Origin of the sequence: Streptococcus sp. CCH8-C6, from assembly GCF_001557225.1 — a bacterium.
Taxonomy (GTDB): domain Bacteria; phylum Bacillota; class Bacilli; order Lactobacillales; family Streptococcaceae; genus Streptococcus; species Streptococcus sanguinis_C.
Genome location: NZ_LSJN01000085.1, coordinates 1 through 41597, shown reverse-complemented (window position 1 = coordinate 41597; position 41597 = coordinate 1). Strand labels below are relative to the sequence as shown.

The following is a 41597-nucleotide window of genomic DNA, read 5'->3' as shown; positions in this document are numbered from 1 at the left end:
CTGAGTAGTGGTCGCTGTTGGGATATTTTTTATAGATATTTTTCAGATTTAATTCGACCATAATAAGCCCCTTCTTTTGAATAAAAATATTTTCTTTCAAGCTCTCGTTTGCAAAGCGCTTTCACATTGTCCATTATATCGTTTTTTTTTGACTTTTTCAAGCACTTTTAGTAAAACGTTTGCATGATTTTAAAAAACAACCTAAAAAGGCTGTTTCTTTGATTCTATGATAAAAAATCTTACTCAAGGCTTCTTTTTAAAGAATAGAATTAGCACCCCTATCAAACTGGCTCCAAACAAGAAGTAGAAAATATTTTCTACACTACTTGTTGAAGGCAATTGCGATTGATTAGCTAATATAGATAAAGCTTCAACTTTTGGGGTGTTCATCACCTGATCATTATGCTTGTCCTTAGTCACTTGAGAATCTTTATAGCTACTCAACAGAGAGAGCTGCTTATCTAGAAGCTCTCTATCAATCTTAGAATTAGCTGAGCAAAAAGACGACAACATCACTTCTTGATTATCTCGGCTTTCTTCTTTTGTTATAATATGAGAACTAAAGATTAAATCATCAGCTGCCAAAACTCTAGGACTATCAAAACTAGTAAATAATAACACCAAACTTAAAATCAGCAATAAACAAGTACTTTTTCTCTTTTTCTCCATATAAATCTCTCCCTATATACAACTAGCTACTCATAAAAATATGACAACAATTACCAGTATAACAAAGTAATTTACACGGTGTCAATCAATATGCTTGTTTTTAAAAAAAATATTACTAGTTAGTTTTAAATATCCAAAATAATGGATATTTTTACACTTTGTAAACTTTTTTTCTAAAAAATAAGAGGTATTTCCTAGATTATTTCATTTTTAAACAGTAGAATGGAATAGGAGGGCAAATTTATGACGCTTCACACCAGAAAAAGGATATTAGATGCTTTTTTTACATTAGCTGAACAAAATCCGACCAAAGTTCGTTTCACCTTTACAGATATAGCAAAAACTGCTGATTTATCAAGACAGGCTATCTATAAACGGCATTTTAATAATGTCAACGAAATTATTGATTACATACATGAAAAGTTGAATGATGAATTTAATCAAGCTTGTAGCCAGTACAAATTTACTTCTTCAAATCCCTTTCTCTCTTTTTCAGAAACCATTCTCCCCATAATATACAGAAATAGAGATTGGATTAGAACACTCTATACTACTTCAGTAGACCCCTTTTGGAGTGATTTTATTATCTCTTATTTCACTGATTGGATTTCTCAAAATATCAAACTTGATGACTCAAAGCTAGATATGCCTAGCGAGATAAGTAACACTCTTCTTGCCAAATGTTTTAACTTACTTATCGAAAACTGGATTACTCAGACTTATCCACTATCTTTAGAAAAATTCTCAAATATTTTCCTTAACCTAGTTTCTTCACCGCTTACTAGTTTCACTATTCCTAACAGTCAAACTAAGTCTTCAAATAAAATTATTATCAAAAAGCCATCTCGCAGAAAGACAAAGAAGTAAAAAGAAGTAAAGGGAGCAGTTTCTATATTTGAGACTGTTTTTTAAATTTTTCAAAAATTTTAAGAAATAAATAGACAAATAGTCAAGAAAATGCTATCATTTAATTGACAATCAGTTAACTTAAAAAGGTAGATTATTAATGAAAGAAGGTAAATATGCCACAAGATACTAAAAACAAAGTCGTTAATGCCTTAATTGAGCTGGCAGAACAAAATCCAGAAAAATCTTACTTTACTTTTTCTGAAATCGCTAAGCAAGCTGGATTATCTAGACAAGCAATTTATAAAAAACACTTTAGTAACGTTGAAGAAATTATTGAGTACATCCGTCAAAGTATCATGGCTCCATTTATCCCTCTGTATGAGAGCTATGCTGAAGGAAGTAAAGAAAATCCTTTAATCTTCTTTGCTCAACATATGATTCCTGCCATCTACGAACATAGACAATGGATGAAAGTTCTTTATACAACTGCTATTGATCCTTTCTGGAGAGAGTATATTTCTAGTTTCTTTACACAATGGGTAAAAGACAATCTAGATATCGATGCAAAAAAAATGGGAATTCCTCAAGAGATGGGAACAGAAATTATCGTAAAATGGATTAATTCGCTTATTGAAATATGGATTATCAAAGAAGAACCTATGCCCTCAGAAGATTTTGCACAATTATTTCTATCAATCGTTTCAACACCTATGGCTCAATTTGTTAGTTCGCACAGCGAGCCCTAGTTCAACTCAAAATTATGAAGCCCGCCTTGTTTAGGTAGGCTTTTTTTGTCTGTAAAATTTCTTACTCTCCCAAAGAAAAGAGAGCAGATAGTCTTCTGCTCTCGTCAATATATAAGCTATAAAATTAAACACCAAGCTTCATCTAATCTACTCGATAATAGAAGCTACCTTGTTCGTCAAAGCTATTCAGGCCAACCCCTGTCCAGATTCTGTCTTGGCCAGCATCTGAATTATCTGTAAAGTTTTCCTTGTCTGCGACCTTAACTCCCTTAGGAAGAAACTCAACCAGAAAACCTCCGCTGTCTCCACCGTAGACACCGCCAGCAGCAGTACCATAGTCTGTCAGAGAAGCTCCGTACAATTCATAAACACTTGAAACCAAGCCCTTGTCATCAAAAACAAGCTGGTTGCCAGAAGCATCCTGCCAGGTTCCTTTAACGCTGGCATAATTACCATTTGCAAGTGCTGAAATGTCCATCGCTTCTTTCTTTTCCTTAGTTTTTTCTGTGCTCGCACTCTCTGAGCTAGCGCTGCTAGCCGCTGAAGATGCTGCTGCAGTTGATTGATTGGATACCTGCTCCACAGAACTTGTTACTGAGCCAGTACTGCTAGTAGGCGTCTCTGATTGATTCGTAGCGCTGCCCTTTGAACAAGCTGTCATAGCTAATAAAGCAGCTCCTACTAGTAAAAAAGGTAAAGCTTTTTTCTTCATTTTTCTCCTCTTTCTCACGGTAAGATAAAACATGTGATTAGTAACATTATAGATTATTTTATCGCTTTTTACAAGAAGAAGTCTAGCAACTGGGCAGGCGCAAAACTACTGACTTTATTCATTCAGCTTCTGCCACATCCAGAACCCTGTAGATTGTTTTTGCCAGAGCTGCTTCATAATCTGATGCACCATAAGGCTTATCAGTCGTGACGTGGGCTGTCTGCTTTTCTAGGTCTACCGCCACATCTGACACTTCCTCCATAGATAGGAAGTGCTGGGTGACGTGTTTGACACAGTTTTGACAAGATAAGTTTTCTAATTGGACTATTTGTTTCATAGATTCATTCCTCCGTATATTTCTTCATTTTAAAGCGTCCTAGACGCAGAGCATTGGCCACAACTGACACTGAGCTCAAGCTCATGGCCAGACCAGCCAACATAGGATTGAGCAAGGGACCGCCGAAAAGACGCAATAGCCCCATAGCAATCGGGATGCCTAGTGTATTGTAGGCAAAGGCCCAGAAGAGATTTTCCTTGATATTGCGGATGGTCGCCTGGCTGAGCTTGATAGCCTTGACCACATCCTGCAAATCACTATGCATGAGCACTACATCTGCCGACTCAATAGCTACATCAGCGCCTGATCCGATGGCAATTCCAACATCTGCCTGAACCAGAGCTGGAGCATCATTGATACCGTCTCCGACCATAGCCAGTTTTTTCCCAGCTTCCTGCAAGTCTTTTATAGCAGTGGCCTTACCATCTGGCAATACACCTGCGATGACTTTTTGGATGCCAGCTTTCTGGGCAATAGCTGTCGCGGTTTCTTCACGATCTCCTGTCAGCATGATGACTTCCAGCCCCATAGACTGGAGCTCCTGCACTGCCTTCAGGCTGCTAGACTTCATCTCATCTGCTACCGCTAGAATACCAGCCAGCTGTCCATCTACTGCGACAAACATGGCTGTCTTCCCTTCTTGGGAAAGCTCCAACAACTGTTCTTGAAAGACACTGCTGTCAATGTTCTTGTCTTTCATCAATGACTCATTTCCCACCAGAAGCTGTTTGCCCTCAACCTGAGCTGACAAACCTCGTCCAACCATAGCCTCAAAATGACTGACAGGCAGTAAGTCAAGCCCCTCCTCTTCAGCTGCTTCTAAGATAGCCTGAGCCAAAGGATGCTCAGAATGCTGCTCAGCACTGGCTATTAGCTGCAATAAGTCAGAGCGATTAAAAGCACCTAAAGGCAACAAATCCGTCAGGCTGGGCTTGCCAATCGTAATCGTCCCCGTCTTATCAAGAACAATAGTATCCAGCTGATAAGCAGCTTCCAAAGCTTGTCCAGACTTAATCAGAATTCCATTTTCAGCCCCTTTACCAGTCCCAACCATAATGGCTGTCGGAGTGGCTAATCCTAGCGCACAAGGGCAGGCAATGACCAGAACTGCGATAAAGATTGACAGGGAAAAACTAAGACTCTCACCAGCCAGAAAATACCAGCCAAGCGCGGACAAAGTAGCCAAGCTCAGCACGATTGGGACAAAATAGAGCGAAATCTTATCGGCTAAAGCCGCTATCGGTGCCTTAGATCCTTGCGCTTCCTCCACTAATCTAACAATCTGAGCTAAGGTCGTATCCGAACCCACCCTAGTTGCTTGATAATCAATACTACCATTTTGATTGATTGTGGCACTGGTAATGGTATCACCGACCTTCTTTTCAATCGGGACACTTTCACCAGTCATCATGGACTCATCCACAAAGGTCTGCCCCTCCATCACAAGGCCATCTACCGGCATACGCTCCCCTGGCTTGATACGGATAATATCTCCAACTCGGATATCCTCCGTATCAATGGTCACAGCCTCACCATAACGAATCACTGTCGCCTGACTAGGTACTAGCTCAAGTAGAGACTGAATCGCCTGAGACGTTCGACCCTTGGCAGAACTTTCCAGATATTTGCCCAGAAGAACCAAGGCAATAATCACTGCAACAGACTCAAAATAAAGCTGATGAACAAAGGGATGATGACCTAGAAAAACCTGACTGACTGAGTAGAGACTGTAGAAAAATGCTGCACTAGTCCCCACTGCAATTAAACTATCCATATTGGGATGTTTCTTGATAAGATTGCGAAATCCTCTCTGATAAAAACCACGACCGATCCACACAGCAGGCAACGTTAAAAGTAGTTGTGACAGAACGAAGACCAAAGGATACTCCATATGGTCCAAGAAGCTAGGCAGAGGAAGACCGACCATACTTCCCATAGAGATATAAAGCAAGGGCAAAACAGTAAGCAAAAGAATTAGTAATTCTTGTTTCTTTTTTTGCAATTTCTGAGCTTTAATCACAGCTTCTTCGCTTACATCAGACGATCGGTCTTTTCCTTTCTCTTCTGCCTGATAACCAGCCTCGGCTACAGCATCCAGCACTTGCTGGCTGTCAAATCCTGCCTTAGGCAGCAAACTGAGACGTTCTGTCGCCAGATTGACACTGACATCCTCGACTGTTTCCAAGTCCTTGACCGCCATCTCTACCGTCATAGCACAGGCAGCGCAGGTCATACCAGAGAGTTTGTATTCTTTCTTCTCGCTCATCAATGCGCCTCCTTTCCGTGCCCGCAACGACACTGACCTTGCGGACAGTGGCATTTGATTTCCAGCGGAGCCGAAGCTCTTTTTTTGTCTATAACCTGACTGAGCCGCTCCAAATCCCCCTGACTAAACTGATTGCCCTCAATCATTGAAATCAAAAGATCTCCATGTTTAGTATTACAGATATTGTCAAAAAGAGCCTGCCAAGTACTTTCCAGATGATCCGCTTCTAAAATCCGAGCATCGTAGTAAAACTTGCCCTCGATTTTTTCCATAGCGATAAATTCTTTTGTCTTCAGACGATTCAAAAGAGTCTTGATGGTTGCCGGTTTCCAGGAAAAATCGGCTTCCAAACGAGCTATAATCTCTGTACTGCGACTGTGTGGATAAGCCCACAGCACACGCATCACTTGCCATTCTGCTTGGCTAATATTTTGCTGTTCCATTGTTCAACACTCCCTTATCATTTACATTTGTAATCTAACTCTTTATTAGTTTACATTTGTAATCGTAATTTGTCAAGTGTTTTTATCGTCATTTCCTGATATGCAAAAAAAGAAGGCGGAATAGTCCCGTCTTCTTACTTTATTTATATTAATGCGCCAACATCTCTTGAGCAATTTCTTGACCGGTCAACTTACTTGGATAGTAGGTTGGCCAGTTTTCCAGCTCGTCAAAGAGTGCTTCCTGGCTTTCGCCACCATAGAAGATATGGAAGTGAGCCGCCTTGGTCGGTGCAATGTTGTGGTCGCTAAACTGAACATACTTGTACTCCCCAGCATCCTCGTCTGTCGCTTCAAACATGAAGCGAACTCCACGATTTCCCTTAGAGTAAGTCAGAGTATGCTTGCCAACGTATTTATACGTATATTTCTTGGATTTTCCATCTACCACAAATTCCATGGTCTTGTCTGTGATATTGATATTGGAAACATCTGTTTTGTAGCCCTTGTCATAGTAGTCCTTGTATTCAGCTGCCGTCATTTTTCCAGTCAGCTTAGCCTTGTAATCAAAGACTTGGTCCAATGTCCCATCTTTCAGATAAGGGTAAACAGACTGCCACTCGCCAGCATAATCAGACAAGGTCCGATCCTTGACGGCACTGTCTTCAAAGTAGCCGTTTTGCACTGTCTTATCGTCTTCTTCTTTCTCGGCTGCAATCTCCGCTCCCTCTTGGTCAGTTGTCTTCTTGAGAGCCTTTAGATTGGCCTGCATGATAGAAACATAGTCTGCTCCGTCCTTGGTCTGTTCTTCGGTCAAGCTTTCCAGCGGATTCAGGACATCAAGTTCTACCCCTGTTTCCTTAGCCAGAGTAGAAGCCAGAGCCTGAGAGGCATTCTCTTCAAAGTAGATATACTTGATTTTATTTTTCTTGATATACTCGGTCAATTCAGCCAAGCGTGAAGCGGATGGCTCACTGTCTGGTGAAAGTCCAGAAATTGGCACCTGCTTCAAACCATAGTCCAATGCCAGATAGTTAAAGGCTGCGTGCTGAGTGACAAAGCTCTTTTGCTTGGCGTTGGCCAATCCATCTTCATATTCCTTATCCAAGGCTTCCAACTTCTTGATATAAGCCGCTGCATTTTTCTCAAAAGCAGCTTTCTTGTCAGGGTAAGACTTGCTCAGGCTATCACGGATGTGCTCCACCATTTTAATAGCTCGCTTCGGTGACAGCCAGACATGGGGATCATAGGCATGATGATGTCCCTCTTCACCATGGCCATGGTCTTCTTCCTCTTCACCACCAGGCAGCAAGAGCATATTTCCAGTCGCCTTGATAACCTTTTCTTCCTTATTTTTCAAGTTTTTTAGCAAATCTGGAACCCAAGTCTCCATGTTTTCATTTTCATAGACAAAGGCATCTGCATCCTGAATCGTCGCAACTGCCTTAGCTGAAGGCTCATAATCATGCGGCTCTGTACCTGCCCCGATTAGAAGTTCAACATTGGCCTCATCTCCAGCCACCTGCTTGGTAAACTCATAAACAGGATAAAAAGTCGTGACAATATTGAGCTTGCCATCTGCATTTTTTTGATTGGAACAAGCTACTAAGAAAATACTCAGTAAACCTGCTAATAGTAAGCTAATTTTTTTCATTTTCTGCTCCTATTTCATAAATTTTTTGACCAGATTGACCAGCAAGAACAAGCCGACGAAGATAATCGTAATGCTGGCACTAGCTGGCGTCTCTGCATAGTAAGAAATATAAAGTCCGGCAATCATACCAAAGAAACCAATGGCATTTGCCAGCAAAATGACCGATTTGAAATTTTTCCCAATCCGCAGGGCAATACTGGCCGGCAAGACCATAATGGTCGAAACTAGCAAGGCTCCCGCAGCTGGAATCATGAGGGCAATCGCAACACCCGTCACGATATTGAAGAGAATGGACATGGTCCGCACAGGCAGCCCATCGACAAAGGCCGTATCCTCATCAAAGGTCAAGATGTACATAGGGCGAATGAAGAGGAGGGTCAAGACAAGCACCACAGCAGCAATAACAAAGAGAGAAATCACCTGCTCCATACTGATAGTCACAATGGAGCCAAACAGATACTGATCCAGACTCATCGAGCTAGAACTCTTACCCTTACTCATAACAATCAAGGAAATAGCTAAGCCGGTTGACATAAGAATGGCTGTCCCGATTTCCATGAAATTCTTATAGATTGTTCGCAGGTACTCTAAGAAGACTGCTGCTATAATGACGACAAGCACCGTTGTGAGAGTGGGCGATAGTCCAAGAACCAAACCAAAAGCGACACCTGCCAGTGAAACATGACTGAGCGTGTCACTCATAAGGCTCTGACGACGTAAAATCAGAAAGGTCCCCAGAATCGGTGAGAAGAGGCTCATGGCAATAACTGCCAAGAAGGCTCGCTGCATAAAATCATAGGAAAATAGATTAAACATGGCTCACCTCCTGTCCATTGTCGCTTTCATGCACATTGAAACAACGCCAAGGTGAGTCCTGATTACGGACCAGATGAATATTGCGGTCAGCATATTTACGAACTTCTTCCGGATCGTGTGTAATCATCAAGACAGCCTTCCCATGCTTGTGAGCACTATGGTGCATGAGCTTGTAAAATTCATCCTTGCTGCCTGCATCCATCCCTGTTGTCGGCTCATCTAGGACAAAAATATCCGGATCCGAAGCAAACATCCGAGCAATCACAGCTCTCTGCTTTTGCCCACCAGAGAGAGAACCAATCCTCTTATCCCGATGTTCCCACATTCCAACTGACTCCAGACTTGCCTTGATATGCTCCTCATCATGCTCATTCAAACGACGAAACCAACCCTTGCGCGGATAACGTCCCGACTTGACAAACTCATACACCGTACTAGGAAAACCAGCATTAAAACTAGCAATCTGCTGAGGTAAATAAGCAATCCGCAGTTTCTTGCCTCGCACATTAGTCTTGGAAATCTTAACTTCCCCATGCTTAGGCTGTAAAATTCCCAAACTAGCCTTGATAAGTGTCGTCTTAGCAGCTCCATTTTCCCCCGTCAAGGTGACAAACTCACCGCTATCTAGAAAATAATGAATATGCTCTAGTACAGGCTCCTTGTCATAGTAAAAGGAAAGATTATCCACTGTGATATATCTCATTTACCAATCTCTCCCACTAAGGCTTCCAAGAACTTCGCAATCACCGCCTGTTCACTAGCAGAAAACTGCTCTGATAATTTTTGATACGTCTCCAAAGTATGTGCGTGATGATGCTGATGTTCCTTTGCAATCGGCTGCGCTAACTCAGTCAAACGGTAAAAGGTAACCCGTGCATCTCTCTTATCTTTAAAAGCTTGCAGCATCTCTTGCCGAGCCAAAGATTTCACAGCCTTGGTCACAGCAGCTTGACTCACATTCAGTTTTTTGGCTAAATCAGAATTTGTCAAAGATTCCTCAGACAAAAGCATTAAAATATGCTCCTGCGTATTGGTTAAAGGCGCATCACTCGTGCAAGAACCAATCAGAATCTCATGCTGATTTTCTGCTTTCAAAATAACTTCATTTAAAAATTGATCGATCTTCTGCGCTAAATGAGTCATTTCCTCCTCCTTCTCTTAACCAGTTAAAGCTTTACTGGTTAATTATACCACAAAAAAGAAAAGAGTCAAGAATTTTCAGTAAATCCACTTGACCCTTTCACATTACCAGAATTGAAATAAGTAAAACTTCCACCTCTCTACCCAAGATTACAAAAATACTCGCAGCAAGGCCACCAAGACTACACCAAATACAACAGTTGCAATTAAGTTCTTATACTTAAAAGCCACATAGCTAGTCGGAAAAATGGCCATTAAATCCAGCCATTTAAAACTCGGCAGCTGACCTATTTTAGCATTGGTGACACTGGACAGGATTAGGGCAAAGATAATGGAAACTGGCAGATATTTGAGGAAACGCTCTACCATGGGCGGAAGCCCCTTGTACTTGACTAGGATAAAGGGCAAAACCCGCGGAATCCAAGTGACCAGGGCTGACAAAAGAATGGCCAGCAAAATATACTTACCTATCATCCAAGATCACCCCCACCATACAGCCTAGCAAGGTTGCAAAAAGCACCGCCAACGAATTTTGAAGTAGCATAGTTAGGACTAAGTAGGCAAGGCCCACCACGCCCAAGACGAAAAAGAGCTTCTTTATCTTGACCCGTCGCAGCATGATTGTAAACTGAGAAGAGAAAATGCCAATAAACATGGCGACTAGGGCAAAGTCCAGGCCAAAGCTCTCAGGATTGGGCAGAAGGGCGCCGAGAGCAGTTCCTAAAATAGTACCCAAAATCCAAGAAGTATAACTCATGAAATTGTTACCCATCATCCAGCTAGCCGCAATCTCTTCTGTATGCACCTGCTCTCCCATCAAGACCCCATAAGATTCGTCCGTCAAAAAAGAGCCAATGACAATATTCTGCATCAAGCTAGCCTTACGAAAAAGGGTCGATGCATGCAGACAGAGCAGAAGATGCCGGATATTGATGAGAAAAACAGTCAGTGCGATGGCCAAAACCGGCGCCTGCTGGGCAAATAAACCAATCATGGCAAACTGGGCACTGCCAGCATAAACTAGAATACTCATCAGCCCCATCTCCAAGGGATTCATATAAGCCGCCGCCATGATGCCGCAGGCTAGGCCAATCCCAATATAGCCCAGAGCTGTTGGCACAGCTGCTTTTGCACCCTGTTTAAATGTCTGTCCGCGCATTCTTCTCCTTTACTCCATCGTTTCAAAAGCTAGACTTGGCTTAGCATTCAGATCCAAACTGGCAAAATTTTCCTTATTCCACTCACTGACACTAGCATAGGCAATCATACCAGCATTGTCACCGCAAAGGCGCAGAGGCGGAATGATCACCTTAACATCCTGAATCTCAGCTGCCAAGCGTTCTCTCAGGCATTGATTGGCCGCAACACCGCCCGCCACGACCAGAGTCTTGACTGGATATTTTTCCAGTGCTTTCTTAGTTTTGACCATGAGAATATCCATGACCGCCGCCTGAAAGCTTGCTGACAAGTCTTGATTAGACAAGACCTGTCCTTTTTGTTGGGCATTGTGGTGCAGGTTGATAAAGGCCGACTTGAGACCGGAAAAAGAAAATTCCAGATTGTCTTCCTTGATCATGGCCCGCGGAAAATTATAAATGTCCTGTCCCTCATGAGCCAGCTGATCAATCTCCCGGCCTGCTGGATAGGTCAGGCCCATGACTCGACCGACCTTATCATAGGCTTCACCGACCGCATCATCGCGAGTTTCCCCCACAATCTTATAGTCACCAGCCTGACTAACATAGACCAGCTCGGTATGGCCACCACTGACCAAGAGAGCCAGCAAGGGAAATTCCAAGGGCTCCACACTCTGGGCTGCCATCAGATGTCCAGCCATGTGATTGACCGGAATCAAGGGAATATCATGAGCCCAAGCAAAGGACTTGGCCGCTGCCAAGCCGACCAAAAGCGCCCCAACCAGACCAGGACCGTAGGTGACGGCCACCGCTGTGACTTGCTCCTCACTAATCCCTGCTTCTGCCAAGGCCTCCTCAATGCAAACCGTAATGACCTCCACATGGTGACGGCTGGCCACTTCCGGTACGACTCCGCCAAAACGCTTGTGACTCTCAATCTGGCTGGCAATGACATTACTCAAAAGCTCCGTCTCATTCTTCAGAACCGCCACACTGGTCTCATCACAGGAAGTCTCAAAAGCTAAAATATATCTATCTTTCATGGATCTCTCTTTTCATGACAATCGCATCTTCCACCGGCGCATGGTAGTAGGCCTTCCGCCGCGCGATTTCTTCAAATTTTTCTTTTTTGTAAAATAGCAGAGCTGGCTTGTTGAACTCCCTCACTTCGAGGAAAATTTCTTTGTCTGCTGGCAAAAAGTCAAACAAGGCTGTCGCGATTTTCTGTCCCTGATAGTTAGGCAATACAGCAATCTGCAGAACTTCTGCTTCAAAGTCTGTATCCTGCCAGACTAAAAAGCCGACAAGCTGACTCCCATCTTCTGCTAGCGCACATCTATTCACATTCGAGAGCAGGACCTCTTCCAATTGACCCACAGTCCAAGGGCTGACCGCATAGACTGCAAGTAAGAGCTGTTCCAGCTCTTCTGCTAGAACTGCCACGTCCACATCCGAGCTGTCGCTCCATTTTCTCAACTTAATCATAGGCGCTGAATGTAAGAATTACTGGATTCCTGGTGGGTCTTGAGCCAATTTTCCTCGGCTTCTACCCGCTTGAGGTAGTTAGGAATAAAATCATGAATGGACTGGGCTGGCAGGTCTAAACCGAGACGACCAATAGCTGCCGCATCTGGTAAGGTCGGCTGAATGGCAGGCTGAGGAAGAGCAGCTTCAATTTGCTCCGCAAAAGCTGTTGTTTCTCCGACAAAGGTGACTGGCTGGTTAGCAGCGCCAGCTATTTCCAAAACCTCTGCCAAAGGTAGATGATCTTCCGGCCGTACAGCCTGACCAGACTGGTAAAAGCCAGCGTAGACATTATTCCGGCGGGCATCCATGATAGGAATGACCAAGCCTTCCACCTGCTCTGGGACTAAAGCCAGCAAACTAGACACACCAACCAGCTCAATCTTAAGGGTATGAGCCAGAGTCTTGGCTGTCGCCACCGCCATTCGCAGACCTGTGTAGCTGCCCGGACCCTGAGCAACTACGATACGATCCAAATCCGTCGGCTTCATGTCCAGACTATTCATCAGAAAATCAATAGCCGGCATCAGGGTAATGCTGTGGTTTTTCTTTATATTTAAAGTCATCTGCGCCAGCAAGGTCTCGTCCTCTAAAATCGCGAGCGTCAGCGCCTTACTTGACGTATCAAAAGCTGCAATCTTCATGCTTATCCTCTATTTTTCCTCTTGCCGCCAAAGTGAGCGGCGTTTTAATTTGTCTTCGTAGAAACTATCTACCAAAAATTCCTCTAAAATCTGGCTAAAAGCCTCCAAATTAGGCACTTGCTGCGCCAAGTGTTTTCCAAAAATCGCTTCTTGCTCAGCAATCTTGGGCAGCAAATCCGCTCCAGCAGCAGTCAAGCTCAAGCGAGAACTGCGCTTGTCCTTGCTAGAAATTTCCTTCTTGACCAAGCCTTTTTTAATCAAAGCCTGCACCAAGCGACTAGGGCTTTTTTCCTCACAAATCAGGGATTCCCCCAAGCCCTTGAGAGACAGCGGAGCATGTTCGCCCAAAACGAGCAAGACCTCGCTTTGATTGGGCGTAATTCCCAAAGGCTCTAGCAACTTCCCATATTCTCTCGTCGCTAAGCTCTCTGCACTTCTAAACAAATAGCCAAATCGAATTCCTTCTGCTACCACGCTGCTCTCCTTTCAAAAATCACTTCTATACTATTTTACACTAGATTAGGTAAATTGTTGACAATTTTAGTTAAAAAATATAAAATCTTAAATAGATGATATATCATCTATTTGCAAAAGGAGGAAAAACGGATGACCCCAAACCCTACAAATCAAAAACCAGCTAGAACAATGACCCACGCTTTTGTGACTGGTGCGACCGGTCTTTTAGGAAATAATCTCGTGCGTGCTCTGCTAAAAGAAAACATTCAAGTGACCGCTCTCGTTCGCTCCGAGGAAAAAGCGCGCAAACAATTTGCCGACCTGCCTATTCAGATTGTCAAGGGGGATATTTTAGAGCCCGAAAGCTATCGTGACTATCTAGCAGGCTGCGACAGCCTCTTTCATACCGCTGCTTTTTTCCGCGATAATTATAAAGGCGGCAAGCACTGGCAGGAGCTCTACGACACTAATATTATAGGCACAAATAACCTCCTAGAAGCTGCTTACGAGGCTGGTATCCGCCAATTTGTCCATACTTCCTCCTGTGTCGTACTGGAAGGTGAGGCCAATCAGCTAATCGATGAAAGCATGTCTCGCTCAAAAGATACTCCTTTTGATTACTATCGCAGCAAGATTTTGAGTGAAGAGGCCGTTCGTGATTTCTTGGACAAGCATTCAGATGTTTTCGGTTGCTTTATCTTGCCGAGTGTAATGTTGGGTCCTAGAGACCTTGGTCCGACCTCCAGTGGGCAGCTGATTATCAATTTTGTAGAGCAAAAACTTCCAGGTATCTTAAAGGCTAGCTATAATATGGTGGATGCTAGAGATGTAGCAGATATTCATCTCCGCGCCATGAAATACGGACGCTCAAAGGAGCGCTATCTGGCAGTTGGACGGCAAGTGACCATGACAGAATTGTACCAAATACTGGAAAAAATCACTGGCGTTCCCGCCCCCAAGCGCAAGATCTCCCCTCTTTTCGTCAAAATCTATGCCCAAGCAAGTGAGCTCTACCACCGGCTCACCAAAAAACCAATTTTGGTTACCAATGAGCTCGCTCATCTCATGGCCGAAGAATATCTCAAAAGTAATTTTAGCTTTGCCAAAACCGAGAGCGAGCTAGGCGGACAGCATCGCCCTCTCGAAGAAAGCTTAGCTGACGTGGTAGATTGGTACCGCAAGCACGGCTATTTCGCCAAATAAGCAGCCCTCAAAATCAAGTGACCAAATGTTCATCGCTTGATTTTTCTTTTTGTTAAGCCGCTTTGGCTGAAAAACCGTCTCTGAAATTCACCGTCCCGACTTGCTTCCTAAGCTCATTCTATGGTATAATTACAATAATAATTAAACATCAGGTCAATTTCATTACTCTTACTTTTCCATAAGATACAAGGCTAAAACAGCATTTTAGCCTCTTCATTTGAGTAAGCCCTATCAGAAGTCACAGCAATCGCTCACTTTCCATTTATCATTTTTAATTTATCATGTGAAGAAATGCGCTAACGCCTGCCTTCTTTTATTTTTTAGACCTTATCACAGAAAGGAATCTTATGATTTACAAAGTTTTTTATCAGGAAACAAAAGAGCGCAGCCCGCGCCGTGAAAAGACACTTGCCCTTTATTTAGAGGTCGAAGCAGCTAATGAATTGGAAGGCCGCATTCAGGCTCGTAAGCTCATCGAAGAAAATACCCCTTACAATATTGAATTTATCGAGCTCTTGTCTGACAAACACCTCGAATACGAAAAAGAGTCAGGCACTTTTGAATTGACGGAGTTCTAACCCATGGCATATACCTTAAAACCCAAAGAAGTTGGCGTTTTTGCGATTGGTGGGTTAGGCGAAATCGGTAAAAACACCTACGGGATTGAATACCAAAATGAAATCATCATCGTGGATGCCGGTATCAAATTCCCAGAAGACGACCTGCTAGGAATTGACTATGTCATTCCTGACTACTCTTATATCGTGGAAAATATTGACCGCGTAAAAGCTGTCCTCATCACCCACGGGCACGAGGACCATATCGGCGGTATTCCTTTCCTGCTCAAGCAAGCCAATGTTCCTATCTATGCTGGTCCTCTGGCTCTGGCCCTCATTCGCGGCAAGCTAGAAGAGCATGGACTTTTGCGCGATGCCAAGCTCTATGAAATCAATCAAAACACAGAACTGCAGTTCAAGCATCTGAAAGCTACTTTCTTCCGGACAACCCACTCTATTCCAGAGCCTTTGGGAATTGTCATCCATACGCCGCAGGGTAAGATTGTCTGTACCGGTGACTTCAAGTTTGACTTTACACCAGTCGGTGAGCCAGCAGACTTGCACCGTATGGCTGCTCTGGGTGAGGAAGGCGTTCTCTGTCTCCTATCTGACTCGACCAATGCTGAAGTTCCGACTTTTACCAATTCCGAAAAAGTGGTTGGACAGTCTATCATGAAGATTATCGAAGGCATCCACGGACGGATTATTTTCGCCTCCTTTGCCTCAAACATCTTCCGGCTCCAGCAGGCAGCAGATGCTGCTGTTAAGACCGGACGTAAGATTGCGGTCTTTGGCCGATCCATGGAAAAGGCTATTGTCAATGGGATTGAGCTGGGCTATATCAAGGTTCCTAAAGATACCTTCATCGAGCCAAATGAACTCAAGGACTATCCAGCTGGCGAAGTGCTGATTATGTGTACCGGAAGTCAGGGTGAGCCGATGGCAGCCCTGTCTCGGATTGCCAATGGTACCCACCGTCAGGTTCAGCTGCAGCCAGGAGATACAGTCATCTTCTCATCTAGTCCTATCCCTGGTAATACGACCAGCGTTAACAAGCTGATTAACATCATTTCCGAGGCTGGTGTAGACGTTATTCACGGTAAAATTAACAACATCCACACCTCTGGACACGGTGGCCAACAAGAGCAGAAACTCATGCTTCGCTTGATTAAGCCTAAATATTTCATGCCAGTCCATGGTGAATACCGTATGCAGAAAGTCCATGCAGGCCTAGCCGTTGATACTGGAGTACCAAAAGACAATATCTTCATCATGAGCAATGGTGATGTGCTAGCTCTGACAGCTGACTCAGCTCGTATTGCTGGCAGCTTCAACGCTCAGGATATTTATGTTGATGGGAACCGCATTGGTGAAATCGGAGCTGCAGTCCTACGCGACCGTAAAGACCTGTCAGAGGACGGTGTGGTTCTGGCTGTCGCAACAGTTGACTTTGAGTCCAAGATGATCTTAGCTGGTCCAGACATTCTCAGCCGCGGTTTCATCTACATGCGCGAATCAGGCGATCTCATCCGCCAAAGCCAGCGTATCCTCTTCAATGCTATTCGCATTGCACTCAAGAATAAAGATGCCAGCGTTCAATCTGTCAGCGGCGCTATCGTCAACGCCTTGCGTCCTTTCCTCTACGAAAGCACTGAGCGCGAACCTATTATTATTCCGATGGTGCTTACACCAGACGAAGACAACTAAAAATAAGCTTTGCTAGATTTAGCAAAGCTTATTTTTCTGCTTTTTTATTTTTTGTTCGAGAGGCATGCTTGATAATCCAAGCGCAACTCGGACTCAATTTTTCCTCTTTCCAAGCTTGAATGATACACTCAAACTTTTCAGGATCTTCTTTATATAAATCATTCAGATTATTAGCGACACTTTTTTGGATTGATTTATCCACATCATCCTTTAGATTCCTTAAAATAGCGGTAAATTCATCAAAATAATCTAAGACCACAGTCTGCTTCTTAGCCCAAGGCAGACGAATCCGCATACACTCGCTGGCTAACCTGCGGACGCGCATATTCTCGTCTTTACTCCACTCTACCAGTAAATCCATCGTAGCTTTAGGATAATTAACCAGCAAGGGCCGCATAGAAAATTCTCCAGTAAATCGCTTGGTTAATTCCTTACTGAAAGCAGCACTCAGCTCGAATTCCTGACCACCGTAAAGTTCTACGTATTTGCCAATCGGCCACAACCAGTACCCCTCTGAGAACATCCCCAGGCCGCCCTCTAACTCCGGACCAAGTATCTGCTCAAAAACCTTCAGAGAATCAGCATAAGAAAGCGGCAAGCATTCTTTGATACTCTTTGCTAGCAGCTCCTGACGCTGAGTAAATTCCAAAGCCTCTAAGTCGCTTTCAACTAGAGACATAAAATGCTGAGCATCAAATTTATCTGTGACTTCTTGCAAGCGACGGCTCAAGTCCTCCGCATAAACCAAATCATAATAATCTTTAACCTTTTTCGCCATGATTTTTAAATCCCCTTAACAGACTTCTCACTGCTTCTCTGACTTCTGCTTCTCCCTCTTTCTCAGCTAGAAAAAGAGACAACTCATTCAAGGCGCCTGAAATCATATGAGCTGCCATATCCAAATCAATAGAGATAAGTCTTCCTTCTTTAGATAAAATGTCTAATTGTTCTCTCAAATGAAAGAAAGAATTAGCCTCATCCTGACGACGCCACTCTTTCCACTCAACGACATTGGGACCATCAAGCAAGAGAATGCGTTTATTTTCCGTCAAGGTCGCAAAACGAACAAAAGCCACACAGCCTTCCACCAACTGCCCCCAAGAATCCTGTGCTTCCAGGGCGTTTTTTTCTACATAAGATCCCAGTTCGGATTGAATTTGTGCCAGTACGGCGGTAAATAAAGTCTTCTTATTCCCGAAATGATGATAAAGTGCGCCTCTTGTCATTCCCAACTCATCTACAATTTCTTCCAAGGAAGTTTCTGAAAAACCCTTTAAAGAAAAATGTTTCCGGGCGATAGCTAATATTTTCTTGCTTGTCTCTAAGGAAGCCTGCTGTTTTTTATTCATCTTCACTCTCCAAATAATTTGCCGCAAACTCAGCGCTAGGTGGAATTACTTGAATTACATCAACCAAAACAGAACCCGGCGCTTTCACAATGAAATGGCGCTGACCAAAATCTTCACTCTTAATGGGAAGAAGGAACTCCATTTCTTCTTGCCGATGCAATTTTTCATAAAGACAATCTACATTGTCAACTTCGATATTGATGATTAGGCCACTCGCCTTAGACTGGTAGGCTTGTGGCACTGTCCCATGCTTGCTATCAATAAAAGCAAGCTCAAAATCACTCTCGATATTCTTTAAACTAATATACCAATCTGAATGGAAGGTTTCCTGAAATTGGAAATATTCAATGAAAAATTGTGCCGCTTGATGGACATCTTCGCTCATTAAAACGGGGTATAAACTGGTAATCATTTGTTCTCCTTTTCTTAAATTTTATTTTAACATACATACCGAATGTATGCAAATAAATATTAAAAAACAGAAGCCAAATTGGCTTCCATTTATTGAAAATAGCTCAGTTTAATCGTTTGATAAAATGATATTTGGTAATGCCCTTTTGCGGAACATCTGCTAGACTGGCGTAGATTTCATAGCCTTGCTTGATGTAAAAATCCTTGGCCTGATAAGATTTAGTGGACAAGGTAATGCTAGTTACTCCAACTTCTGCAGCCTTTTCTTCTAATTCTGCCAGCAGACTGGCTCTCAAACCTTTTTTCTGATGTTCTTTATCCACCACCAAAGCCTTGATATGAATGCTTTCCAACACCTGTTGGGCATGGAGCAAGGCAATCAACCGGCCATCTTCCTCCCGCCTTAGATAATAATCTTGAGGTTCAAGTTTTTCAAGCATATCTGGACCAAAACAGGCTTCATATTGCTCATCGAAAACCCGCTTAATAAAATCATGAAATTTTTCCATCTTTCTCCTCCTCCACGAAAAAGCAGGGGATATGCCAATCCTCCTGCTCTAAGTTTAGTATAAATCTAGATAATTATCCACTTCCCATTGGGAGACAAAGGTTGCATAGCTAGCCCACTCGATGCGCTTGGCTTCTAAGAAGCTTGTATAGATATGCTCGCCAAGAGCCGCTTTAACGACTTCGTCTTCTGTCAAGGCCTTCAAGGCATTGTGAAGAGTGGATGGCAGGTCTGTAATTCCTGCTTCCTTACGCTCCTCTGGAGTCATGATATAGATGTTTTCTTCGATTGGTGCTGGAGCTTCGATTTTATTCTCAACACCATGCAGGCCAACTTCCAAGAGAACAGCCATAGCAATGTATGGATTGGCCATTGGGTCAACGGAGCGCAGTTCCAAGCGAGTACCCATACCACGAGAAGCCGGCACGCGAACCAACGGTGAACGATTGCGTCCTGCCCAAGCGATATATACTGGCGCTTCATAGCCAGGAACCAGACGTTTGTATGAGTTAACCGTTGGATTCATGATAGCTGTGTAGTTATAGGCATGGTTAATCAAACCACCCAAGAAATGGTAGGCTGTTTCTGACAGCTGCATACCTTTTGGATCTTCTGGATCGAAGAAGGCATTATTTCCGTCCTGATCAAAGAGAGACATATTACAGTGCATACCAGATCCTGCAATGCCAAACTTAGGCTTAGCCATAAAGGTTGCATACAGACCGTGCTTACGAGCAATAGTTTTCACAACCAGCTTAAAAATCTGAATCTTATCACAAGCCCGAAGCACTTCGTCATACTTAAAGTCAATCTCGTGCTGGCCGACTGCGACCTCATGGTGGCTAGCTTCTACTTCAAAGCCCATCTTAGTCAGGACATTGACGATTTCCCGACGAGTATTATCTGCCAAGTCAGTCGGCGCCAAGTCAAAATAGCCACCCTTGTCATTTACTTCCAGCGTCGGATCGCCATTTTCATCCAGCTTAAAGAGGAAGAACTCTGGCTCTGGCCCGAGATTAAAGGACTTGAATCCTAGCTCTTCCATATGCTTGAGGGCGCGCTTGAGGTTGCTGCGAGGATCCCCTAGGAACGGTACATGATCAGTCGTGTAAACATCGCAAATCAGACCCGCTACACTGCCGTTTTCATCCCCCCAAGGAAAGACTGTCCAAGTATTCAGATCAGGATAGAGATACATATCTGATTCATTGATACGGACAAAACCTTCGATGGAAGAACCATCAAACATGGCTTTATTGGATAAGACCTTGTCAAGCTGTTCATCCGTGGCAGGAATTTCCACATTCTTCATAGTCCCTAAAATATCAGAGAACATAAGACGAATAAAGGTAACATTTTTCTCTTTTACTTCGCGACGGATATCAGCTGCTGTAATAGACATTAAATTTCTCCTTGTAATTCAAACAAAATAGCTATGGTCGACGCATCTGACCAAAGGTTGGCAGAGAAGAAGCAAAACGGCCTTGCTGCAAGATGTCATGATGCAGGGCACGGCGGACATCTTTTTCACTAATGGTCTTTCGGGACTTGGCTTCACGCTCAGCATATTTCCTCTTAATTGCAGCGATATTATAACCTTCCGAAATATAATCTTTAATTTCTAAAAGACGATCCATATCATTCAAAGAATACATCCGACGATTGCCCTCATTCCGAGCAGGGGTAATCAGATTCTGGTCTTCATAATAACGGATCTGACGGGCAGATAGGTCCGTCAGTTTCATAACACTGCCGATGGGAAAGACTGCCATGTTTCGGCGAAACTCTTTTTCCTTCATTCAAATTCCTCTCTACGCACTATTATAGGACGAAATAAATCTTATGTCAAGAAATAATGTCAGATTTTCTTACACAGATTTTATTTTTTCTTTTCAAAGATGGTTCGCAGCCGATCTATATCAGAATTTACCAGAATCGCAACAAAGACTCCCATAAAGGTTTCAAAGATTCTGGCAAAGACATACAAGATGGTATCTTCCGGCCGAATGGACAGGGTAATAATCAGCATGGCAGATACTCCGCCAATGACTCCCGCCTTGTTGTTCATAGCGACATTGGTCATGATTGTCAGCATAGTACAGACCGGTACCAAAAGGAGGGTGACCCAATACTGCTCCTTAAAGACACTATTGGCAATGAAAAAGAGCAGAGCGTAAAAACCACCGATGCTGTTTCCCAAGATTCGCGATGTCCCGAAGTGGACACTCTGATCAAAATCCTCACGAAGACTGAAGACCGCCGTTAAAGCACCAATTTGCAGGCCTTTCCAACCAAAAAGCCCAAAGAGCAATAGGATGATGAAAACAGCTAGACCGGTTTTAAAGGTACGCATGCCCAGACGAAATTTCGATTTATCAAACTTGTACTTATTGAAATAACTCATTAGTCTCCTTCCAGGAAATCCTCCCTCTCTTCATTTTAACATATTTCGCCTCAAAAAAACTCTTTCTGCTTAGGAGATTTCCCACATAAAGAACAAGCCCTATCAGCTACCGCATCAAGAGCTATCGACTATTTAAAAGCTGAGACATTATCTGTCCCAGCCACATTTTTATTATCTTTAGTTTGGATAAATGTAAGTAACTCCACCCATAAATTCATTTGGGTTAAAGTAGCCACGATAATTGTTAATTTGCTTTTGGCGATTGTAGTTCGCTTCTAGAACTTGAATTGAGCTGTCGCTTTGCACATCTGTCACATAAGCAACATGTCCGTATTCGCCACCATCCCAAACTGCAATAGCGCCTGCTACTGGGACATTTCCTGTTGCATAACCCTGAGCACCAGCATTGATTGCCCAAGTATTAGCATTGCCCCACCAGTTGCTTGCCCAAGGCGCCATTTCTTTCACACCCCATGTACATTGGCCGATTGGGTAAGAATTGCCATAATCAGTTGGCGTATTTAAGACAACATCTTCAGTATCAGATACCAAAGCAGCATCGCTTGTCGCTTCATAAGCTGGAGCACTGTAAGGATTGTAAGTCTGAGCCAAAGCTGTACCATTTACTTGCAGCACGTCTCCTGGGTTAATCGTATCAAAAATTGATTTTCCATTATTGGCAGCAAGTTCGTAAGGATTCATCCCATTGGCACTAGCAATGGCAAAAAAAGAGTCCCCCGGCTGGACAACGTAAGAATCTGCATGAACAGCTTGAGCACCGATTGTCGCCAAAAAAGCTGTAGAAGTTAAACCAAGAGTTGCTTTAGCAAATGCTTTTTTCATAAATGTGTTTCTCCGTATAATTTGATGATAAAAAAATCATACCTCATTTACATGTCAGTTTTTTTAGAGTTATATTTTTGTCATGTTACAAATGATTTATAGTTATGCTACATTAGATTTAGCAATATTTTTAAACATAAAAAGGCTAGGGATTCCCTAGCCTCATCTATTATCAGTCTTCTTTACCTTTCAATTTTCCTAGACCTAAAGCACCAATAATGGCTGCTAAACCTAGATATGGCAGATAGACTGTATCTTCTGATCCCGTTTCTGGCAAAATAGAGATAGGAGCTCTCTTAGCCACCTGAATAGGAGTTCTTGGATCTTTCACTTCAGGGACAAGAGGTTCTTTTGGTTTAGGTGTAACTGTTTTGACAGTATTTGAAGCATATAAAACATTATTAACAGTATTGATGTAGGTATTTTCAAAGGTACCCACAGCAATCCTTTTCATTTGAAGATACGTTTCAGCCTGAAAAGCTGAATCTAGAGAAATAGTCTCTAAGAATTCTTCCTTGAAACGAATAGAAATCAAGCCCTTTTCAAGATTAACATTCGCAGCTGTATACTCAGTCAAATCTGCACCAGCCTTTATTATCTGACCATCTTTGAGCGCGATGTCTACTTTAGCAAAGGTTTTGTAAGCACCCGTGTACTCATCTCCTCTTTGATCATAATCATCCACAAAGCTATAGTCTGTTAAAGTCTCTGAATGATTAGCTGGGATTAAGCCGCCGATAAGACGGTAATTAAAGGTTTGCCCTAAGCTTATCTCCTTGCCATCCAAATTCTCTGAACTTGTTGGATCAAGACTCAATGTAATATCTTTTTCAGGACTAATTTTTGGAACATTATTTACAACTATTTCTGTAGCATAACCATTCCCAAAATCAATTTGATAAGCTCGATTTTCGAATTTACCACCTGTCTTACCAAATTCAGACTTAACAGTCATCGGATCTGTAATGACTAGTGATGTTCCAGTTGCTACATATTGCTTGTAAAATTCTTCTGGATTATCAGCAGAGAAGAGTTGGAAAGCACCCTTAACAGTAATGTTAGCTTTCTTCAACAAGTCTTGAACTTTCTTAGGAGCAGCTTCTAGACTGTCATATTGTTGAACGCTGACACCTGATACTTGATTTCCTTTTTCATCTGCAACCTTAACCAAATCAGGGCGAACATCTAAAGCTTCCTCTGGATAATCATCTACGTAATAGAAGCCGTTTTGGATTGCTTCCTTAGAAGATTTATCGCCCTTATATTGATCCAAATCCCATGTTAATTCGTAGTAGTTGGTTGAACCAGCTAAAACTTCTTTTCCGTCAATATTAAGACCTTCTTTATTCTTATTTACTTTCGTTGGCTTAATATAGTTGTTATTTGGATTATCAGGATCATTTGGTTTACCAGGAGTCGTTACACGAACAACATTTGACTTAATGCCATAAGCATCATTGACTGTCAAAGTGAAGTTATTAGTATAAGTTGCTCCATCATTCAATACTCGACCAACAACCGTTGGATGAAGAGTCTCAACAGGTTTAGTTAAGTCAGCATTGTAGCTTGCCAATGTCTCATCAGTCGCCTTAAAGGTTACAGTGTGGCTCGCTTCATCATAAGTTGTATCAAAACCTGTACTTGCAGCCTTAGTTGCATCCAAGTCAAACTTATAGCCAGTTGGTAGTGGATCTACCAATACAAATGAAGTAGTTTTTGGACGTCCAGCTGTCAAGGCTTCAGTTTTCAATTCAAACTTAACAATTGACTGTTTAGCAACCAACGTCCGGTCAATATCTACACCATCCTCATTCTTGATTTCTTTATTAATCTGAGGCTGAGCTAATAAACTGCTATAGTGGAAATGAACTGTCGGTACAACTGGTGGGATCGGCAACTGCTTAGGAGTTGGCGCTAGCGGTGGAGTTGGCAATGGATCATATGTTGGCTCTTCCGGTTTTGATGGCTCCGGTTGATCTGGAGTCTTAACTGGCGGAGTTGGCTCATTTTCATATGTTGGTACTACTGGTGCTGGCTCCAATGGTTTTTCCACTTCATAAGTAGGAGCTTGTGGTTCAGTTGGTGCTACCGGTGGAGTTGGTTTTTCCTTAGTAATTTTTGGAACGTTGACCGCACGAATTTTACCATTGAGTGAGTACCAAATGTTTGGTTTTTTACCTTCGGTATTATCTCTTCCAGGTACTTGAGGCATTTCCGCTACAGGCATCACATTAGTAGCAGACGTTGCACCAACCGTAACGTAATTGTTAGGGCCTGACATGCTAATAGCCCCTGCACCATACCAAGAGTTTGGTGCATCAGAGGTATCCCAACCAGAACCTGGCTGACCATTTGGATACATTGTCCAACGTGCCCCACCCTGTCCTTGTTTAAAGTTCAAGGTTTCAGTAGCATAAATCATGCCATTCTTTTCACCAATGGATGAACCTGAGATTTTGATAAACTTACCACTATAATCCTTGGCCATCTCAATAGAGTTATGCTCACGGTTAAGTGAGGCTACAGAAAGAAGGGCATTGTCAAAATTAATTGGCTGATCATTTTCATCATAGAAGGTGAATTCATTTTTAATGAAAAGCGAAGTATCTTTTTCTACTTGACCCGTATAGGCTGAAGCAAAGACTCCTAGAGTAGGGTCGGTAAAGATTCCCAACCAAACTTTTCCACTAGGATTTTTAAATTGCGAAGAAGGATCTACAGTATATTTGTAAACAATCTTCGAAATCTTTTTACCGTTGTAGTAGGAATTTTGAAGGTTGGTATAAGTCGCTGTTACGCTTTGACCACGTTCTAGAAGAACAGATCCCCATTTAACTTCAGTTTTATTCCCTACATTGGTGGTCCAGTCAGATTTGTTGTTAATGTTCCCATACAATTCTACTGAAGAAGTAGTAGCACCGTTTTCCAAATCCTTGACATTCAGGTTATCTAACTGAAGATTCTTTTTACCATACTGGACTGTGTCTTTCTTAAAGGCTTCATCAACAGCTGCAGCTGTAAGAAGTTTTCCTTCTGTTTTGAGGTCAAGTTGAGCATTCGGTTCTAAATCATAAACCAAGCTCTGAGCAGATGGCTTAGACAAGTAACCATCTTGATCTTTATTCTTTTCAAGTTCTACAAGTGCTGCCTTAATTTTGGCCTGCTCATCTTCATAAGCCTTCAACTTAGTCGGATACTCAGCCAACTCTTTCTTATATTTGGCAAGATCTGCTTCATATTTAGCTAATTTTGCTTCATAGTCAGTTTTAGCTGCGGCATTCCGTTGCTTGATTTCTTCGTTTTCAGCTTGGAGCGCTGCATTTTTTACATTATTGTCTTCAACGGCCTTCTCATAAGCTGCTTTAGCATCAGCATTTGCCTTTTGAACGCGAGCTAGTTCTGTCTGGTATTCGGCTAGCTTAGCTTGGTAGTCAGCTTCACTGTCTTCGTTGGCTTTCTTTACTGCTGCCAAATCTGCTTCATATTGCTTCAATGCTGCTTCATAAGTCGCTTTAGCTGCGGCATTCCGTTGCTTAATAGCTTCATTTTCAGCTTGAATGGCTGTATTTTTAGCTGTGTTTTCTTCAACTGCCTTTTCATAGGCTGCTTTAGCATCAGCATTTGCCTTTTGAACACGAGCCAGCTCTGCTTGGTAAGCTGCTAATTTTGCTTGGTAATCAGCATCATTGTCTTCCTTAGCTTTTTTAATAGCCGCAAGATCTGCTTCATACTGCTTCATGGCAGCGTCATAGTTGGCTTTGGCTGTTGCATTGCGTTGCTTAATAGCTTCATTTTCAGCTTGGAGTGCAGCATTTTTAGCAGTATTTTCCTTTACTGCTTTTTCATAAGCTTCTTTAGCTTCAGCATTCGCTTTTTGAACACGAGCCAATTCTGCTTGGTAAGCTGAAAGCTTATTTTGATAATCAAGCTGACTGTCTTCATTAGCTTTTTGAACAGCGGCTAAATCTTTTTGATATTGAGCTAGCTTCGCTTCATATTCTGCCTTTGCTGTCGCATTAGCACTGTTGATTTTTTCAACTTCAGCTTGATGAGCTTTCAAATCTTCTTGATACTTATCTTCAGCAGCTTTGTTTTCAGCATTGATTTTATCTGTTTCAGCCTGATGAGCCTCTACTTCTTTTTTATAAGCTTCCGTTGTTTTCTTTATTTCTTCAGCTTGTTTAGCGTAGTCACTCTTGATTTCAGCTTGCTTTTGTGCATTTTCTTCAGCAGTTGTAACTGTCCCTTTATCGCTTGTTTGATCTTGTACAACATTGACACCTGCTGCTTTGGCATCCGTCACTGCTTTATTTAAATCATCAGCAGATACTTCTACTGGCAGAGCACCATCTTTAGAACCAGCCTGTGCTTGACTTTGGCTTGCTGCTTCAGTCGCTTCTCCCTGTGCTTCAGGCAGATTAGTAGCTGGATTTCCAGTTGTAGTGACTGCTACATTTGCTGTACTATTTGTTTCTGTAACTTCATCAGCCAAAGCTTGCTGATCTGCAACAGCAATCAAAGCTGCCCCTAAGACAGCTCCACATAAAGTCTTAGCGACTTTACTTTTACGAAAACCAAAAACTTCTTTTCTTTTGTTCATTTAATCCCTTTCCTTTAGCATAATTAGTTTTATACATCAGTTTATAATAGCAGTTTTACAGACTGTATGCAACTATTTTACCTACTTTTTTTCTAAAGAACAGATGAAAGCATTTTATACACAAAATTAGGTCAGAATATTAGATAAAAAGATGGCTAAAAGCCATCTTAATATGATATCTTATTTCTCTGTAAGTGCTGCAAGACCTGGTAAAACCTTACCTTCAAGGAGTTCCATTGAAGCACCACCACCAGTAGAGATCCATGAGAACTTGTCTGCACGGCCAAGGTTGATGGCTGCAGCCGCTGAGTCACCACCACCGATGATTGATTTAACACCTGGTTGTTTTACGATAGCGTCCATGACTCCGATTGTACCAGCCTGGAAGTCAGGGTTTTCAAATACACCCATAGGTCCGTTCCAGACAACTGTTTTCGCACCAGTTAAGGCTTCGTCAAATTTAGCGATAGATTTAGGACCGATGTCCAAACCAAGGAAGCCTGGATCTACTGCTTCACCTTCAGTGTCTTTTACTTCAGTGTAGTCAGCAAATGCGTTTGCTTCTTTTGAGTCAACTGGCAAGATCAATTTGCCGTTTGCTTTTTCAAGAAGGGCTTTGGCAACATCCAATTTGTCTTCTTCTACAAGTGAGTTACCGATTTCGATACCTTGAGCTTTGTAGAATGTGTAAGTCATCCCACCACCGATAAGAACTTTATCAGCTTTTTCAAGCAAGTTTTCGATAACACCGATCTTGTCTGAAACTTTTGAACCACCAAGGATAGCTACGAATGGACGTTCTGGAGCTTCAACAGCTTCTTGGATGTAGGCAATTTCGTTTTCAAGAAGGAATCCAGCAACTGCTTTTTCAACGTTTGCTGAGATACCAACGTTAGATGCGTGTGCACGGTGAGCTGTACCGAATGCATCGTTTACGAAGATGCCATCTCCAAGTGATGCCCAGTATTTACCAAGTTCAGGATCGTTTTTAGATTCTTTCTTGCCATCAACATCTTCAAAACGAGTGTTTTCAACCAAGAGAACTTGTCCATCTTCAAGAGCATTGATTGTTGCTTCCAATTCAGCACCACGAGTTACACCTGGGAAAACAACGTCCTGACCCAATTTTGCAGCCAAGTCAGCAGCTACAGGAGCAAGTGATTTACCTTCTTTGTCTGCTTCTTCTTTTACACGTCCAAGGTGAGAGAAGAGGATTGCACGTCCACCTTGTTCAAGGATGTACTTGATAGTTGGAAGAGCTGCAGTGATACGGTTGTCATTTGTGATCACGCCATCTTTTACAGGAACGTTAAAGTCAACACGAACGAGAACTTTTTTCCCTTTCAAGTCAACGTCTTTAACAGTAAGTTTTGCCATGTTACAAAAACTCCTTTTCATATTTTATACGCAACTATTATATCATATTTTCCAAAAGTTTTCTTGATATAAAGAAAATTTTCACAAAAAGGAAGAATACTGCACTTATTTCAGATGATAGTTAAAACCTAGCCGGGGTAAAATTACTACACCTTATCTCTTTGTTATCACCCAATAATTAACAAAAAGAGACTCAAATGAGCCTCTTTCTTCTACTATTGAATTATTTAGCGATTTTCGCGAAGTATTCAAGAGTACGTACAAGTTGTGCAGTGTATGACATTTCGTTGTCGTACCATGATACAACTTTAACCAATTGTTTGCCGTCAACATCAAGAACTTTAGTTTGAGTTGCGTCGAACAATGAACCGTAAGCCATACCTACGATATCTGAAGATACGATTGGATCTTCTGTGTAACCGTATGATTCGTTAGCTGCTGCTTTCATAGCTGCGTTTACTTCATCAACTGTTACGTTCTTTTCAAGAACAGCAACCAATTCAGTAACTGATCCAGTTGGAGTTGGAACGCGTTGTGCAGAACCGTCCAATTTACCATTCAATTCTGGGATAACCAAACCGATAGCTTTAGCAGCACCAGTTGAGTTAGGAACGATGTTTGCAGCACCAGCGCGAGCACGACGAAGGTCACCACCACGGTGTGGTCCGTCAAGGATCATTTGGTCACCAGTGTAAGCGTGGATAGTAGTCATCAATCCTTCAACAACACCGAAGTTGTCTTGAAGAGCTTTAGCCATTGGAGCCAAACAGTTTGTAGTACATGAAGCACCTGAGATAACTGTTTCAGTACCATCAAGAATGTCGTGGTTAGTGTTAAATACAATTGTTTTAACATCGTTTCCACCAGGAGCAGTGATAACAACTTTCTTAGCTCCACCTTTAAGGTGTTTTTCAGCAGCATCTTTCTTAGCAAAGAAACCAGTTGCTTCAAGAACGATTTCTACACCGTCAGTAGCCCAGTCAATTTGTTCTGGGTCACGTTCAGCAGAAACTTTAACGAATTTACCGTTAACTTCGAATCCACCTTCTTTAACTTCAACAGTACCATCGAAACGACCTTGAGTTGTGTCGTATTTCAACAGGTGTGCAAGCATTACTGGATCTGTAAGGTCGTTGATGCGAGTAACTTCAACACCTTCTACGTTTTGGATACGACGGAAAGCAAGACGACCGATACGACCGAAACCGTTAATACCAACTTTAACTACCATTCGTGATTTCCTCCTTATGAAAATCAAAAAATTTTTATGTGAAAAGAGTAACTTGAGTTGCTACAAATCACCTTTCAACATTTCTATTATATACTTAATTGAGGTAAAATGCAACTGATTTCATTGTTATTAACAAGTATTATGAATTCTTTCACTAACTTTCATTTCGACTTTCATTGATTTGAAAAAGCAAAGCAGTAACTTTTGAAAATGCAGGAATACAACTTACAAGACAAATCATTTCCCCTTTTTATTGAGGGGACGGTTCTATAAAAAATAGAAAAAGCACCCGCAAATGCGAGTGCCAAGGTTTGCTCAAAGATTAAGCTTCACCTTTGTTTTTCTTAATGATTTCTTCTTGTACTGACTTAGGTACATCTTCGTAGTGGTCAAATACCATCATGAAGGTACCGCGTCCTTGTGATGCTGAACGAAGAACTGTTGCATAACCGAACATTTCAGCAAGTGGCACATAGGCACGAACGATTTGGCTGTTACCATGCGCTTCCATACCGTCAACACGTCCACGACGAGCTGTTACGTGACCCATAACGTCACCAAGATTTTCTTCAGGAACAGTGATTGTTACCAACATCATTGGCTCAAGGATAGCAGGCTGAGCAGTCTTAGCAGCTTCTTTCAAAGCAAGTGATGCAGCAACCTTGAAGGCTGTTTCAGATGAGTCGACATCGTGGTATGAACCATCGTAAAGTTTCGCTTTCACGTCAACGATTGGGTAACCAGCAAGGACACCGTTCGCCATTGACTCAACCAAACCTTTTTCTACCGCTGGGATGAATTCACGTGGAACCACACCACCGACGATAGCATTTTCAAACTCGAAGCCTTTTCCTTCTTCGTTTGGTGTAAACTCGATCCAAACATCACCGAATTGACCTTTACCACCAGATTGGCGTTTGAAGAATCCACGAGCTTGAGTAGAAGCGCGGAATGTTTCACGGTAAGATACTTGAGGAGCACCTACGTTTGCTTCAACCTTGAACTCACGACGCATACGGTCAACAAGGACATCCAAGTGAAGCTCACCCATACCAGAGATAACTGTTTCACCAGTTTCAACGTTTGTTTCAACGCGGAAAGTTGGATCTTCTTCAGCCAGTTTTTGCAGAGCAATACCCATCTTGTCTTGGTCAGCCTTAGACTTAGGCTCAACCATAAGCTGGATAACAGGCTCTGGAACGTGGATCGACTCAAGAATCACTTTTGCTTTTTCATCTGTCAATGAGTCACCAGTAGTCGTATCCTTCAAACCAATAGCAGCTGCAATATCCCCAGCATAAACGGTTTCAATTTCTTGACGACTATTGGCATGTAATTGCACAAGACGTCCGATGCGCTCACGTTTACCTTTCGAAGTGTTCATTACATAAGAACCGGATTGAAGAACACCTGAGTAAACACGGAAGAAGGTCAAACGACCTACGAATGGATCTGTTGCAATCTTGAAGGCAAGAGCTGCAAATGGCTCTTCGTCAGATGCTGGACGAGTTTCTTCTTCTTCTGTATCTGGGTTGATACCTTTGATCGCTGGGATGTCAAGCGGGCTTGGCAAGTAATCAATAACTGCATCAAGCATCAACTGAACACCCTTGTTCTTAAAGGCAGAACCACACAATACTGGGAAGAACTCAACGTTGATAGTCGCTTTACGGATAGCAGCTTTCAATTCTTCGTTAGTGATTTCTTCACCTTCAAGGTATTTCATCATCAAATCTTCATCAGTTTCAGCAACTGCTTCCACTAATTTTTCACGGTATTCTTGAGCTTGCTCAAGGTATTCAGCTGGGATATCTTCTTCCAAAATATCTGTACCAAGGTCGTTAGTATAGATTTCAGCCTTCATCTTGATCAAGTCGATAATTCCGCGGAAGTCATCTTCTGAACCAATTGGCAATTGGATTGGATGAGCGTTTGCTTGAAGACGATCATGCAAAGTGCTTACTGAGTAAAGGAAGTCAGCACCAATCTTGTCCATCTTGTTAGCAAATACGATACGAGGAACTCCGTACTCAGTTGCTTGGCGCCAAACTGTTTCAGTTTGAGGCTCAACACCTGATTGTGAGTCAAGAACGGTTACCGCACCGTCCAAGACACGAAGAGAACGTTGTACTTCGATTGTGAAGTCCACGTGTCCTGGTGTGTCGATGATGTTTACGCGGTGGTTGTTCCATTGAGCAGTTGTCGCAGCAGATGTGATAGTGATACCACGTTCTTGCTCTTGCTCCATCCAGTCCATTTGTGACGCACCTTCGTGAGTTTCACCGATTTTGTGGATTTTACCAGTGTAGTAAAGAATACGCTCAGTTGTTGTTGTTTTACCAGCATCGACGTGGGCCATGATACCGATATTACGAGTTTTTTCAAGTGAAAATTCGCGAGCCATTTGGTTATTTCTCCTATTAATTTATTTTACAATTTATTATAACATGATTTAGCAAAAACGGATAGGCAGGACCTACCCGTTCTCAATGTTTATCTTGTTTTTGTTGGTCTCAACTTGTAGATAAGTTGAATTGAACTCGGGCTAAAAGCTCGGAAAATAGATAAGCTTTTCTAGAACCTTTGATTCTGTGTCAAGCTTCCTAATTTTCAGTCGCTTTTTTAACGCCCTTAGTATCTTATTCTTACCAACGGAAGTGTGCGAAGGCACGGTTAGCTTCTGCCATACGGTGAGTGTCTTCACGTTTCTTAACAGCTGCACCAGTGTTGTTAGATGCATCCAAGATTTCTTTTGCAAGGCGGTCAACCATTGTGTGCTCACCACGTTGACGAGCAATAGTTACCAACCAGCGAAGTCCAAGTGTTGTACGACGTTCTGGACGAACTTCAACCGGAACTTGGTAGTTTGAACCACCGACACGGCGAGCACGAACTTCAAGTACAGGCATGATGTTTTCCATAGCTGTTTCAAATACTTCCAGCGCATCGTTTCCAGTTGCTTCTTTGATTTGGTCAAAAGCTCCGTAAACGATAGAAGCCGCTGTACCACGCTTACCATCAAGCATAACGCGGTTGATAAGACGAGTAACTAATTTTGAATTGTAAAGCGGATCTGGCAATACTTCGCGCTTAGGCGCTTGGTTTTTACGACTCATTTATCTTTCTCCCCTTTCCTTATGCTTTTGGTTTTTTAGTACCGTATTTAGAACGGCCTTGTTTACGATCAGTAACACCTGCTGTATCAAGTGCACCGCGGACGATATGGTAACGTACCCCTGGAAGGTCTTTTACACGTCCACCACGAAGAAGCACTACGCTGTGCTCTTGCAGGTTGTGTCCGATACCTGGGATGTAAGCTGTAACTTCAATCAGGTTGCTCAGACGTACACGGGCAAATTTACGAAGGGCAGAGTTCGGTTTCTTAGGTGTCATAGTTCCGACACGAGTTGCAACTCCACGTTTTTGTGGTGAAGATACGTTTGTTTGAACTTTTTTATGGCTGTTGTAACCAACGTTCAAAGCTGGTGATTTAGATTTTTCTACTTTTGATTTACGCGGTTTGCGAACCAATTGGTTAATTGTAGGCATCTACATTCTCCTGTATTTTTTTAATTTTGGTGATGATACACTTGGTGACAGCTACCATCTGCGTGTACTTTTGCAACATTTGTCAGCACGTCTCTGTACACTTTTGAGAGACCAAAAGTAAAAAGTACCGTCTATCATTATAGCACGACGATACTTTTCTGTCAATACATTTTTTCTATTTTAAGCTTATCTCTGCTTATTAGATTGCTGCTAACTTATTGCTGCGGCTGAGCCACTGCTTCTTCTGATGCAGCAGCTGGATTTTCAGAAACAGCTGCCTGAGCCCCTTCTGGGTCAATCAAGACTGCTATCGCCTGAATACGGCTTTGGAATCTAGCCTTCGTCGCTGCATCCTTAACCTTCTCTACTGCAGTCTTAGCCAGCTGCAAATCTTCCAAAGTTTGCATGTTTTCAAGCCGTTTAACTGCTTCTTCTGCGGCCTGAACTGCTTGCTCCTCTTCCTGAATTTCTTTTTCCTGTGCTTCTTTTTGAGCAGAAGATAGCTGTAAGGAAGAGCTACTTGATGCGATGCTGGCGGCTGAACTAACTGAATTTCTGGTGGAATTAGACTGGCCCTGCACAAAAACCATGCCGGTAATCAGAATCCCAAATAAAATCGACAATACTCCTAAACGAATCCACAGCGGACTGTGGTCAAACTTTTCTAAAACTGTTTTCATCTATAATCTCCGCCCTTTTCCCTAATCAAAAATATTTCCAATTTCCACATCAATGGTATTCGCCTTGACATCAATATTGGTTACTTTCAAGAGCGATTTATAGTCCAGATAATCGCGATTGGCCTGAGCGTTGTCCGCAAAAACAGCTACACCTGCCAACTCAGAGTCAAACTCTGATAAGAGGCTAATCATCCCTGTAATGGTCCCCCCGCCTTTGAGGAAGTCATCTACAATCAATACGCGGCTGCCGGCCTTGAGACTGCGCTTGGACAAGAACATCTTTTCAATACGATCTCCGCTGGAGCCCGATACGTAGTTGACACTGACAGTTGACCCTTCTGTAATCTTTAAATCCCGACGAACGATGACAAAAGGTACATTGAGAACATTGGCTACTGCATTGGCCAAAGGAACACCCTTAGTAGCAACCGTCATGACAGCATCAATCTGTTGATCTTTAAAGCTTTTGGCAATGATCCGTCCGATATTATTCAAAATGGATGGAGTACTGAGCAGATCAGATAGGTAAATGTAGTCCCCCGGAAGAATCCGATTGCTTTCAGATAGCTGATCACAAAGACCTTGTACAATAGTCTTAGCTTCTGTATCTGAGATGGATGGGCTGAAAATCACCCCTCCACCAGCACCAGTAATCGTTTCGATAGTCCCAATTTCAATCTCTTCAAAGGCTCGCTTAATAATGACAATATCTTCTGAAATAGAAGATTTGGCAGATTCGTATTTTTCTGCAAATGTATTTAAGCTCGTTAATTCATAAGGATGGTTAATCAAATAATTGGAAATAACCACCATACGCTCACTTCTTCTTAATTTCATTTTTTCACCAATTAAAGTTATTTTATTCATTATACCATAACAGAAACAAAAAAACGAACATTCTTTTCCAAGTAATGTCCATTTTTCGTATTTTACTGTTCAAGTTTTGGTTTGTAGAAGGAACGGCCTTCAAGAGCGAATATTTTATTGCTCATTTCACCTGGATCAACAAGTCCCAAAGCAGCAGTCATCATCATCATCTCCGCATCCAGATTATCAATCATGTGCAGGATTTCTGCCTCCATAATCTTAGGCCGTACAGGACTGCCATATTCCAAGAGACCGTGGTGGCTGAGAAGGACATGGCGCAGGACGATTACTTCTTCCTTGCTATCATCAATTTTCAGCTCTATCAAGGTCTTGGTCAGTTCCTCATCAATCAAAGCAATGTGACCAATCAGATTGCCTCGCACGGTGTACTCGGTATTTTCCGGACCGCTGAGCTCAATAACCTTGGCCAAATCATGAAGCATGATCCCAGCAAAGAGCAAGCTTTTATTAAGCTGAGGATAAATGTCTCCGATAGCATCTGCCAGCTTGACCATAGTAGCGGTATGAAAGGCTAGGCCAGACTCAAAAGCATGGTGATTGGTCTTGGCAGCTGGATAATAATAAAACTCCTTGTCGTACTTGCTATAAAGCGAGCGGACCACGCGCTGCCAGACCGAATTCTCAATCTTAAAAATCATCTGAGATAAATAGTCTCGGATTTCTTTCTGGTCTACTGGCGGTTTTTCCTTGAAATCCGCTGGATCATTGGGCTCTCCAGCCTTAGGAAGACGCAGGGTCAGTTGATTGACCTGGGGTGTGTTATTGTAGACTTCCCGTCGGCCTTGCATGTGCACAACCTTGCCAGCAGTGAATTCTTCAACATTATGTGGCTGAGCATCCCAGAGTTTGCCCTCGATTACCCCTGTATCGTCTTGGAAAGTAAAAGCCAGATAATTTTTCCCAGCCCTTGTCTGACGGACTTCTGCTGACTTGATCAGATAGAAACCTTCAAACAGTTCATCTTTTTTCATTTGATTAATCTTCATTGTTTTCCCTTTCTTCTGAAAAATCAAGTAAGTTCAAATCGAGGTCTTGGTCAGACAGCTCAATATGGCGTAAGGTTCTTTCGATAGCTCCTGTCCGCCGGGTTAATAGTTCATCAATATTGCCCGAAGCATGCTGCAAATGTTTCTGTGCCTTGGTCAGAATTCCACCGAACTTGTTAAACTCGGATTTGACAGAGCCCAGAACCTTGCTGATGTCGTCCGCACTTTTTTGAATATTGAGCGTTTTAAAGCCAACAGACAGTGAATTGAGCAGAGCAGAGAGGGTAGATGGCCCCGCAACCACAATCTGCTCCTCCCTCCGCAAACTGTCAAAAAAGGCTGGATTGCGGACAACTTCCGAATAGAGACCTTCCGTTGGCAGAAACATAATGCCAAAATTGGTCGTAGCTGGCGGTGCCAGATATTTACTCTTAATATCCTTGGCAAAGCGTTTAACACTTGCTAAGAGAGATTTGCGATAGAGCTCAATTTCTTCCTTGCTGCCAGACTCATAAGCATCTTCCAAACGGTAGTAATCAGCTAGAGGAAACTTAGAATCAATGGGCAGATAGACATATTCATGCTCCGTCTGTCCTGGCAGTTTAATGGCATATTCGACACGCTCGCTGGATCCAGCCACCGTCACAAACTCTCGCTCATACTGACTGGCCGTCATGATGTCCTCAATAATCTGCCCCAGCTGCAGTTCCCCTAGAATCCCCCGAGTCTTGGTGTTGGATAAGACCTTATTCAGTGTGCCGACATCTCGGGCAACACTCTGCATTTCTCCCAAGCCGCGATTAACAGACTCCAACTGCTTAGAAACGGTCTCAAAAGAAGTCTGAAGACGAGTCTGAAGTGTTTTTTCCAGTTTTTCTTCAACAGTCTGCCGCATCTGCTCTAGACGTGTTTCATTGGACTCTTGAATCTGCCGCATACGCTCGTCAGTTTTATCCCGATTCTTGGTCAGGTTGTCACTGATTTCCAAGCGCAGCTCTGTCAAGTTGCGGTGCAAATCTGTCCTGACCTCGCTTAAACGGTCTCCAAGAGATAATTCCAGCTCTTTCTGAGCCGTTTGCTTTTTCTGACTTTCCTGCTCCAAGCGATAGTCCAACTGATCCGATAGATGATCTGCCTGATTTTCCAAGACTTGCTTTAGCGTCTCGGTCTGCTGACTATGCTTTTGCCATAAAAGAAAGGTCAGCACTAGATTTCCCAAAAGAATGAGGATGATTATAAACTCCATATCAGCTCCTGTCTTTGCTGTAAATGACGACTGTATAGCCGCTATCAAAGTCCAAATAAATGGGCTTATCTATAAATTCGTTAGAAGCATACACTTTTTTGAAAAAAAAGTTATCTTTATTGAGCGGATATTTGGCGCCCTCAATCGTTAAGGCAGCATCATCCGATGGCAGAAAGGCTAGATAACGCATACCAGTTACCGGCCTGATTTCATGGCGCCCCTTGGGAACATAGGTCAGCAGATTCTGTTCGTCTTCTAGAAAAATCTTTTCCATATATTGTGCAATTTTTTCATTACTGGGCAGGAAGACATTGGCCAAGGCATGATCCAGACGGCCCCCAAAGGCTCCAAAAATAGTCAAACAAGCATCTGGATAGCGCTCAAAACAAGCTAGAACAGCTAACTCCAGGTCCGTATCATCCTTTTCAGGATGGGCCTGAACGACTTCCTTGGCACTATCTTTTATGCGCAGCAATTCTTCCTCGGTCACAGAGTCAAAATCCCCGACAGCCAAGTCAGGACAAACTCCCTGCTCAAGCAGAAAGAGGCTTCCACGGTCTACTCCGACTAAAACATCAAAATCTAAGCTAAAATGCTCCAAATTCCCGCCAGCAAACAGTGCAACCTTAGTCATGCAGGGCATCCCGTAAGGTCTGAACTTGATGATTGACATCACCCTTAAAGACATAGCTGCCTGCTACGAAGACATTGGCACCAGCTTCTTTAGCAATTCCAATGGTCTTATCGTCAATACCGCCATCCACTTCAATATCAAAATTCAGCTGATTGACTTCACGCAGAACGACCAGCTCACGGATCTTATCCATGGTTTCTGGCAGAAAGGCCTGACCGCCAAAGCCTGGATTAACTGTCATCACAAGGACTTGATCAACCAAATTCAAAACATTTTTGACTGCTTCGACTGGTGTTCCCGGATTAATCACAACACTAGGCTTGACCCCTGCTGCTCGAATCTTCTGCAGCGCTCCGTGGATATGTGGCGTCGCTTCGGCATGGATGCTGATAATATCTGCACCGGCACGAGCGAATTCTTCGATATGGTGCTCAGGATTGGAAACCATCAAATGGCAGTCAAAGACTAGCTTGCTGTGAGGACGCATACTGGCAACAACCCCAGCCCCAAAGCTGATATTGGGTACAAAATGACCATCCATAATATCGATATGGGCGTACTCAGCACCTGTTGCTTCTAACTTTTTCAGTTCTGATTCAAAATTAGCATAGTCCGCACTTAAGATTGAAGGGGCAATTTTGAATGAAGTCATAGTTCTTCTCCTTATTTAGAATTTTTTTTGGCAACTTTTTTATAAGTTTCTCGACGATTTTCAATCTCGCTGAGAAACTGCAGGTAATTATCAAAGCGTAATGACGCTATCTGGCCGGACTCAACTGCTGGCTTAACGGCACAAGCTGGCTCGTGGGTATGAGTGCAAGTACGAAACTTACAGGACTGGCTGACCTCAGCAATCTCTGGAAAAGCTTGATTGAGATCTTCAGCTGTAGTCACCTCATAATCCAAAGACGAAAAACCTGGTGTATCGGCAATCTTCCCACCGTTTAGATTGTAAAAGCTGACAGCCCGTGTCGTATGACGGCCTCGGCCCAGACTTTCAGAAATCTCTCCTGTTTCCAGCTGCAGGTCTGGGGCGATTTTATTGAGCAGGGTGGACTTTCCAACCCCAGTCTGTCCCATGAAAACAGTAATTTTCCCTGTCAGCAGCGGCAACAACTCCTCAGTTGCTTTAACGACCTCATAGCCGATGGCCTGGTAGGACTGTACATAGGCATCCAAGCTCTGCTCATCTTCAAGCAGGTCTAACTTGCTGATGTAGATAATAGGATGGATCCGCTTATGCTCCAAAAGCACCAGAAAGCGATCCAACAGATTGGCATTGAAATCTGGCTCTTTCGCGCTCATGATTACAACTGCCTGGTCGATATTGACAATCGGCGGCCGAACGAGACTGTTCTTTCGCTCTCCTATTTTTAAAATATAGCCTTCCGAGTCTTTTCCAGCTGAAAATTCGACTTCATCACCGACATAAGGTGTCTGCCCTTTTTTGCGAAAATTACCCCGCGCTCTGGTTTGATAAACCTGTCCGTCCGACTCTACATAATAGAAACCAGCCAGAGCCTTAATGATTTTTCCTTGCAAGATTGCTCCTTAAAAGTTAATACACTCATTATAACAAAAAATGCGAGATTTAGCTTGCTTGTTTTGCATAGAAGGCATTTCTTAAGGTTTGCTTCATTTTTCATAGAAAGTAGCTATTTTAAAATACCTAGGATGAAACTGGCATAAAAAAAGCGAACAAGCTCTAAAGAACCTGTTCGCTTTTTATATCAAATAAGATATTTACTGTAATTTCAGTAAGTCACAAAACTGATTAGCTGCGTTTTGCCTTAGCCATCAGCATTCCTCCTGCGAGAAGCGCTGCTAGGAAGCCAAGAATAGTAACAAGGAGATTTTCTTCCTGTCCAGTACGAGGAAGAGCTTTCCCTCCGACTTTCGGAGCTTGACCGCCTGGCTTATTATTTACCGCTCCTTCAACAGCCTCTTTCTTAGCAGGGATATGACTAAAGGTCAGCTGAGTACCGTTAATCTCAAGCTTGTAGCCATCAACTGGATCAGCCTCAACACTATAGACAATTTCCTTGCCGTCCTTGTACTTAGGAAGGCCGCTAAAGTCATACTGCCAACCATTTTCTCCTGACACAACCTCTTCTTTGATTGGCTTGCCATCTGCCAAGAGGCGAACAGTAATCTTGGAAGGTCGAACCTTATCTTGATTTTCAGCATCTGACCATACCGCAGTTCCCTTAACAGCAATCTGTGTTGGTTTATAGCTATTAGTCAAAGTGAAGCTGCCATCTGTTGCTTGTTCTTGGCTGCTGCTATAACCCTCAACTGTCACTTCTTCAAGGACTGTATAGTTGATTTTCTTGCCCTTCTTATTCTTAGGTAGATCTTTGGACTCAAACTTCCAGTCAGTAGCTGCTGTCACTTCCAGCTCATCTACCACCTTATCTCCGTCCAAAATCTTGACCTTGATAGATGCTGGGCGCTTGCCGTCTTGATTATTAGCATCATCCCAAACCTTTTGGCCAGAGACTTTAATAGTTTCCGGTGTGTAGGAGTTGGTAACGGTGAACTTATCAATCTTAGTTTCATACTGAGCAACAGCATCTTCTTTAAGTGTGTAGGCAATCTCTTGACCATTTCTATATTTAGGCAGGTCTTTAGATTCAAACTTCCATCCATTAGCAGCTGTTACTTCAAGTGTATCAACAATAGTGCTTCCATCCATTACTTTAACTGTAATAGATGTTGGACGTTTGCCGTCTTGATCATCTGCGTCATCCCAGACTTTCTGACCAGAAACTTTAACCTGCTCTGGAGTATGAGAGTTGGTAATCTTCTGACCTTCTACTTTCGGACTGTAACCCTTTTCTTTCAAAGCGGCTACTGTTGCATCATCCTCTTTGACAGAGTAGGTAATCTCCTGCCCCTTGTCAAATTGAGGCAGATTGGTGAAGCTTGCTTTCCAAGTGTTAGCAGCTGCCTCATTATCAGCCGTCAAGGTCAATGTCTTACCTGCGACAGCAACTGGCTCTTGACCGTTTACTGAGCTATACAGTTGCACTATGATAGAAGCTGGACGCTTGCCATCTTGGTTATTAGCATCATCCCAGACCTTCGTAACAGCATACTCCGTACTTTGAGGAGTGTAAGAATTGGTAATGGTGAACTTATCAATCTTAGTTTGATATTCCGCAACCGCTTCTTCAGTGACAGTATAGGCAATCTCTTGACCTGCTGCATACTTAGGAAGAGCTTTAGATTCAAACTTCCAATCGTTAGCAGCCGTTACTTCCAGCTCATCTACGACAGTATCGCCATTTTTCACCTTAACTTTAACAGAAGCTGGACGCTTGCCATCTTGGTTATCAGCGTCATCCCAGACCTTTTGACCGGAAATCTTGATCATCTCTGGAGTGTAAGAGTTGGTAACAGTGAAATCTTTGATTTCTTTAGTGTAGCCAGCTACATCATCCTCTTCGATAGAGTAATCAATCTTCTGACCATTTTCATAGACTGGCAGATTTTCAAATTTGGTTTGCCATTGATCAGCAGCCGTCACTTCCTTGCTAGCGACTTCTGTCTTGACACCGCCGACTGTCTTCATCAACCTAATGCTAATCTTAGTTGGACGCTTGCCGTCTTGATTATCGCTGTCATTCCAGGTCTTGCTGGCAGTGATTTCTGTCTTCTCTGGTGTATAAGAGTTAGTGATATTGTAGCCATTAAGATTAGTTGAATAACCTGGAACAGCTTCTTCCGTTACTGTATAGGTAATCCGTTGGCCATCCTTATAGACTGGCAAGTCAGTAAAGTTGTAAGACCAGCCTTCTGCCTCACTAACTGTTTGGGTATTGACTTTTTGACCGTCAGCTAGCAGATTAACTGTGATAGAAGCTGGGCGCTTGCCATCCTGGTTATCGCCATCTTCCCAAGTCTTGCTGCCAGACACAGTCGTTGTCTCTGGAGTGTAAGAGTTGGTGATGTTGTAGCCATCCACCCTGCTCGTGTAGCCTGAGACAGCTTCTTCTGCAACAGTATAAACAATTTCTTGGCCTGCTGCGTACT

At 42.8% G+C, this 41597-nt stretch carries 42 protein-coding genes; 5 read left to right on the top strand and 37 right to left on the bottom strand.

Translation table 11 applies throughout. The annotated features are described in order from the left end of the window. Nucleotides 1–243: 243 nt before the first annotated feature. Nucleotides 244–669 carry an LPXTG cell wall anchor domain-containing protein gene (locus AX677_RS08845; protein WP_060976871.1) on the bottom strand — a complete coding sequence of 142 codons (426 nt, stop codon included), beginning with the start codon at nt 667–669 and terminating at the stop codon, nt 244–246. Between the two features lie 243 nt (nt 670–912). Between AX677_RS08845 and AX677_RS08840 the strand changes: the two genes are divergently transcribed. Further along, nucleotides 913–1536, top strand: coding sequence for a TetR/AcrR family transcriptional regulator (locus tag AX677_RS08840; RefSeq protein WP_060976870.1), 624 nt, complete (start codon nt 913–915; stop codon nt 1534–1536). A gap of 155 nt (nt 1537–1691) precedes the next feature. Further along, complete coding sequence (locus AX677_RS08835; RefSeq protein WP_060976869.1) at nt 1692–2264, top strand: TetR/AcrR family transcriptional regulator; 573 nt, start codon at nt 1692–1694, stop codon at nt 2262–2264. 142 nt (nt 2265–2406) lie between these two features. Here the strand turns inward: AX677_RS08835 and AX677_RS09455 are convergent, their stop codons facing one another. The 14 genes from AX677_RS09455 to AX677_RS08765 all read right to left on the bottom strand — a co-directional run bounded on the left by AX677_RS09455 (nt 2407) and on the right by AX677_RS08765 (nt 13407). Then, entirely contained in the window at nt 2407–3009 is a 603-nt protein-coding gene (locus AX677_RS09455; RefSeq protein ID WP_060976868.1) for a DUF6287 domain-containing protein, read from the bottom strand. Nucleotides 3010–3094: 85 nt separating this feature from the next. Continuing rightward, on the bottom strand, nt 3095–3313 hold the full coding sequence (locus AX677_RS08825) for a heavy-metal-associated domain-containing protein (RefSeq protein WP_060976867.1): 219 nt from the start codon (nt 3311–3313) through the stop codon (nt 3095–3097). 4 nt (nt 3314–3317) lie between these two features. Further along, nucleotides 3318–5579 (bottom strand): heavy metal translocating P-type ATPase, encoded by a 2262-nt coding sequence (locus AX677_RS08820; protein WP_060976866.1) that lies wholly within the window; start codon nt 5577–5579, stop codon nt 3318–3320. After that, nucleotides 5579–6022 (bottom strand): CopY/TcrY family copper transport repressor, encoded by a 444-nt coding sequence (locus AX677_RS08815; RefSeq protein WP_002898703.1) that lies wholly within the window; start codon nt 6020–6022, stop codon nt 5579–5581. Before AX677_RS08815 ends, AX677_RS08820 begins: the two co-directional genes overlap by 1 nt. A gap of 148 nt (nt 6023–6170) precedes the next feature. Continuing rightward, a complete protein-coding gene (locus tag AX677_RS08810; RefSeq protein WP_060976865.1) occupies nt 6171–7673 on the bottom strand; it encodes a zinc ABC transporter substrate-binding protein AdcA in 1503 nt (500 codons plus the stop codon). Between the two features lie 9 nt (nt 7674–7682). Continuing rightward, the gene (locus tag AX677_RS08805; protein WP_060976864.1) at nt 7683–8489 is read right to left on the bottom strand and encodes a metal ABC transporter permease; all 807 of its coding nucleotides are present in this window, start codon (nt 8487–8489) and stop codon (nt 7683–7685) included. Then, nucleotides 8482–9192, bottom strand: a complete 711-nt coding sequence (locus tag AX677_RS08800; protein WP_060976863.1) for a metal ABC transporter ATP-binding protein — start codon at nt 9190–9192, stop codon at nt 8482–8484. The genes AX677_RS08805 and AX677_RS08800 overlap by 8 nt, the downstream gene beginning before the upstream one ends. After that, nucleotides 9189–9632 carry a zinc-dependent MarR family transcriptional regulator gene (locus tag AX677_RS08795; RefSeq protein ID WP_060976862.1) on the bottom strand — a complete coding sequence of 148 codons (444 nt, stop codon included), beginning with the start codon at nt 9630–9632 and terminating at the stop codon, nt 9189–9191. Before AX677_RS08795 ends, AX677_RS08800 begins: the two co-directional genes overlap by 4 nt. Nucleotides 9633–9779: 147 nt before the next feature. Further along, nucleotides 9780–10103, bottom strand: coding sequence for an AzlD domain-containing protein (locus AX677_RS08790; protein ID WP_060976861.1), 324 nt, complete (start codon nt 10101–10103; stop codon nt 9780–9782). Next, nucleotides 10093–10788, bottom strand: a complete 696-nt coding sequence (locus AX677_RS08785; RefSeq protein WP_060976860.1) for an AzlC family ABC transporter permease — start codon at nt 10786–10788, stop codon at nt 10093–10095. Before AX677_RS08785 ends, AX677_RS08790 begins: the two co-directional genes overlap by 11 nt. 9 nt (nt 10789–10797) lie before the next feature. Then, the gene (gene tsaD, locus AX677_RS08780; RefSeq protein WP_060976859.1) at nt 10798–11808 is read right to left on the bottom strand and encodes a tRNA (adenosine(37)-N6)-threonylcarbamoyltransferase complex transferase subunit TsaD; all 1011 of its coding nucleotides are present in this window, start codon (nt 11806–11808) and stop codon (nt 10798–10800) included. After that, on the bottom strand, nt 11798–12250 hold the full coding sequence (rimI, locus tag AX677_RS08775) for a ribosomal protein S18-alanine N-acetyltransferase (RefSeq protein WP_060976858.1): 453 nt from the start codon (nt 12248–12250) through the stop codon (nt 11798–11800). Before rimI ends, tsaD begins: the two co-directional genes overlap by 11 nt. After that, nucleotides 12247–12933, bottom strand: coding sequence for a tRNA (adenosine(37)-N6)-threonylcarbamoyltransferase complex dimerization subunit type 1 TsaB (gene tsaB / locus AX677_RS08770; protein ID WP_060976857.1), 687 nt, complete (start codon nt 12931–12933; stop codon nt 12247–12249). Before tsaB ends, rimI begins: the two co-directional genes overlap by 4 nt. A 9-nt stretch (nt 12934–12942) precedes the next feature. Further along, nucleotides 12943–13407 carry a MarR family winged helix-turn-helix transcriptional regulator gene (locus tag AX677_RS08765; RefSeq protein ID WP_000225125.1) on the bottom strand — a complete coding sequence of 155 codons (465 nt, stop codon included), beginning with the start codon at nt 13405–13407 and terminating at the stop codon, nt 12943–12945. A 132-nt stretch (nt 13408–13539) separates the two neighbouring features. On the opposite strand from AX677_RS08765, the gene AX677_RS08760 reads away from it, so the two are divergent. From AX677_RS08760 to AX677_RS08750, 3 genes are all read left to right on the top strand, one after another. Then, complete coding sequence (locus AX677_RS08760) at nt 13540–14592, top strand: SDR family oxidoreductase (protein ID WP_002903702.1); 1053 nt, start codon at nt 13540–13542, stop codon at nt 14590–14592. A gap of 347 nt (nt 14593–14939) precedes the next feature. After that, nucleotides 14940–15170 (top strand): DNA-dependent RNA polymerase subunit epsilon, encoded by a 231-nt coding sequence (locus tag AX677_RS08755; protein WP_060976856.1) that lies wholly within the window; start codon nt 14940–14942, stop codon nt 15168–15170. Between the two features lie 3 nt (nt 15171–15173). Continuing rightward, nucleotides 15174–16856 carry a ribonuclease J1 gene (locus AX677_RS08750; RefSeq protein ID WP_060976855.1) on the top strand — a complete coding sequence of 561 codons (1683 nt, stop codon included), beginning with the start codon at nt 15174–15176 and terminating at the stop codon, nt 16854–16856. A 28-nt stretch (nt 16857–16884) separates the two neighbouring features. Here the strand turns inward: AX677_RS08750 and AX677_RS08745 are convergent, their stop codons facing one another. The 22 genes from AX677_RS08745 to AX677_RS08640 all read right to left on the bottom strand — a co-directional run. Further along, a complete protein-coding gene (locus AX677_RS08745) occupies nt 16885–17634 on the bottom strand; it encodes a DNA alkylation repair protein (protein ID WP_060976854.1) in 750 nt (249 codons plus the stop codon). Next, nucleotides 17618–18205 (bottom strand): TetR/AcrR family transcriptional regulator, encoded by a 588-nt coding sequence (locus AX677_RS08740; RefSeq protein WP_060976853.1) that lies wholly within the window; start codon nt 18203–18205, stop codon nt 17618–17620. Before AX677_RS08740 ends, AX677_RS08745 begins: the two co-directional genes overlap by 17 nt. Then, the gene (locus tag AX677_RS08735; RefSeq protein WP_060976852.1) at nt 18198–18617 is read right to left on the bottom strand and encodes a VOC family protein; all 420 of its coding nucleotides are present in this window, start codon (nt 18615–18617) and stop codon (nt 18198–18200) included. The genes AX677_RS08740 and AX677_RS08735 overlap by 8 nt, the downstream gene beginning before the upstream one ends. 103 nt (nt 18618–18720) lie before the next feature. Then, complete coding sequence (locus AX677_RS08730; protein WP_060976851.1) at nt 18721–19125, bottom strand: GNAT family N-acetyltransferase; 405 nt, start codon at nt 19123–19125, stop codon at nt 18721–18723. 54 nt (nt 19126–19179) lie between these two features. After that, the gene (gene glnA / locus AX677_RS08725) at nt 19180–20526 is read right to left on the bottom strand and encodes a type I glutamate--ammonia ligase (protein ID WP_060976850.1); all 1347 of its coding nucleotides are present in this window, start codon (nt 20524–20526) and stop codon (nt 19180–19182) included. Between the two features lie 31 nt (nt 20527–20557). Beyond that, complete coding sequence (locus AX677_RS08720; RefSeq protein ID WP_002901569.1) at nt 20558–20923, bottom strand: MerR family transcriptional regulator; 366 nt, start codon at nt 20921–20923, stop codon at nt 20558–20560. Between the two features lie 80 nt (nt 20924–21003). After that, nucleotides 21004–21528, bottom strand: a complete 525-nt coding sequence (locus AX677_RS08715; protein WP_004193811.1) for an aromatic acid exporter family protein — start codon at nt 21526–21528, stop codon at nt 21004–21006. Between the two features lie 177 nt (nt 21529–21705). Continuing rightward, entirely contained in the window at nt 21706–22371 is a 666-nt protein-coding gene (locus AX677_RS08710) for a CHAP domain-containing protein (RefSeq protein WP_060976849.1), read from the bottom strand. A 172-nt stretch (nt 22372–22543) separates the two neighbouring features. Continuing rightward, on the bottom strand, nt 22544–26971 hold the full coding sequence (locus AX677_RS08705) for an antigen I/II family LPXTG-anchored adhesin (RefSeq protein ID WP_060976848.1): 4428 nt from the start codon (nt 26969–26971) through the stop codon (nt 22544–22546). A 180-nt stretch (nt 26972–27151) separates the two neighbouring features. Continuing rightward, nucleotides 27152–28348, bottom strand: a complete 1197-nt coding sequence (gene pgk / locus AX677_RS08700) for a phosphoglycerate kinase (protein ID WP_060976847.1) — start codon at nt 28346–28348, stop codon at nt 27152–27154. Nucleotides 28349–28571: 223 nt separating this feature from the next. Further along, nucleotides 28572–29579, bottom strand: coding sequence for a type I glyceraldehyde-3-phosphate dehydrogenase (gene gap / locus AX677_RS08695; protein ID WP_002899102.1), 1008 nt, complete (start codon nt 29577–29579; stop codon nt 28572–28574). A 322-nt stretch (nt 29580–29901) separates the two neighbouring features. Then, nucleotides 29902–31983, bottom strand: a complete 2082-nt coding sequence (fusA, locus tag AX677_RS08690; RefSeq protein WP_002908654.1) for an elongation factor G — start codon at nt 31981–31983, stop codon at nt 29902–29904. A 241-nt stretch (nt 31984–32224) separates the two neighbouring features. Continuing rightward, nucleotides 32225–32695 carry a 30S ribosomal protein S7 gene (rpsG, locus tag AX677_RS08685; protein WP_002893865.1) on the bottom strand — a complete coding sequence of 157 codons (471 nt, stop codon included), beginning with the start codon at nt 32693–32695 and terminating at the stop codon, nt 32225–32227. Nucleotides 32696–32714: 19 nt separating this feature from the next. Further along, on the bottom strand, nt 32715–33128 hold the full coding sequence (gene rpsL / locus AX677_RS08680) for a 30S ribosomal protein S12 (RefSeq protein ID WP_002893867.1): 414 nt from the start codon (nt 33126–33128) through the stop codon (nt 32715–32717). A 215-nt stretch (nt 33129–33343) separates the two neighbouring features. After that, nucleotides 33344–33808 (bottom strand): hypothetical protein, encoded by a 465-nt coding sequence (locus tag AX677_RS08675; RefSeq protein ID WP_004184298.1) that lies wholly within the window; start codon nt 33806–33808, stop codon nt 33344–33346. A 21-nt stretch (nt 33809–33829) separates the two neighbouring features. After that, nucleotides 33830–34645, bottom strand: a complete 816-nt coding sequence (purR, locus tag AX677_RS08670) for a pur operon repressor (protein WP_060976846.1) — start codon at nt 34643–34645, stop codon at nt 33830–33832. Nucleotides 34646–34737: 92 nt separating this feature from the next. After that, entirely contained in the window at nt 34738–35682 is a 945-nt protein-coding gene (locus AX677_RS08665; protein ID WP_060976845.1) for a 3'-5' exoribonuclease YhaM family protein, read from the bottom strand. Then, nucleotides 35672–36928 carry a DNA recombination protein RmuC gene (rmuC, locus tag AX677_RS08660; protein WP_060976844.1) on the bottom strand — a complete coding sequence of 419 codons (1257 nt, stop codon included), beginning with the start codon at nt 36926–36928 and terminating at the stop codon, nt 35672–35674. Before rmuC ends, AX677_RS08665 begins: the two co-directional genes overlap by 11 nt. 1 nt (nt 36929) lies before the next feature. Further along, on the bottom strand, nt 36930–37562 hold the full coding sequence (locus tag AX677_RS08655; RefSeq protein ID WP_060976843.1) for a thiamine diphosphokinase: 633 nt from the start codon (nt 37560–37562) through the stop codon (nt 36930–36932). Beyond that, nucleotides 37555–38214: a ribulose-phosphate 3-epimerase gene (gene rpe / locus AX677_RS08650; protein WP_002893879.1), complete on the bottom strand. Its 660-nt coding sequence runs from the start codon at nt 38212–38214 to the stop codon at nt 37555–37557. Before rpe ends, AX677_RS08655 begins: the two co-directional genes overlap by 8 nt. 11 nt (nt 38215–38225) lie before the next feature. After that, entirely contained in the window at nt 38226–39104 is an 879-nt protein-coding gene (rsgA, locus tag AX677_RS08645) for a ribosome small subunit-dependent GTPase A (RefSeq protein ID WP_060976842.1), read from the bottom strand. Nucleotides 39105–39336: 232 nt separating this feature from the next. Then, the coding region (locus tag AX677_RS08640; RefSeq protein ID WP_156446005.1) for a Cna B-type domain-containing protein at nt 39337–41597 on the bottom strand (2261 nt) is incomplete at its 5' end.

Coding starts and splice junctions, on each gene's coding strand:
- AX677_RS08845 (WP_060976871.1), bottom strand. CDS start 669: ATGGAGAAAAAGAGAAAAAGTACTTGTTTATTGCTGATTTTAAGTTTG.
- AX677_RS08840 (WP_060976870.1), top strand. CDS start 913: ATGACGCTTCACACCAGAAAAAGGATATTAGATGCTTTTTTTACATTA.
- AX677_RS08835 (WP_060976869.1), top strand. CDS start 1,692: ATGCCACAAGATACTAAAAACAAAGTCGTTAATGCCTTAATTGAGCTG.
- AX677_RS09455 (WP_060976868.1), bottom strand. CDS start 3,009: ATGTTTTATCTTACCGTGAGAAAGAGGAGAAAAATGAAGAAAAAAGCT.
- AX677_RS08825 (WP_060976867.1), bottom strand. CDS start 3,313: ATGAAACAAATAGTCCAATTAGAAAACTTATCTTGTCAAAACTGTGTC.
- AX677_RS08820 (WP_060976866.1), bottom strand. CDS start 5,579: ATGAGCGAGAAGAAAGAATACAAACTCTCTGGTATGACCTGCGCTGCC.
- AX677_RS08815 (WP_002898703.1), bottom strand. CDS start 6,022: ATGGAACAGCAAAATATTAGCCAAGCAGAATGGCAAGTGATGCGTGTG.
- AX677_RS08810 (WP_060976865.1), bottom strand. CDS start 7,673: ATGAAAAAAATTAGCTTACTATTAGCAGGTTTACTGAGTATTTTCTTA.
- AX677_RS08805 (WP_060976864.1), bottom strand. CDS start 8,489: ATGTTTAATCTATTTTCCTATGATTTTATGCAGCGAGCCTTCTTGGCA.
- AX677_RS08800 (WP_060976863.1), bottom strand. CDS start 9,192: ATGAGATATATCACAGTGGATAATCTTTCCTTTTACTATGACAAGGAG.
- AX677_RS08795 (WP_060976862.1), bottom strand. CDS start 9,632: ATGACTCATTTAGCGCAGAAGATCGATCAATTTTTAAATGAAGTTATT.
- AX677_RS08790 (WP_060976861.1), bottom strand. CDS start 10,103: ATGATAGGTAAGTATATTTTGCTGGCCATTCTTTTGTCAGCCCTGGTC.
- AX677_RS08785 (WP_060976860.1), bottom strand. CDS start 10,788: ATGCGCGGACAGACATTTAAACAGGGTGCAAAAGCAGCTGTGCCAACA.
- tsaD (WP_060976859.1), bottom strand. CDS start 11,808: ATGAAAGATAGATATATTTTAGCTTTTGAGACTTCCTGTGATGAGACC.
- rimI (WP_060976858.1), bottom strand. CDS start 12,250: ATGATTAAGTTGAGAAAATGGAGCGACAGCTCGGATGTGGACGTGGCA.
- tsaB (WP_060976857.1), bottom strand. CDS start 12,933: ATGAAGATTGCAGCTTTTGATACGTCAAGTAAGGCGCTGACGCTCGCG.
- AX677_RS08760 (WP_002903702.1), top strand. CDS start 13,540: ATGACCCCAAACCCTACAAATCAAAAACCAGCTAGAACAATGACCCAC.
- AX677_RS08755 (WP_060976856.1), top strand. CDS start 14,940: ATGATTTACAAAGTTTTTTATCAGGAAACAAAAGAGCGCAGCCCGCGC.
- AX677_RS08750 (WP_060976855.1), top strand. CDS start 15,174: ATGGCATATACCTTAAAACCCAAAGAAGTTGGCGTTTTTGCGATTGGT.
- AX677_RS08745 (WP_060976854.1), bottom strand. CDS start 17,634: ATGGCGAAAAAGGTTAAAGATTATTATGATTTGGTTTATGCGGAGGAC.
- AX677_RS08740 (WP_060976853.1), bottom strand. CDS start 18,205: ATGAATAAAAAACAGCAGGCTTCCTTAGAGACAAGCAAGAAAATATTA.
- AX677_RS08735 (WP_060976852.1), bottom strand. CDS start 18,617: ATGATTACCAGTTTATACCCCGTTTTAATGAGCGAAGATGTCCATCAA.
- AX677_RS08730 (WP_060976851.1), bottom strand. CDS start 19,125: ATGGAAAAATTTCATGATTTTATTAAGCGGGTTTTCGATGAGCAATAT.
- glnA (WP_060976850.1), bottom strand. CDS start 20,526: ATGTCTATTACAGCAGCTGATATCCGTCGCGAAGTAAAAGAGAAAAAT.
- AX677_RS08720 (WP_002901569.1), bottom strand. CDS start 20,923: ATGAAGGAAAAAGAGTTTCGCCGAAACATGGCAGTCTTTCCCATCGGC.
- AX677_RS08715 (WP_004193811.1), bottom strand. CDS start 21,528: ATGAGTTATTTCAATAAGTACAAGTTTGATAAATCGAAATTTCGTCTG.
- AX677_RS08710 (WP_060976849.1), bottom strand. CDS start 22,371: ATGAAAAAAGCATTTGCTAAAGCAACTCTTGGTTTAACTTCTACAGCT.
- AX677_RS08705 (WP_060976848.1), bottom strand. CDS start 26,971: ATGAACAAAAGAAAAGAAGTTTTTGGTTTTCGTAAAAGTAAAGTCGCT.
- pgk (WP_060976847.1), bottom strand. CDS start 28,348: ATGGCAAAACTTACTGTTAAAGACGTTGACTTGAAAGGGAAAAAAGTT.
- gap (WP_002899102.1), bottom strand. CDS start 29,579: ATGGTAGTTAAAGTTGGTATTAACGGTTTCGGTCGTATCGGTCGTCTT.
- fusA (WP_002908654.1), bottom strand. CDS start 31,983: ATGGCTCGCGAATTTTCACTTGAAAAAACTCGTAATATCGGTATCATG.
- rpsG (WP_002893865.1), bottom strand. CDS start 32,695: ATGAGTCGTAAAAACCAAGCGCCTAAGCGCGAAGTATTGCCAGATCCG.
- rpsL (WP_002893867.1), bottom strand. CDS start 33,128: ATGCCTACAATTAACCAATTGGTTCGCAAACCGCGTAAATCAAAAGTA.
- AX677_RS08675 (WP_004184298.1), bottom strand. CDS start 33,808: ATGAAAACAGTTTTAGAAAAGTTTGACCACAGTCCGCTGTGGATTCGT.
- purR (WP_060976846.1), bottom strand. CDS start 34,645: ATGAAATTAAGAAGAAGTGAGCGTATGGTGGTTATTTCCAATTATTTG.
- AX677_RS08665 (WP_060976845.1), bottom strand. CDS start 35,682: ATGAAGATTAATCAAATGAAAAAAGATGAACTGTTTGAAGGTTTCTAT.
- rmuC (WP_060976844.1), bottom strand. CDS start 36,928: ATGGAGTTTATAATCATCCTCATTCTTTTGGGAAATCTAGTGCTGACC.
- AX677_RS08655 (WP_060976843.1), bottom strand. CDS start 37,562: ATGACTAAGGTTGCACTGTTTGCTGGCGGGAATTTGGAGCATTTTAGC.
- rpe (WP_002893879.1), bottom strand. CDS start 38,214: ATGACTTCATTCAAAATTGCCCCTTCAATCTTAAGTGCGGACTATGCT.